The sequence below is a fragment of the Ligilactobacillus aviarius genome, from assembly GCF_001654615.1.
In the GTDB taxonomy this organism is placed as follows: Bacteria; Bacillota; Bacilli; order Lactobacillales; family Lactobacillaceae; genus Ligilactobacillus; species Ligilactobacillus aviarius_B.
Map to the genome: position 1 here is coordinate 173,014 of NZ_LWUD01000051.1, position 57,671 is coordinate 230,684.

Here is a 57,671-nt window from a genome sequence, read left to right on the forward strand (position 1 = left end):
AAACTGAATAGTGGAAAGTATTATCCTCACGTGAAAAGATTTCCTTTCGTACAGTTCCCTTTCCAACTCCTGATGGTCCTGAAAGAACAATTAACATTCCGCGTTTTGGCATTTTGAATCTCCTCTAGAAACAATTTTAATAACTATTATCCCCTTTGAACGCCTATTTTTCAAGTGATTTCCAAAGGTTTTCAATTTTCTAATGAAGATTTCATTTATTGCTGATCAAAGAGTTTAAAACACGATCATCTGGAGATAACAAAAAGGCTGTGACATCCGTCACAGTCTTTAATCACTTTCAAATTGATTTTAATACAATTCAAGGTATTGGTCGCGTTCCCATTGTGAAACGTCTTGCCGGTATGAATCCCATTCAAGTGTCTTTGCTTCAACGAAATTGTTGAAGAGGTGTTCCCCAAGAGCGCCTTGAATTACTTCATCATTTTTCAATTCTTTAAGGGCATTGTGCAATGTTGATGGCAAATCTTTAATGCCATTTTCACGCCGTTCTTCTTCATCCATTGCGTAAATGTTACGGTCAACGGATGCAGCCGGTTCGATCTTATTCCGTAATCCATCAAGGCCGGCTTCCAAAATCGCAGCAATCGCCATGTATGGGTTAGCTGACGGATCAACTGACCGCAATTCAAACCGGGTGCCTTGTTCACGTGCCATTGGAACCCGGATTAATGGTGAGCGATTCCGACCTGACCATGCAACGTAAACCGGAGCTTCAAACCCAGGAACCAACCGTTTGTATGAGTTAACGGTTGGGTTGGTAATTGCCGTGAAACTCCGGGCGTGCTTCAATAATCCGCCTAAGAAGTAGTATGCTTTTTGAGATAACTTTTGGTCGCCATTCTCATCGTAGAAGACATTGCCGTTCTTATCGAAAAGTGACATGTTGATGTGCATTCCAGAGCCGTTAACTTGAGCTAATGGTTTAGGCATGAATGTTGCATGCAAGCCGTGCTTCCGGGCAACGGTCTTAACAACTAACTTAAAGGTTTGAATATTGTCACAAGCATGCAAAGCATCTTCATACTTAAAGTCAACTTCGTGTTGACCAGGAGCAACTTCGTGGTGCGATGCTTCAACATCAAAGCCCATGCGTTCAAGTTCAAGGACGATTTCCCGCCGGCAGTTTTCCCCCATATCAACCGGAGCAAAGTCAAAGTAGCTGCCGTTGTCGTTCAAATGCATCGTTGGTTTGCCGGTTTCTGGATCAAGTTTGAAAAGGAAGAATTCAGGTTCCGGACCAATGTTAAAGTCGGTGAACCCTTCTGCTTTCATTTCATCCAAGACGCGCATCAAATTATTCCGCGGATCGCCCATGAATGGCTTGCGGTCAGCTGTGTAAACTTCGCAGATGATCCGGGCAACCTTTCCGTGTTCGCTTCCCCATGGAAAAATCATCCAGGTTGATAAGTCTGGATATAACCACATATCACTTTCTTCAATCCGAACAAAGCCGTCAATTGAAGAACCGTCAAACATTAATTTATTATCAAGCAACTTATCTAATTGGCTAATCGGAACTTCCACATTTTTGATCGTTCCGTAAAGATCGGTAAACATTAACCGTAAAAATTGAACGTTTTCTTCTTTAGCCATCCGCCGAATATCGGCCTTAGTATAATCATGCTTAACCATTTTATTAATAGGCTCCTTTTAAAATTGATAAATTAGAGCGTCCGATTGTTACGAATCGAAGGTTTGCTATGCCGGTTAAGTCCGCCAGCGTTGACAAAGTCATTGCGCAAAATTTTCCGAACAGCGTCATCTGACAAAGATTGCGCCATCTTTTCACGACGACGTTCTTCTTCAGCTGCCTTTTGGGCATAAATTTTCTTGATTGAAGCCATGTTATACCCATCTGCAAGGTAGTCCTTAATTTCAAGCAATTTATCAATATCGTTTAATGAATACATCCGGCGGTTTCCTTCATTTCGTTCAGGAATCACCAATTCTTGTTCTTCATAGTACCGAATTTGCCGGGCACTTAAATCCGTAAGCTTCATTACCGTTCCAATTGGAAGAACAGCAAGGGAGCGACGTAGTTCCTTTTCTTTCATAACAACCCTCCTCTCATTGGTTCAATCATATCAATCACCCACTCGTCTGTCAATGGACTTATGTTATATTTTATAACATCTTACGCTTTATAGTATGTTTCATTTACCGCATTGGTAATTGCAACCTTCACGTGGGCGTATGATAATCCCCCTTGAATATACAATGCATACGGTTCGCGCAGCGGCCCATCACTTGATAATTCGATCGTTGAACCTTCAACAAAGCTTCCGGATGCCATAATAATTTCATCTTCGTAATTATCCATTTCACTTGGAATTGGATCAACAAACGCATTCAACGGTGAATTATGCTGAATACTTGCACAGAATTTGATCATTGCTTCCCGTTCATGGAAGATCACCGTTTGAACAAGATCGGTCCGCGGAGCATCCCATTTCGGTGAAACTTCTGCTCCCATCTTTTCAAGCAATGCGGCGGTAAAAATTGCTCCCTTAACGGCTTCGCCCGTTGTATGCGGAGCAAGGAAAAAGCCGCGGTAAAAATCACGTTGATAGCCGTACGTTGCGCCTTCGCCTTTACCAGGACCTGGTGCAAATAAGCGTGATGATGCGCGCATGATCAAATCATGCCGGCCAACTAAAAAGGCTCCTGATTTGGCCACTCCCGCACCAGCATTTTTGTACATTGAGCCGGCCATTAAGTCTGCTCCGTAAAATGTCGGTTCGTCCTTTTCGGTGAATTCACCATAACAGTTATCGATGAAAATAATTGCTTCCGGAGCAATCGCCTTTACAAATTCAATCATCTTTTTGATTTCAGCAACCGTAAAGCTATCCCGGGTAGCATATCCGCGCGAACGTTGAATTGCAACGACCTTGATCGATTTATCCTGCTTCAGCTTTGCCCCTACTGCATCATAATCAATTTTGCCGTCTTTAAGTGGAGTATAGGCAAACTTGATCCCATATTCCTTCATTGAACCCGGATTATCGCCGACGATTCCAATTACCTGTTGGATCGTATCATACGGCATTCCTGTCATGTAATATAAAGTATCGCCTGGCATTAACGATGCAAATAACGCCGTTGAAATCGCATGCGTTCCAGAAACCATTTGCGGCCGTACAAGGGCGTCATCACACTTAAAATAATCAGCAAAAATATCTTCCAGTTTATCACGGCCAACATCATCATACCCATATCCCGTTGAACCAACGAGGTCTTCTTCAGCCACATGGTGTTTACGGTATAAATCTAAGATCCGCTGTTGGTTATATAAAACCGTTTCATCAACTGCTGCCAATTGTGGCGCAATCATTTGATCAACTTCAGCAACCTTTTGTTGTAAATCCTGCGGAAACTTTTCAATCCATTTTTCCATTATCTTTTCTCCTTTAACCATTTTTCAACTAATTCAATAATTCGCGGATAGTCCGTGTCAAAGTTTTGAACAAGGTCAAACCAGTGAACATCCATCTTATTGCGAAACCATGTTAATTGCCGTTTAGCATAATGCCGCGAATTCTGTTTGACTTTTGCGATACATTCTTCAAGCGAAGCCTGATGTTCAAAATATGGATAAAATTCTTTGTAGCCAATTCCTTTTCCAGCTGGTAATTTGCTTCCACCATTTTCATACAAATAGCGGGCTTCATCAAGGACCCCATCCTTGACCATCAAATCAACGCGGTGGTTAATCCGCTCATACAATACCGCCCGTTCCGTATTTAACCCGATGATCAAAAAGTCATAAGTATCATTGGCGTGATCCCTTTGAATCGAAAACTTCTTACCGGTCTTTTCAAAAACTTCCAATGCCCGAATTACCCGGCGTTCATTGGTAACCGGAATTTTGGCAGCTGCCACCGGATCGATTTGATCAAGCCGGTCCCACAGTGCTTGTTGCCCATGCTCTTGGGCATACTGATGAAGTTGATTTCGCAAATGGTCATCCTGATATTGATCATTTCCAAAATGAAAGTCATCAATAAGTGACTGCAAATAGAAGCCAGTCCCACCAACCAGCATTGGCAGCGCATCTTGAGCCGCAATTTTTGAAATTGCTTTTTTAGTCCGGTCGATGAAATCGGCAACCGAAAAACGTTGGTCAACTGGAATCTCATCCAATAAGTAATGCGGAATTCCTTGCATTTCTTTAGCGGTGACCTTCGCGGTTCCAATGTCCAGCTTTTGATAAACCTGCATCGAATCTCCCGACACAACCTGACCGTTAAATTTTTGGGCCAGCTTAATTGATAACGTTGTCTTTCCAACCGCCGTTGGCCCAACGATCATTAAAACCTTCTGCGCCACTTTCCTGCTCCTTTCTCCTTACTTCTCTTGTAATTGTATCATTCAAGTTAAATTTTAACAGTTTTACCTAGCATTTTTTGGCGATTTAATTCATAATGATAATATACCAATAATTGAGGAGGAATTTCCATGAAATCATTTGGTAAGGGATTCTTTACTGGGATCGTAACAACCGTTGGCGTTGTTGCTGGTGCCGTTTATGCATTTAAGAAAACAGTTGTTGAACCAATGGAAGAACGTGAAGCAATCTTAGAAGAACACCGTCGCCGTGCTCTTCGGAAGAGCCGTTCAGCTCATCAACGTTAATTAAGGTAATAAAAAAGGCTGGGATTTCGATCCCAGCCTTTTTTTATCGGGTTCCAAAACAAACGAGCTGTTTTGTCACACCTTCTTTTTAATTTTTCTTCTTTTTTCCGTCCCACTTATTGTATCCGCCTTTAAGAACGAAGATCTTATCAAAGCCTTCCTTTTTCAGCATGATCGCACACCGAAGAGCAAGGGCTTTTCCTTGTTCATACAAGTAAACCGGCATGTCCTTCCGGATACCACCAATATACATCTTAAATTGTGAAAACGGGATATTCCGCGCACCTAAGATATGACCGGCTTTAAATGAATCTTCTTCACGAACATCAATAATTTGAGCGTGGTGCATTGCCTTCTTGAATTCTTCGTTATCAACGATTTTAGCTGCCTGCCGACTACGAACAAAAATTACAACTTGATTAATTACCATCCATAACAAAATGATAATTAAAATCATATCGACCCAAAATAAAACAGAGTGGGCTTTTCCTAAAAGCAATTCAATTGGCTCCTTTCAAAATAACCAAATAATCTTAGTCCTTAAACTTCAATGCTAATGAAGCAGCTCCAATTACGCCAGCTTCATTTCCTAATTGAGCTAACTTGATTTCAGTTGAACTCTTAACCGTTGGGAATGCATATTCGTTAAAGTAGTTTTGAACTTGATCAAGCAAGAATTGACCGGCAGCTGAAACGCCCCCGCCAATTACGATTGCACTTGGATTCAAAATACTTGCAAAGTTGGCACAAGCCAAACCTAAGTAGTTGCATACCCGGTCAACAACCATTTTAGCCAATGGATCATTTTCTTTAGCCAAATCAAAGACTAATTTTGATGTAACTTCTTCACCGTCATCGGTTAATTGTTTAAGTTTCGAATTGCCGGCATATTCTTCAGCCATGTCACGAGCAACCCGAACAACCCCAGTTGCTGATGCATAAGCTTCAAGACAACCCCGGTTTCCACATGTACATAAGTAGCCGCCTGGGTGAACGTTCATGTGACCAACTTCACCGCCGGCACCCATTCCGTGAACAAGTTTTCCGTTGGTAATGATTCCGCCACCAACACCGGTTCCTAACGTAATGAAGACAACGTCATCGGCATTTTCGCCGGCACCTTTCCACCGTTCGCCAAGGGCTGCAACGTTGGCATCGTTATCAACCGCAAACTTGATGTTTGTGCCTTTTTCGATTTCTTCCTTAACGTTTTGAACAGTCTTCCAGTTCAAATTGTATGCCCCAACAACTGTTCCTTTTTCAAGATCAACTGTTCCGGGAGTTCCCATTCCAATTCCGATAAATTGATCTGGCTTCATTCCATACATTTCAAGGTGGTGGTTGATTGATTCGATGATATCAGGAACGATGTGGCTTCCTTCATCTAAAATATTGGTTTCAATACTCCACCGTTGTTGAATTTCACCATCTTCAGTTGTAATCGCAAATTTGATCGTTGTCCCGCCAAGGTCAACCCCAATTAATTTTTTTTCCATAATGCTCCTCCTAAATGTCTTTTTTCGCCGCTTCGCGCTTTTCTTCTTCGCGATGCTCTTTGTCCAAAATAAGTTTGGCATTGAGGTACGTCTTTTGATCAACAACACCGGCTTTATACAAGTGATCAAGTTCAATTGCCGTTAATTCAATATCCCATAACCGCTTGCCGACGTAAATAAAAACGCCGAACTGCTTTAAAAATTGCTGAACGTCATAGTAGTTTTTCAAAATAACATCCCCATCTTAAGCCGTAGCGGTATGCATTCCTCTGACAAAAATTGCTGCAAACAGAAGAACTAAACCAACTAAGGCCAGCCATCTTTTATGCGTTTCAACTTTTCCAATTTGAGGAGCGCCAACAATGTAACCTAATAAGAAACCGCCCATTAGGCCGCCAAGGTGTCCCCAAAGATCAATTGATCCGGTCAAATCGCTTAACAAATTCAAAACAACTAAAACTAAAAATTGCTTTGCAATCGTCCGAATATACGGGTCATCCCGAAATGACTCGCCAAGCATCAGGTATGCGCCAAACAGACCAAACAATGCTGTACTTGCCCCTGCTGAAATCGCAGGCGTAAATGCAAAGCTTGCAATGTTTCCGCAAATTCCGCTTATCAGATAAATAACTAAGAAACGCCACGTGCCAAATAAATATTCGATCTGCATTCCTAAAAAGTAAAGGGTTACCATATTTAATACGATATGTTGAAACCCAATATGCAAAAACATCGGCGTAAATAACCGCCAAATCTGTCCCGCCGCAATTAACGCATTATCTTTCGCACCAAATTCAATTAAAATATTCGGATTCGTTGAACCGCCTGCAACTGTCATTAATAAATACATCGCAATATTAATGACAATTAACATAATCGTCATCTTTGGTCTTTTCTTGCTCATGCTTTTTCCTTTCAATCACAGCACTAATGACACCGATTACATCAGACTGTGATAAAAAACATCCCTTTTTTAAGGGGATGAGCGTTTTAAAAGAAAAACAACAGGGTTTAATTCCTGTTGTTATTTTGTTTCACGGTGTAAAGTTGCTTTACGACAACGTGGGCAATACTTCTTAAGTTCTAAGCGATCTGGATTGTGACGCTTATTCTTGTTTGTTAAGTATGTTTGTTCGCCACATTCTGTGCATTCTAATGTAATATTAACACGCATCGAAATACCCTCCAACTCTTCATATTCTGTCTAATAAGGCGTTTAAACCTTCAACGTTAATATAATATCATCTTTTAAAAGATATTGCTACCGTTTTTTACTAATTGTTAAGGAAAATTCCTTGACACGGTTTTTAAGATAAAAAAAGAAGGTGATCAATTCACCTTCTTCTCACTTGATTCTCAATTAAAATCCATCACTTGACTGAACATCTTTCCAGTAAGCTGCATAAATCTGCTTGATTGCATCCAGGTTAACTTTACTTTCAGTATTATTCGCCATTCCAGGGAATGCAACCGCAACAACAACTTGCGGATTATTATATGGAGCATAACTTACCCCACTTAACGTTTCAGTCGGATTATTCTTGTAATATGTTTGGGCTGTCCCGGTCTTTCCGGCAATTTCCGGTTTAACGCCATTCAGGTACTTCCCAGTAACATATGGATTATTTCCGTGCATTACAAGGTAAAGCCCCTTCTTAACAACATCCCATTGAGCGGCTGTTCCTGGAACAACATTCAAGATGTTTGGCATAAATTGATAGATCGTCTTGCCCATCTTTCCGTCTTTTCCATTGTCGTGGATCGAATCTAAGACGTGCGGTTGCAACCTGTAACCGCCATTGGCAATGGTCGAGATGTACTGTGCCAATTGTAATGTTGTATATGTATCGTAGTTCCCGAATGAAAGGTCAAGCGCCTTCCCAATATCCGCCTTGGCTGAAGGACCTTCAAAGCCGGCTGATTCACCCGGAAGATCAATGCCGGTCTTAACCCCTAATCCAAATTGGTTGAAGTTATCCCGCATCTTTGTAAAGATCGACGGTGACATGCTGGCCAGCGACATTCCCGGTGAATATTTAATTCCCGCTTCAAGCATTGCAAGCTGCATCATATACGTGTTTGATGAAATTTCCAAGGCTTCAGGGGCTGTTAACGGCATGTTAGCCGAACCACTCTTGTTAAACCATGATGTCTTCGGTGCCGTTCCAGCTAACTTGATTGGTTGTTCTTCAAGGGTATTATTCGTTGGCGTAATTACCCCATCTTGAAGAGCTCCCATTACCGTCGCACCCTTCACAACGGACCCCATTACAAAGGTTTGGTTAATTGCGCCAATTGCGTTATCCGTGATCTTTCCGGTTTGAATATCACGACTGACTCCCGCAAGCGCATAAACCGCACCGGTATGCGGATTCATAACAACGGCATAGGCTCCTGGAACATATGGGTTCCCGCCCGCAACGCTTTGAAGAGAGTTCTTCATGATATTTTGAACATCATTTTGGAACTGGGCATTGATCGTTAATTGAATATCATCCCCTGGCTTTCCGCCATATTGTTTGATTTCTTTCTTGATTTTATTGTTCTGGGTTTCAACCTTAATGATCTCACTGTCGCCCTTCAAGGCATCTTCATATTGCGATTCAATGTAACTTGAACCAACACTGTCATTGCGTGAGTAACCCTCTGCAAGCAAGATGTTCAGCTTATCACTTGGCAATCCCTGCTTTTCAGTTGTTACCGTCCCCGCAATTTCCTTGATCGAATCCCCGCCAGGATAACTCCGTGACCAGCTGGTTCCAATCTTAACTCCTGGTAATTGTGATAAATGCGCCCCAACCTGAGCCATTTCAACGGCTGAAACACCATTGGCTTTTAACATTACGGTTGAAAGGGAATATGCCCCGTCCATCTTATTGTACAAAACGGCAGCTTGTTGCTGTTGTGGACTAAGATTATTGACCAATCCATGATCCTTAACATATGCCATTTCTTGTTTATAAAGAGCAGAACCGCTTAATGAGTTGGCATCCTTAATATGTTTTTGAACCTTTTCCGCATTGGCCGTACTTCCAAGATAATATGCCTGCTTCATGTTTTCAGTTAACTGTGACGTATCAACGCTGATATACTTTGTTAAATTATTCGCAACGTCATACATTTCTTGGGATGTAACTGAAAGCGGCTTTGTATACGTAATTGCCGTTGCTGCATCATTTGAAACCAGCAATTTACCTGAAGAATCATAAATCATTCCCCGCGGCATATCTTTGGTTTCGGTCTGCATGTTACTGTTTGAAGCATCATAAACATATTTCTTTCCATCAATGATTTGTAAATGGGCCAATTGAATAATTAATGCCGCAAAAAGTAAGAACACAATTACGAATAAAAAATTTAACCGAAACGGAATACTGTCTGCTTTATGTCCATTTCGATTACTCTTTGATAATTTATGTTGTTTTTTTAAAATTTTCAAAAGATTTCACCGTCACTTAATTACTAAATCAATTAAAATAACATTGATTGAAATTCCTGCTTAATCAGCATATGATAATGCTGAACTATACCTAATACATGGTATCACAAATTGGCAAATCGAACCATCTAAATAAGGTAATCAAATTATAGATTTTTATGGAGAAATTATGAAGAAGACATTTATTAAAAACGATACCCTCTTTTTTGAAAATGGAAATTTAAAGATCAGCGAACTGGTCAATCTTTTAAAGGCGCTTCCCTTCGAAGTCCTTTTTATCGATTCTGCTGGTCGCATCAAATTGATCATTCATCCGCTCGATCCGGACTTGAAGCTTAATCAACGAATTTCATCCCATTTATTTTTTAAAACGATGCCTGCAACCTTTGATTTTCTTGAAAAATTAAAACACGGAAAAAATTCAAAAATTTCGCGGGCATTAAAGGTCAAGGAAGAATACTATAACCTGACCTTCATTGCAATTTATGACGAAAACCAGAAATATCTTGGCTGCTTACAAATCAGTGAAAACATTACTGAAATCATTAAAAAATACCGGTACGGCGGTTTTATTGAATCTGAATTTCAAAAATCCAAGCAACCTGACCATGATTTCCATTACCATGATCAGTCGTCCGAAACATACCGCCAGGAAATCGAAAAGGACCTGATCGATATTAATACTGATGATGACAGCGATGCCATTTCTGGCGCATCCGAGTTATAAAGTAGGTGTAGATGATGCCAAAGTATCAAACCCACTTTAAAGCCTTAGGAACCAAAATTACGCTGACCGTTTTCAGTTCGTTTGATCAGCAAGTTTTCGCTCCCAGTAAGCACTTAATTGATTATTATGAAAAATTATTTTCAATCTATCTGTCAGATTCTGAAATCAGCCGGATAAATCGCGCCGCAGGTCAAAAAATGATTAAAGTTTCAACGCCAACGTTTGATCTCGTTACGCTTGCCAAAAAGATCAGTCTTAAATCATGGGGATTCAATGCAGCAATTGGCCCGCTAGTTAAAGAATGGAACGTTGGTTTTGAAGACGCGCATCGACCTGACAAAAACCAAGTTCGCCAATTATTACACCAGATTGATCCACAAAAAATTGCAACCCAAGCCCCCAACCTGATTGGCCTTCAGCAAACTGGCATGCAACTTGATCTTGGCGGAATTGCAAAGGGATACATCGCTGACCGGCTCGAAGATCTTTGGGCAGCCTTCGGGGTTCGAACGGGAATCATCGATCTTGGCGGAAATCTGTTAACAATCGGAAACAGTCCATTGCACGCTGATCAAAAATGGCGGATTGGGATTCAAGATCCTTGGAATCCACGGGGAAAGGCCCTGCGAGTGGTTCGAATGCCAGCATGTTCCGCGGTGACTTCCGGAATTTATGAACGCAACTTTACCGAAAACCACCACTTTTACCACCACATTCTTGATCCCCGGACTGGTTACCCATTAAAAACGCAGTTAATGGGGGTAACGGTCTTTACTGATCAATCAGTGTGGGGCGAAATTGAATCGACGCGGTTGTTTTTTAACCCTGAAACTGCAGTTGACGAGTTAAAAAAAGACCGCCATTTTATGGCAGCCGTTTTTGTATATCAAAATCACGAAATTCGAATTCTTAAATAAAGCGCGATTGCGACATCGGTCGCAACCGCGCTTATTATTTATAAACAAATATTTGATAACTGTTCCCGCAAATTCAACATCTGCCCGAACGTAATATTATTTGAAAAAAGGATAAACGCCTGATTTGTTCGATAATTAGCAATAAAACAGCTTTGGTAGCCATTAATTGAACCGTCGGCGTGAATAATCCCATCTCCAAGGTAAACACCATCATAATAATTATATGGGTTAGAAATGATATTATATAATGGCACATATTTTCCCGCAACTAAACCGCTAATAAAGTTCCAGTAATCTTGCGCACTGCTGAACACTTCGACGGCCCCCAGTTCGCCAGACATTCCGGTTTTCAATTCTTCGAAATTTAAATGATTGTTTTGAGCATTTCCCGGTCCCTTGGCGTTCGTAATTTGGGATGCATTCGTCACCTGATTATAAAACTTGATGTTTTTTAAATTATTCGGCTTGAAGAGATTCATTGATAAATATTTTTCATAACTTTGTCCTGTAACCTTCGAAATAATTCCGGCAAGCAATGCATAATCACTGTTCGAATAGTTCCAAGCACCCGTCTTCCCCGTTGAATCAAGATTCTTTTGGGCAAATTTCATTTGGGCTTTTTGATTTTTCAATAAATCAGTTGGCCCGCTTGTCCGGTCTTTAATCCCTGAACGGTGAGTCAACAAATTTTCAATGGTGATCTTTGACGCATTGGGAATGGACGGATAAAATTGACTGATTTTGGTATTCAGCGATAATTTCCCTTCATCGATTAATTTTTGAATTGCAATTCCCGTATAAACCTTTTGCAATGACGCAATTGGATATAGCCCCGTTGCCGTAATCACATCATTTTGTTTCATTCCGGGCTGATTACATTCAACCACGGTTGGATTCGTTCCTAAATCACCAAATAAAACGACGCCGTTGACCTTATTATTTTCTAAGAGACTGTTAACAGCATCGCGTTTGGCAACCGGTGAATCATTGACCGCGGCCGCATTACAATGACCGAAATTCAAAAATAGAAATGCCAAAAGAATTCCGAAAATTACTTTCACAAAGAATTTACGTTTCAAAGATAATCTCCCTTACCATTATTCTGATAGTTTCTATGTTATAAAAAATGAGGCTGTAACTCAAGTTACAGCCTCACCGTTTTAATTTGCTTGATGCGTTTGCAAATACTGTTTTAATTTCTTTCCTTGCATCATTTGCCAACTCTTATTGTAGAAATAGTTGTCAATATGATATTCCGGTGCCGGTTGATCATTTGATAAGAATGGATCAACTGCTTGGTCCATCTTCAACCATCCGCGCCATCCAAGGTGAATCGTATCTTGCATAAAGTATGGTTCCCTGCCATCGTTAGTTAAATCAACAATGTTATTGAACCCTTGTTTTTGCAATTGATACTTAATCTTTTGATTAAAGTCATTGATCATTGACATTCTTAATCCAGTATACTTTGCCCACCGTGCATTAATTGGCGGAATGACAAATAAAACATTGGTATGATCCTTTGCAAATTGATTTAAGACTAATTGGAAATCACCAAATTCAGGTGATGAAACATAGTCAAACTTTGCTTGTTCGCCATGTAATTTTGAAACTTGGCTCTTTAACCGATTATTCCAAAAGGCATTATCGACCCGGAATGGATTGTTTGTCGTATTCTTTGCACCTAATTGATAAGCAAGGGAATCCAACTTTTGATAGTTGTATTGCCGTGGCAACTTACTTGCTTCACGATCAATTTTGGCAACCCGATCGTTCATTCCAATCGTTGAGAACAATTGATCTTCGTGGATCAATTCATTGTACTTCAAATCTAAGTATACTTTTTCAGCCTTATTCAACTTTTGACCAGCTGCGACCTGTAATAAGCACTGTTCAATCATCTTATCAGAATGCGATGACGGCATATCAAGCAGGCGCCGTGCAGCATAACGATCCATCAAAGTATTTTTGGCTGTCTTCAACCATGTTACGGCTTGTAAATTTGAATAATACAATGCAAAGGCATTTTTGTTGATTCCACGTTTAACAAACCACTGTGGTGAAATAATAAAGACAACCTTCTTGCCCTTAAGCTGATTATTGATTCCTTGCATTCCCCAGAATTGAGATAAGGATTGCGAACCCGCAGCTCCTAAAAGGAATGGCCGGTAATTCCGGTCATACTTTTGAGCCAAAACTGACGGGTGCATCGGATCCATCCGTGATAATTCAGATGAACCCATGAACGGAACATAACCTTCTTCAAGCGCCTTTTGCTTAACAACCGTTCCCTTAAAAATATTGGTTGATTGGGAAACCGCTGCTTCACGAATCGTCTTCGAATTAAAGCTTCGGAAATTAAAAGGTGAAACTAAAATCGCAATTAAGATTACAGCTGCACAAACAACTGGTCCAAAGATCTCAAACAGTTTCTTTTTTAATTTCATTATTTCATGCTTTCAACTTTCGCAATAATTTTGTTTGGTGTATCCCATTCAGAACGGTCAAATTCTGAAACCGGAACATCAACGCCAAGTTGGTTTTGGAATTCAAGCAACAATTGAACTGTTCCCATTGAATCTAACAATCCTGTTTGGAAAATGTTAACATCTAAGTCTTTCTTAACTTCATCGCTACCTGTAATATCAGCTAAAATGTCTAAAATTTGATCTTTCATTATTAAAACCTCACTTTTTAAGTATTAATTAGTGTACAACAAACATTGTATTTAGGAATCCTGAGAAAATCAAGAGACTGAAGCACATCACGTTAAACGTTAAGAAAATCGCAAATGCTTCGGTAAACTTGTTGTGCGGGATCATCTTCCGGTGTTTCTCCTTGAACCGTTGCCATGCATCACAGATGATCATCGCAATTGCTTGGAATAACCCATATGCAATGTAGTACCATGTTTCACCATGCCAGAAGCCCATGATCAAGAACAATGTTAAGTAACCGATATTCGCCATCGCGATCCGGCTCTTTAACCATTTCTTCTTCATCATAAAGAAAACTAACCGCATGTAAATGTAGTCACGGAACCAGAATGAAAGGGTCATATGCCATCTATTCCAGAAGTCCTTTACGTTGTGTGAAATCCACGGTTTATTGAAGTTCATCGGGGTTTCAATTCCCATTACATAACTGGTTGCAACGGCAAACAGACTGTATCCGGCAAAGTCGAAGAACAAGTCCATCGCATAAACGTAACCATGTAAGAATACCCATACTGACCAACCGCCGTGAGCAATTGCCAATGCATCAACCTTTGGCATCAAGTATTGGCCAAAGAAGTATGCAATTACAAACTTATACAAGAAGCCAAGGAAAAGGTAGTGGACAGCTTTTTCCAGCATCTTCACGTATTTTTCCCGGTCAGGAACATTGTTATAATCCTTCTCAAACCGACGATAACGGTCAATCGGGCCAGATGAAATCGTTGGGAAGAAAATGATAAATTGTAATGTCGTCCATGGATGGAATTCTTTGATCATTCCATCCCGGATTTCCATGATCATCCCAACGACCCGGAACGTTAAGTAACTGATTCCAAGGAATCCAATAATCGATTCTTTGCCAAAGTCAAACAATGGCGTTAATTTAACGATCACTAACGGAACGATTGCGAGAATCACCGCTAAACAAAAGACCCATGATTTATTATGCTTCTGCCGATAATTGAAATACCATCCAATCAAAAGCAATTCAAAAATCACATAACCAATCAGCGCGATTCCTTGATGCCACTTAACTCCGCCAAACGTCAGAACTAAGAATGCAATTGAAATCAATGTTTCATAAGTTCTGAAACGCCGGCCATACAATAATCCAATCATAATTGGAAGCAATCCAATTACTAAGAGAATGAAATATTCAGGATTTTGATACGGTTGAATATTGATCATTCGTTATTAACCTCTTTCATTAATGATTTGCGGTCAATTTTTCCATTCGGAGTTAATGGTAATGAATCAACGTAAACAAAACGTTGCGGCATCATATAAGCCATCATGATTTCCTGAAGTTCTTTCTTAATTGCCTGAGTCAACTTGAACTCATCTTCGTAATCATTGTCTTCAGGAACAATGTAAGCAATTAATTGACTGACTTTGTGGTTTTTATCATACTTCGGAACGGTTGTTGCTTGCGAAATCAAGCTAACTTGACCTAAGTGGTGATCAACATCTTCCAATTCGATCCGGAAGCCGTGAACCTTAACTTGGAAGTCCATCCGTCCTTTATAAAGCAACTGGCCATTTTCATCAAATTGGCCTAAATCACCTGTCCGATATGCTGGAGTCCCTTCAATTTCCAAGAACGCCTTGGCTGTCTTTTCAGGGTTATTGATATATCCCTTTGAAACGCTCGGGCCAGCAATTACGATTTCACCTTCATCGTGATCGCCCACTTGGTGAACATCATCATCAACTAAAATGATTCGGGTGTCAGCTTTGGGAGTCCCAATTGGAAGCCGCTTATAATTTGCCAAAACTTCATCCGTAATTTCCACTTGGGTAACCGCAACGGTCGTTTCAGTCGGACCATACGTATTGAAGATCCGGGCATGTGGGAACCGTTTCTTTAAGTTGGCTGCTGTACTATGCGTTAACTCTTCCCCACAGAATAAGAAATGAGTTAATTCAGGCATATGCTTTTCATCAAATGTCGGTTGAAGCAAGCAAATATCCATAAATGACGGGGTTGAAACCCATTCATTGATATGAAGCTTCGGTAATACTTCAAACAATTCCTTAAAGTTATCGGTTGTCTTCTTTGGCAAAACTGCAAGTTTGCCACCCGCTGTCAACGTTGGATATAAGTCCATGACTGAAAGGTCAAACGAGTATGGTGCTTGTGAAAGGCAGATTCCATCGGCTTTGATTCCAAAGTCATCGGAATGCATCCAGTTAACATAACTCTTCAAATTATCGTGGCTAATTTGAACGCCCTTAGGTTTCCCTGTTGTTCCAGACGTAAAGATGATATAGAACGTATCATCCCCATCAACAAACGATGTTGAATTAATTTCATCTGAAAATTCACCGTGAGTATAAATATCATTTAACTCTGCCTTGGTGATTGATTTAACCGCCGGCATATCAGCTGGTAAATCTTCAACTTGAATATATAATGCCGGTTTCCCAATCTCATTGATTGATTCCAACCGTGATAACGATGAATTAACATCGACTGGAACATATGAATGACCTGATTTAACAACTCCTAAAAAAGCTGCGATCATTTCAAAAGTTTGTCCCCCAAATACTACAATCGGTGCTTTTGCTGGCAAATCCATTTTTAAAATATAGTCTGCAAGTGCATCCGAATACTTCTTCAGATCACCATAGGTATTTTCGGTCCCAAGGTAATCGTAAGCAACCTTATCTGGATGGCTAACTGCAAACTGGTCAATTTGAGCAATCAAATTTGCTTCCATCTCAACATCTCTCCTGTTTAAAATTCGTTATAAATAAAGTGTGGCTGTGTAAGTCCACTGTAACTGAACATGTATACTAGAGCAAACAAAACGACAAAGTAAAAGACAGTCCGTGCAATGAAACGGACCCAATCTTTTTGCCAGAATGCACGCAACTTCTCTTTCATCGCAATCCTCCTTGCTTCAACATTACCACGATTATATCCTAAATGATTTAAAAAATAAAGATATATCAATCAGGATAAATCAATTTTAATATTCCATTAAACTTAACATATCATAACCTTTAATTTTATCGCGGCCATGCAGATCCTTTAACTCAATAATGAATGCACACCCAACAACGATTCCGCCTAATTGTTCAACCAAGTCGATCGTTGCACTGATCGTTCCGCCAGTTGCCAAAAGATCATCGGTAACTAAAACCTTTTGCCCCGGCTTGATTGCATCCTTATGCATGTAAAGAGCTGATTTTCCATATTCAAGTGAATATTCAGCCTTAACAGTTTCCCGCGGTAATTTACCTTTTTTCCGGGCAGGCGCAAAGCCGACCCCTAATTCGAATGCAACCGGGCAACCAACGATGAATCCCCGGGCTTCAGGTCCAACAATCATTTCAACTCCTTTATCGCGAGCAAACTGAACGATTTGATCAGTTGCTTGGTGATAAGCTTCACCATCAGCCATCAATGGTGAAATGTCACGGAATAATACACCCTTTTCAGGATAATCTGGGATACTTGCCACATAATCATGTAAATCTAATGTCATTATGTTTCTCCTTAAATCAAAATACTTATATTGTTAAATTCAATCGCTTTAGCAAATCCGCCGTTTTTGAATTTAAAAATAATTGTTGTGCCTGTATTTCGGCAACGCGTGCTTGATAACGCTTTGTCTTGGTCAATTCAATTCGTTGATTGGATGGTGTTCCAGTTAACAGACCATTCTTAATTTTAACAAATTTAGCCTCAGAAAACACCTGAATCATGAAAACAAGTGATTCTTTGTCAAAATTCAAATAATTTGCTAACTTTTCTAAATCTTTTCTTAAATCAACATCGTGATGCGTACTTGTAAAACGATATAATTTTCCAAAATCCTGTCGCCTTGGCAATGGCTTGGAAGCAATATTATGTTGCGTATAACATTTTAATACAATCTGCTTGACTTGCAACCGGTCAACTAAACTTTCAAACGCTGAAATCGATGGTGGACAGTCAACGATGACTAATGTGTCACCCACGATCGGTGCCTGATCAGTTAACGAAATCAATTTAATGTTTGGGGCAACCTGGGTCGCAACCCGCTTCAGTAGTTTCATATCAAAAAAGCCGTATATCAATTCTGAATTAAATTTATTCGGCGAACTTGTAAAACGATGATCGATCACCTTTATTTTCGATTTGATTTCATTTTGAACTTCGGTCTTTAAATCACAAATTTGAATTTGGGGAGTCGTCCGGCCTTGCCACCGGTTCACCGTCAATTCCCCGGCAATCTCAATTCCATCAAGGGAATCAGCTTGTAATTGGTGAACTTCAGCTGCGGGAGCGTTAAATTTTACCCCAGCTAAGCTGCCATGACCGCTTTGAAAGTTAATCCGAAAATGCTGTCCTTGATCACCCATAACCTTGAATTGTGGATTTTGAATTCCGGTGATCTTAAACACCGGCCGCGGATTATCACATCCAAATGGAGCTAATAAATTCAATTCATTGATCAAATCAAGTGAAATTGAAGCAGCTGGAAGTTCTTCATTGATTTCAAGCACTGGGCGCTCATTGCCGTTAAAATGTTGATTTTCTGCTTCTTGATCGGCAATCACTTGAAAACCGGCGAGATTATTCGGTTTGATCGAAAGACCGCACGCTTGTGCATGGCCGCCGAAACTTTCAAACAGCTTCCGGTGCGGATCAAATGCATCAAAAAGACTAAAGCCCTCAACTGACCGGCCTGAGCCTTTATACAGATCGTCTTCAGTCAACGTTAAAACGATCGTCGGCCGCTTCGTTTCTTCCGTGATCCGACTTGCAACAATTCCAAGGACACCTTCATGCCAGTTTTGACCAGCAATCACATTTACTAAATGCGATTGCTCAGTCTGATTTAAAATCTGCTCAGCCTCCTTGGTGATGGTTGCAACCAAGTCTTGGCGCCGCTGATTTAAATCATGGGTATGTTGTGCTAATTGAGTAGCTTCACTTTCATCAAGCGTTGTCAGTAATTTTACCCCTTGCGCGGCATTTTCAAGTCTTCCAAGCGAATTAAGCCGGGGCGCAATGGTAAATCCAATCGTATCGCTGTCAACTTCATCCGGCTTGGTTTTCGTAACTTCAAGCAATGCGCTTAACCCCGGACGCATTGTTGTTTTCAGTTCTTCAATTCCAAATGAAACCAAATCCCGGTTTTCATCCGTCAGCGACATTACATCCGCAACCGTCCCAATTGCAACCAGGTCAAGCTCTTCTTGCGGAATATCATCAAGGAGGGCACACGCAACCTTGAACGCAACCCCAACGCCGGCAAGGCCTTTAAACGGGTAATTGCCCTTCGGATGCATTGGATGCACGATCGCATATGCCGGCGGAAGTTTTTCCGGCAATTCATGGTGATCCGTGATAATGACATCAATCCCCTTCTCCATCAAATACTGGACTTCATCATATCCCGAAACCCCATTATCAACGGTGATCAACAGTTGCATTCCCTGCGCTTCAAGATTTTGATATTCTGCTAAATTCGGGCCATACCCATCCTTAAACCGGTCCGGAACAAAGTAGTGCACATCCGCCCCCAACTGAAGCAGGGTTTCATACATTACAGCCGTACTGGTAATTCCGTCAGCATCATAGTCACCATAAATAAAAATTTTCTGGTTTTCAATAATCGCCTGTTGAATCCGATCGATTGCCTTTTCCATATCATAAAGCAAATACGGATCGTGAACATGCTGGCCCTGCGGCTCTAAAAAATCTTTAATTTGATTTGCGGTTTCCATTCCGCGCTGAGCTAAAATTTTAATCAGCAGCGGCGAATGATGCAAGGTTTGAGCAAGCTCATTGATTTGCTGATCATCAAGCTTGGAAGCCGCCATTTTCCAATCATAATTTGAAGTAATCAAGTCTTATTCCTCTTTGTTTTCTGACTTTCCTGCAACCTGTTCCTGTAAATCTTTTACTTGACTGTTCAAGTTCTTGATTTGCTTCTTGTGCTTAAATGATGAGGATACTGAGAACAGCATCGCAATAATCACTCCAATTAAAATTGAAATGATGATTAAAATCACAAGGGGAATTTTAACCTTGGCCACAAAAAAGTTTACTGAAACACTTTGCATATTTGAGATTGAAAAAATTGCCACAACTAACAGTAAGACAATAACTCCAATCAAACTTAATTTCTTTTTCAATCTAACCTCTCCTAAATATTAACCGACTTACTTTTGATTAAAGATCCCCGCTGCCAAAAAGTCGCCCAGTCGCGGAAACAAGGTATAACCAACATTTGCAATATTGAAGAAAAACGGAAGGTTAAGTTCCCGTTTCGCCGTTCCAATTGAATGAACGATCTTTTCGGCAACCAGTTCTGGATTTAAAACGATACCTTTGATTTTGTCCAAGTAATCGCCGCTTTCATCCGCCTTATCGAAAAATTGTGTTCGAATTGGCCCGGGATTAACCGTCATTACACTAATTCCAAGCGGCTTCAATTCAAGCCGTAAAGCATCAGAGTAACCTAAAACTGCGGCCTTCGTTGCCGAGTAAACGGATGATTTCGGGGTTGAAATCTTCCCCGCCATTGAAGCAATGTTAATGATTGCCCCGCGTTTGCGCGTTGCCATTTGTAAAGCGGTAAATTTCGATAAGTAAATCGTTCCTAAAACATTGACCCGGAACATTTTTTCAGCAACCTGCATGTCAAAATCAAGGGCATTTTGCATTAAGCCAAAGCCCGCATCGTTTACTAAAACATCAATTGGGCCAACTTCATTTTCAACCTGCTGAACGACCTTTTCAATTCGGTCTGGATCAGCCACATCCATTTGAACGGCATATGCCTTCTTGCCGCGAAATTCAGCACACGCTTTGGCAACTTCCTTTAACCGATCTAAATTGCGAGCGCAGGCAACCACGACGGCTCCTTTTTGGGCTAACTGGTAAGCAATTTGTTCGCCAAGCCCCGATGAAGCTCCGGTTACCAAAACGACCCGGTCCTCTAAATTTTTTAAATCACGATATCCACTCATTATTTTTCCCTTCTTTCTGGAAAAGGAACATTATACGTATCAAAGTCCCGGACAACCCGCGTATTCGGGAAAATCTCCCGGGCATCCGCCTGCAATTTCTTAACCATTGGTCCAACATACCGGGCTGAAATATGGGTCAATAACAACTTCTTAACGTGATCCCGCTGAGCAGTTTGAGCTGCTTGAATACATGTTGAATGGTAGTAATTGCGTGCAAGCTTTGCTTCGCCCTTTCCGAAAGTACTTTCATGAACAAGAACATCCGCATTAAGGGCTAACTTATCAATTCCAGCTGTTTTCCGGGTATCACCTAAGATTGCAACCGTCCGCCCCTTCTTTGGCGCACCAATAAAGTCTTTGCCATTTAACTGAGTCCCATCATCAAGCGTCACGATTTGGCCTGCTTTAATCTGACCGTAAATTGGACCTGGATGAACGCCAACTTCCTGTAATTTTTCAACCATTAATTCGCCTGGATAATCTTTTTCCTCGATCCGATAACCAACACATTTGATTCGATGATCAAGACCGGCATAAGAAACCTTAAACCGATCATTTTCGAAAAGGACGCCCTCTTCATCATCGAGTTCAACGTATTGGATTGGATATGCTAAATGGGTTTGCGAAACCCGCATTGAAGTTTCAACAAACTGTTTGATACCCCGCGGCCCGTAAATCGTCAGCGGAGTTACTGCTTCTGCTCCTTGAAATGAACGACTGCTTAAAAAACCTGGAAGACCGAAAATATGATCACCATGAAGATGGGTAATGAAAATCTTCGTCACTTTCCGGGGACGGATTGTCGTTCGTAAAATCTGATGTTGTGTTCCTTCGCCGACATCAAAAAGCCAAACTTCATTAATTTCATCAAGCAATTTCAACGCAAGTGCCGTCACGTTGCGGAATTTTGACGGTGATCCGGCACTGGTTCCTAAAAATTCAAGTTCCATGAAATCGACCCTATCTATTTTTTATTTCTCTCAAAAAATAATAGTCCACTATAATTAGTGAACTACTATACCATTATTAATTTTACTATCATTCAATCTAAAATACAAAATGCATTTTAAAGTTAAATAAATGCCAAAACAACAAAATTCAAAATAAACAGAATCGTGCAGATCACGAGCATTGGATGAATTTCGTTGAATTTCTTCTTGCAGATCTTAACTAACAAGTAGAAGATGAACCCGGCAGCGATTCCGTATGAGATGCTGTAACAAATCGCCATAAAGACGGATGCAAAGAATGCGGGGATCGCATCTTCAAGGTTTGACCAGTTAATATCTTTAAATGAACTCATCATCATGATTCCAACAATGATCAATGCTGGAGCCGTTGCTTGAGTTGGGATAATTGCGATTACCGGGGCCAATAAACTGCTTAAAGCAAACATTACGGCGGCCGTCAAACTTGTTAATCCGGTTCGACCGCCGGCACCGATCCCAGATGCACTTTCGACAAAGGTTGTAACATTTGATGTTCCGCAAATTGCAGCAACAATTGAGCCGGCAGCATCTGAGAATAATGACCGATCCATTTTTGATTTGAATCCCTTTCCGTTAAAGAATTCTTCTTCATCGGCTTGAGAGAAGATTCCTGACTTTTTCCCTGTTCCAATAAAGGTTCCAATCGTATCAAAGATATCGGTCAATGAGAACGCAAAAATTGTCATAATCGCTAACAACAAGCGTCCTGGATGGTCAAATAATGCCACCATTCCGTGCGGGCCAAACGCAGCTCCCATGGTTACCCCAAGCTCTTTAAATGATTCAGCTAATGACGGGGCATGGGCAAGACTTAAATGCGTAACCCCAAACGGAATCCCAATTAACGTCGTTAAAATAATTCCAATCAAAATTCCGCCGCGTACATTCTTGATCATTAAGAATGCCATGATCAATAACCCGATCAAAGCAACTAATGCCCCTGCCTGATTAAAGTTGATCAATGCCGGAGTAATTCCGCTTCCCGAAACAATTGATTGAATTCCGTGTGAAAAGTGAGTCGTTGCTTGATTGAATGGATGATTGTTAACTGTTAAAATATCGCTTGAATCAGTGGTAAACTTAAGAAAACCCGCATTTTTAATTCCGATATAGGCAACAAACATTCCAATCCCACCACTGATGGCGTGTTGCAAAACTTCAGGAATTGACTTGATGATCATCTTCCGAATCTTGGTCAACGTGATCGTAACGTTGATCACCCCGCAAAGAAAGACCAGTGCCAAGGCCTCCTGCCAACTAAAGCCAAGTTGTAAAACAACGGTATACGTAAAGAACGTTGCCAATCCCAATCCGGGAGCTTGAACGTATGGAACATTGGCAAACAAGGCCATGATCAAGGTACTAACAACTGACGCAATAATCGTTGCTAAAAAGATTCCTTGAGTCGGCATCCCGGTCTTGCCAAGGATGTTCGGGGCAACAAAAAGAATATACGACATTGCAAAAAAGGTGGTTAACCCTGCAGTAATTTCGGTTGAGACGCTTGTCTTATTTTCTTTTAGTTTAAAAAAGCGTGTCATCAATCAATCCCTCTTTCAAAATAAATTACCTGCATTATAGCAGAAATCATTCGGGGTTAAAAGATAATCATCAATAAAAAATTATTTTTAATTTAATAATTTATCTTATAACGAACAAAGGAGTTTAAAATGAGAATTCAAACATTTCGCGAGGCAACTCAAGGATTTAATCCTCAATACCAATGTTACTGGGAAAACGAGGCGCATGCAGTCGCAATTTCCGATTTTGATTTTGATAAGCAGACCAATGTTCTTTACCTTCTGCCCTATCATGATCATCCGCTTCAATTTAAAGCCCTGGAAGTGATTGCAAATGCCTTGAGTGCCGATGTTAAAATTCAGCTTAAAACAAAAAGCGGGAAAAAGTTCCCGCTCTTTGGCTTTCGGATCGTTGATCAATCCAAAATTCTATTTTCATAAATTTACTATGCATAAAATTCAAATACAAAGTCATCGATCCGGACAAGATCGCCATCTTTGGCTCCCCGTTCTCGAAGAGCATCATCAACGCCCATGCCCCGCAACTGCCGGGTAAACCGCAACAGACTTTCATCGTGATCCAAGTTCGTCATCTTAAAGAGCTTTTCAAGCTTATCACCTGAAAGAACCCAGGTTGCGTCCGGATCACGCGAAATTGTAAATGCAGGGGTATCCTCATCGTCATCAAACCGGTATTCAGACCGGTTAGCAGCCATTTCCTTTTCTGCTTTCGTTTCAAAGTGCGGCGTCTTGTCAAGTAAGTCCGCTGTTGCCTGCATCAGATCTTGCAATCCTTCATGGGTAATTGATGAAATTGCCATTACTTGCGGTGCTTGAGCTAACGGAGCGTAATCCTGTTCAATCTTGGCCTTAAACTTTGCTAAGTTTTCGGCTGCATCTGGCATATCCATTTTCGAACCAACGATAATTTGCGGCCGTTTTAACAAGTCTGGGTCATACTTCTTCAATTCATCATTGATCTTTAAAAAGTCTTCGTACGGATCCCGTTCTTCGACCCCTGACATATCGATCAGGTGCAAAATAACTCTTGTCCGTTCGACATGGCGCAAGAATTGAATTCCAAGGCCAATTCCTTGCGAAGCCCCTTCAATCAATCCTGGCAGGTCAGCCATTACAAAATCACGGCCATCATCAAGCTGAACCATTCCTAAGTTTGGAACCAACGTTGTGAAATGGTATTCAGCAATTTTGGGTTTTGCACTTGTAACCGTTGAAAGCAGCGTTGACTTTCCAACCGACGGGAAGCCTACCAACCCAACATCAGCCAAAACCTTTAATTCCAAATTCAAATTCCGTTCTTCACCCGGTTCACCATTTTCGGCAATTTCAGGAGCCGGATTTTTTGGACTGGCAAAATGGATATTGCCGCGGCCGCCACGACCACCGTGAGCAACGACCAATTCCTGATTGGCCTCCGTTAAATCGCCTAATACTTCGCCGGTATCGGCATCCGTAACCGTTGTTCCTTCAGGGACATCAATATACAAGTTTTCAGCTGCCCGACCGTATTTTCCCTTGATCATCCCGTTTTGACCAGCCTTCGCTTTGAAGATCCGGTGATAACGAAAATCCATCAAAGTCCGCAGCCCCTTATTGACCTTTAAAATAATACTTCCGCCGTGACCACCGTCACCGCCGGCCGGACCCCCATTTGGAACATATTTTTCACGCCGAAAAGCAACCATTCCGTCGCCGCCTTTTCCGGCTTTAACTTGAATTTTAATTTGATCAACAAACATTGACATTGTCTTTTTGTTCCTCTTTCTACAATTTATTTAATCGATCCAGTCTCTAACTGGCATATTTTACTCGCTATAACTATATCAAGTTTTGATTAAAAATAAAAGCACGACCGGTTCGCCGTGCTTCATTGATTTTAATCGTTAATTTTATTTGTCCGTCTTGCAATTGCTGGAAGGATCAATCCTAACGCAATCAAAATGATTGGGGTAACAACGTTCATTGCAATTTGGAACCACCATGAACTTGTTCCGAATGCAGCCATGTTAGCCTTTGGAACCATTCCCATGATACATGCAAACGCAGTAAAGACAAACGTCCAAATTCCAAATGCGTAACCAACTGGTTTACTCTTCACGAAGACATAGTCTGACTTGTACTTGTCCATGTACTTAACAAGCATAATGTATGCTAAGAATACCCAAAGGTAACGCATTGGCATACAAATTGAATTCAAGTTCAAAAGCCAGTTGTACAAGTTTGACATTCCCTTAATTCCAAGGGCTGGAACAATGATCAAAATTGAAACTAAAACCGTAACCATCTTGTAACCGTTAATAAAGACGCCGTGCTTGTTCTTCTTTAAAAGAACCTTTGGAATGAAGCGTTCATCGGCTTCATCCAACAACATCCGTAACGGCGCATCAATTGAAACTGCCAAAGCGGTTGCTGAACCTAATGTATTGGTAATTGCAAAGATCCACATGAAGAGATCGCCAACATGGTAATACCGGCCAAGAATTTGGAATGCTTCATATGCCCCGTTTGACATCAAGTCATTTGGAATGTGGTGCGCGTTAATTACGATTCCCATTCCGATTGATCCTAAAATTGCTGATAAGGCAACGATGATTGCTAACACAAGCATGCCCTTTGGAAATTCACGGGATGCGTTGTGCGTCTTGTTAACGTATGGTGAAATTTTTTCACAACCACCAACTGCAAAAATCAACATTGAAAGGGTCGTTAGGTATTGGAAACTGAATTTTGGCACATAATCATGCAAGCTGCCCATATTAGGCGTTGCAATGTGCGTATGCAGAATAAACGGCGCACTGATTCCGAGAATAATGAACAGGAATGACATAATCAACAGCAAGATTCCCGCAATGTTCCCTAATTTCTTCAGCGCATTCAATCCTTTAGTTGCAAGCCATACAAATCCTAAGAAGAGAACTAAACTAAGCAATTGAACAACAATCGGCTTGGTATCATTAACAAAGGTCCCATTGCCGCGGAAAAGCCAGCTTAAACTGATCATAATAATTTGTGGTTTTTGAGCTAAATACGGAACGTGAACGACCCAGTAAGTCCAAGCAGCTAAGTAAGCCCACTTACTTCCGAGTAATTCGTTGATCCATGAACTGACCCCTGCTCCTGAATTCTGAAATGCTGATCCTAACTGCCCAACCATTAAGGTATATGGGATAAAGTAAAGGAACATAATCAAAATCCATGAGAAGACAACGGTTAGTCCTTGATTAGCAAAGTTATTGACGACATTTGTGAATCCCCAAACGACGGTAAATGCCAGTAAGGCAATGTTATACCAGCGCAGTTTTGAGGACTGACTTGTATTTTCCAATGAAATTCACTCCGTCCATTGATTAGTTATCAAAATTAACGGTTAAAATTGTAGCATACATTTTTAATTTTTTCTAATCAATCTTGTATCCTGCCGGCCTTCTTCAATCGAACCCGCACTTAAATGAATCGTTTGCGCAACCTTCTTCGAAATTCCCAGTTTTTGAATTTCTTCAACCGATGCTTCAGTAATTTTCTTAATTGAATGAAAATTCCGCAAAAGTTTGGTTCGCGTTTTCGGGCCTACGCCTGGAATTTGTTCAAGCCGGGATGACAATGAATTCTTTGAATGTAACTGCCGGTGATAAGTAATCGCAAACCGGTGGACTTCATCTTGGATTCGTTGCAACAAATAAAAACCTTGACTTTTCGGATCGAGTTCTAGTTTGATTCCGTTCTGGTTCATTAAATCCGCTGTTTTGTGATGATCATTTTTAACCATTCCCGCAACCGGAATATCAATTCCCAGTTGATTGTGCAAAACATCGACCGCAGCGTCAATTTGGATCTCTGCCCCATCCATTAAAATCAAGTCTGGAAGTTGGGCGTGCTCCTTGAGCAACCGGCTGTACCGGCGATAAATAACCTCTCGGGTACTTGCCGCTTCATCCGCATGATCAACCGTCTTCAACTTATATTTGCGATACTCATTTTTATTTGGCTGACCGTCAATGAAACATACCATTGCGGAAACCAGGTCCTGGCCCTGAATATGTGAATGGTCAAATGCTTCGATTCGGTGACCGTGCGGCAACTTGAGCGCATCCATAATTTCATTCATGGCGCCGGTTGTTTTCCGGTTATCAAGTTCAAGCAACCGGAACTTTTCTTCAAGGACAAGGCGGGAATTCTTTTGGGCCATTTTTAATAAGTCGCGTTTCTGTCCCCGTTGCGGTGTCCGGACTGGAATCCCTAAAATATCACTTAAAATCTGATGGTCGATATTTTGCGGAACAAGAACTTCATGCGGTTTAACAACGTTTTTCTGATTGTAATATTGCAGAATAAATGAAGTAAACTCGGCTTCAGGTTCATCAATACATGGGAAAAGCCGTTTGACCCGCTTCATTAACCGGGCCTGGCGAATACAAAAGACTTGAATTGAGATCCAGCCTTTATCCATGTAATACGCAAAAATATCGCGGGTTGTATAATCATTTGAAATAATTTTCTGTTTTTCAACGGTCATTGCAATATAGCGGATCTGATCGCGATATTCCGCCGCCCGTTCAAATTCCATTTTAGCCGAAGCCTCTTCCATCTTTCGTTTCAATTCGTTCTTGATTAGGGCAACATTGCCGTTTAAAAATGACTTGATCTTCTCAATTTGAGCGTCATATTTTTCCTTAGGAACTTCTTTGAAACATGCTCCTAAACACTGGCCCATATGATAATACAAACACGGCCGTTTCTGCGGGCCGTTACATCTTCGAAGCGGATATACCTTTTGAAGAAGCTGCAACGTTTCTTGAGCAGCGTAAACATTTGGATATGGTCCAAAATAGTACCCGCCATCTTTTTTGATCTTACTTACAAGCTTCAACTGCGGATCGCGTTCATTCGTAATTTTGATGTATGGATAGCCCGTTCCACGTTTTAATTTTGTATTGTAATACGGCTGATGCTTTTGAATCAGCGTAATTTCCAACAAGAAAGCTTCCTTATCGGTTGACGTGATGATCGTTTCAAAATCCCGAATTTCCGCAACGAGTTGGGCCCGCTTTCCGACCTGCTTGCTTTTGAAATATGACCGCACCCGGTTCTTCAAATTTTTGGCCTTTCCAACGTAGATAATATGACCGTTAACATCTTTCATCAGGTAACATCCCGGTAGATCCGGAAGTAATTTTAATTTTCGTTCAATGTGTTCCGTTGCCATTTTGATGGTCCCCCTTTCTTAGAATTGAAAACTTAAATAAAAACTGGTACGCTAAAAGAAAAATAGCAGAAGGAAGTCGAATTATGAGTTTAAAGATCAACCGGCAAACAAACCTTGAAAAATTATTTGATGAATTTGCAATCGACCCGACTAACACATCAAATAATAAACCAAAGGATCCCGAAAAGGACTCCTCAAAGAAAATCGATTCCCAAAAGAAAGAAAAATAATATTTAAATGAGGCTGCGATTCAATCACAGCCTCATTTTTTCCTCTCGCATTTCACTAATTTTCGCTCTTAAATCCATTTGGATAACGTTTATTCAACGTTTCAATGTTTTCCTTCGCAACTTCATCAAACGGAATTCCTGCCCATTCAGCAATTTGAGACAAGTACCAAAGAACGTCTCCCATTTCATGAGTTAATTGCTTTTTATCTAATTTTTGGCCTTTAAACGTATACGCCTTTACAAGATCGATCACCTGGCCGCTTTCACCTGCTAACCCTAACGCACAATTGGTTAAAACCTGTTCTGTTCCGTAAAGGGTCCGGTTTGCTGCTTCTTGATACTCATTAAATTCCATTTGATTTTCCTTCCTTACATCGTATGCTTTTCGATCCAATCCCAAACCTCTTCCTTGCCGTAACGGGTTTGAGATGAGAATAATTGTAATTGGTCATCGCCACTTAAATGCAATCCCTTGCGAATTTGACTTTCAGCTTTATTCCATTTGCTTTTTGGAACCTTATCGATTTTGGTTCCAACGACCAATAACGGCAATTCATAGTAATGAATAAAGTTGACCATTTGCTGATCAAGTTTCGTTGGCGCATGCCGCGCATCAACAAGGGAAACAACGCCGCATGTTTCTTCGCGTTGGGCAAAATAGGTTTCAATCATTTCAGCCCACTTTTCACGGTTCTTTTGTGAAACCTTGGCGTATCCGTATCCCGGAACATCAACAAAATACATTGCATCTTCGATCCGGTAGAAATTCAACGTTTGTGTTTTCCCAGGCTGGCTTGACGTATGGGCGAGCTTCTTCCGATTGATCAACGTATTGATCAACGATGATTTGCCGACATTTGACCGGCCGGTTAACGTGATTTCCGGTAATCCATCTTTTGGATATTGATCTGGGCGAACTGCACTGATCGTGAGTTCAACGTTATGCACATCCATGTGTTAATTCCTTTCTTCTGATAATATCTGTTTTCCATTCTAGCATAGGAATTTAATCAATGGTAAAAAAATAGCACTTCAGTTCACACTGATGTGCCGCAAAAAGATTGAGGGCCATGGTCCCATCGATCTTTTTATTCTTCAATTTTAAAAAATTAGTTGTTCTTTACTTTAACAACTTCGCGATCACCATAGTAACCACAACTTGGGCATACACGGTGTGAACGACGTAATTCACCACAATTTGGGCATGCGCTCATACCAGGTACTGACAATTTGTAGTTTGTCCGACGTAATCTCTTACGTGTCTTTGATGTTTTACGTGCTGGTACTGCCATTGAGAGCCACCTCCTTCAAAATAATCGACAAGAATAATTATACTTGCAAATCTTAAATTTGACAACTACTCATCCGAATTCTTCTGATCGTCGTTTTTGAAAAAATCTTTTAATTTTGCCATCCGCGGATCAATTTGATCTTTTCGGTGAGCGTTATTTTTCAACTGATCTTCAGTCAAAACACCCCAGCTCTTCCCTTGCGGCATCTCGCTGAATTCTGCATGTTGTTCTTTTTCACTCAGAACTTGCATTGGAATTTGAACAAGAATATTGTCAATAATCACATCTTCAAGTGCTAGCACATCATTTTCAAGCACAATTACCACGTCTAAGTCATCAAATTGCGATAGATCATTTTGATGATGGCTGACATAGTATTCTGAAAAGTCAAAGTCGAGTGGAATTGTTACCGGTTCAAACGTCCGGGTTGATGGAACCTGAATTTTAGTTTTCACATTAAAACTTCCTAAAATTCCCCGTTGATCAACCGTAAAGACCCCTTCAACTTGGACCGGAGCAGCTGAAATCAAATCATTTCGGCGTTTCTTTAATGCTGCTTCCAAATCAAGGGTTGTATCAAACTCAATGGGCGTTTCCTTTGCCTGACGCAATTCGTTTAATGACCACTTCATTTTCTTGCCTCCTAATGCAACACGTCGATTATACTTGGAATCCAAATCACTGTCAAGCTGATTTACTTGACAGTCATAATCGGAGCATGTTTTAAATCCTGTTCATTCCCGCACACTGCCTGGTAAACCTTTCCGGCACGGTAATCAATTCTTAAAATTCCCTTCTTCTCGTCTTGAGAAACGTTTGTAATAATTGGATGATCGCAACTCTTTTTAGCAGCGTGTAAAACTGCCTGTCCCTTCTTGGAAAACCCTAGTACCCGCAAATATGGCTGGGCTTCAAATGAAGCAACATCGTCCCAGGTAATGTGCAGCAGCGTCATCGTTGCCAGCCGGCTTAACCTGGTGTATGTGAACCGTTTACTTTTAGCCGCTTTGATCCATGAATCAAAGTCCTCAGCAAATTCACTTCGCTGAGCCATCGCAATCATCCGATATTGAATTCCTTCAGCCATTCCGTAAATTTTTTCCAATTCTTGCGGTAAATGGGTCAATAATTCCATCTTAAGATGAATCCAAAAATCATCCCATGATACTAATGGCTGGTTTTTTAAATCTTGAGCGGTTTGGTGTGGCACAAATTTTTCAAAATCTTGATTTTGATGATGTAAGGCTTCGCGAATCGCCGATGCACTCGCAATCGTTCCCGCATCGTTCAATTCAATATCGTGGTAATTGGCATTTTTCCGTTGAATCGGATGAAGGGTAATGTTAGCCTTCAGCTTCAAATTGGCCTTCGCATATGCCAATCCCAACAAGTCATTCGGCTGATCGACTTGATGACCAACCTTTTCGGTAATTACCTGTTGATAAGTCTTCGCAAACGACTCATGGTACTTGTTAAAGTTTCCGGTAATTTCCATTGCTTTTTGGGCATCATGCATAAAGTCAAACGTGGCATGCTCCGCACCGAAAAACAAGTCCGTCACGCCCATCTGAGCAAGCGTCCACACCCCATAATATGCAAACCGGTCTGCAGGTTGAACGGCCGCCATTAACGGTAATTCCATTACTAAATCTGCGCCATTCGACAAACATTCAGCCGCCCGGTGCCACTTATCAATGATTGCCGGTTCCCCGCGTTGTAAAAAATTTCCGCTCATTGCAATTACTAACGGGGCATCCGGAAATTGCTTTTTAACCTGCTGGATCTGATAAAGGTGGCCGTTATGAAACGGATTATACTCAGTAATTATTCCTATGATTCGTTGCATTGACTACTTGATCCATGCTGAAATATCAACGTCATCGGCATCTGCCCATAACTTTTCAAGGTTATAGAATTTCCGGGTTTCAGCTTTAAATACGTGGGCAACAACATCGCCAAGGTCGATCAAAATCCAGTTCGCACCGCTCTTTCCTTCAACATCAAGCACATCATAGCCTTTTTCTTCGGCTTGTTCTTCAATATTTTCGGCGATCGCCTTTACTTGCCGGTCTGAGTCAGCTTGCATGATTACAAAATAATCCGCTAATAAACTGATATTTTGAACATCTAATGCAATAATGTCTTCTGCCCGCTTATTGTCGGCCGCTTCAACAACTGTTTTTAATAATTCTTTACTTTCATTCATTTAAATTCCACCTCTTCATCGATTTTCAGCGTTCCACTGGTTATACGTTAAAATTGCAGCCGGATAAATCTTTTGATTATTTTCTAACAAATACTGCAACGTATGCTGGGTTTCATAACGCACCCCATCATCCAAATCAGCAAACGCTACTTCGCGTGCATAATTTGCTCCTGGAAAATCACGTTCGGGTTCAACGTAATCGGCAACGTAAACGATCTTATCAAGCGTTGTCATTTGAACCGCACCAATCGTATGGCGCCGCACCGCATTTAAGATCTCTTCATCCGTAATTTTTAGCTCATCCTGAATGATTTCAGCACCAACTTCACCGTGCCAAATGAAATTACCCCAGTTTAATAAATCTGGGTCCATCTTTTTGGCAATGATCACCCGTTTGAATTCTTCCGCTGAGCGTTCCTTGGCATAATCATGAATCAGCCCGGCAACCGCCGCCTTTTCAACGTCTTCATGGTTTAGTTTTGCAAGCTGGATTGCCGTTTGTTCGACCCGTAAACAATGTTCAAACCGCGATTGCTTATTTAACGAGTCTTTTAGTTTCTGAACTAATTCGGAACGCGAACCAGGATAATAATGTTTTTGATACTCAATTTCAGTCACGATATAGGTTCTCCTCGTTAATGTACTGTTCAACTGCATCCGGAACAAGATACTTGATTGAACATCCGTTTTTAATCTTTTGCCGAATCAACGTTGAACTGATCTCTGTTTCCGGAACATCGACCCACAGAATTGGATATTGACTGCGTTTATGAAATCCTGGACGACCAACGCCGACAAACTGAACAAGTTTGACCAGCTCGTCAATTTCCCGCCATTTCGGTAAATATTCTACCATATCGCCGCCAATTATAAAGTAATATTGATTTTCAGGATGTTGCTGCGTCAGGGCTTTCATCGTGTCAATGCTATAACTGACCCCGCCGCGCTTGACCTCATAATCTTCAATTCCAAATTTGGGATTATCATCAACACATAAATGCAACATCTTAAGCCGATGGCGGGCATCAATCGCATCCTTATGGTCAACGTGCGGCGGAATGCTATCCGGCATGAATAACACCTGATCAAGTCCCAACTGACTTTGAACCTGATCAGCAATCATTAAATGGCCTAAATGCGGCGGATTAAACGTTCCGCCTAAAATCCCAACTCTTTTTTGCGGGGCATCGAATTCAACCTTGCTAAAAACTTGAACTTCAGGCGTGATCACCCGTTGTTTCTCCATTCCAAAGCACCCTTTCTAAATCCGCGCAACTTCTTCGGAATAGTGACGATGCTCTGGTTTTTGAGCGCGTTTAAATAAAACAAGGGTATGCCCAATGACTTGAACTACCTGAATATCAGAATTTTGTTCAATGTATTCCTGAACTTCATCAGTTTCTAACAATGAATTATTTAAAATGTTAACTTTGATCAATTCTCGCTTTTCGAGAGCATTTTTAACCTGTTTAAGCCATTCTTTATCAATTCCGTCCTTTCCGATTTGGAAAAGCGGCCGCATTGAATGGGCTTGACTTCTTAAATACCGTTTTTGTTTTCCACGTAATTTCATTTTTTCACCTCTAAATCATTGCTTTGCGAATCGTGACGCCAACTCCATCTGGGGCCCAGCCGGCAATAATACTGTTCTTCGGCACCGTAACCCAACCAAGGCCAGCAAAAACAAGGTCGCTTTTTTCCGTTGTCTTAAATTCATACCGAACAAGTTTCGGGAAAGTCGTTTCCAACTCTTTCTTAGTTGGCGGTTGCAATATCTCACCAGCATGGTTGGCATAAAACTGATCAGCGTTGGTCAATTTTGTCCGGTGCACCTTTAAATTATTGTCAAGGTAAATCGCAATTCCATTTCGTTCTTTAGGTCCTTTAATAAAATCAAACCGTGCTAAAGCACTCAAAAAGAGGGTTTGCCCTGCTTGCAATTGATATGTCTTCGGCTTGATTTCCTTTTGCGGCGTCGCAAGTCTTAATTCCTTTGGTGAAAGGTAGTGCGCCATTTGATTCCGGTGAATAATCCCTGGGGTATCAATTAAGAAATGCCCATCATCCAATGGAATTTCAATTCGATCCAAGGTTGTTCCTGGGAACTTCGACGTGGTGATCAATTCCTGAACCCCCGTTAACTGGCTGATGATTCGATTGATCAACGTTGACTTTCCAACATTCGTAACCCCAACGATATAAACATCACGGCCTTCACGGTATTTTTCAATCGCAGCCAATAATTCGTCAACTTGACCGCCCTTCTTGGCACTCGTCAAGAAAACATCAATTGGACGCAATCCTGCCTTGTTGGCTGATTGCCGCATCCAATCCTTGATTTTTGAACGCTTTAATGACCGCGGAAGCAGATCTTCCTTATTTCCAACCAGTAAAATTGGATTATTGCCGACAAACCGTTGCAATCCCGGAATCAATGAGCCAGTAAAGTCAAAGATATCGATCACGTTAACGATCAATGCTTCCTTATCGCTTAATTGATTCAAGAAACGTAAAAAGTCATCATCACTATAATCAACATCCGCAATTTCATTATAGTGTCTCAGCCGGAAACAGCGTTGGCAATACACCTCATCTTTTTGTTTGTTTAACGCAGATTGCGGTGTATATCCAGCCTTATCCGGATCAGTCGTTTGAATCACCGCACCGCATCCAATGCATCTTAATTCATCAGTCATCGAGATGGTTCCTCCATTGAATTTCAAAATTTTCTTTTTTCGCTAATTGAGCTTGAATTTTGCGTTCCATTAACCGGTTGATTCGGGTATTCCAAGCATCCGTTTGCATTAACGGCTTAACTAAAATACTGCGAATGTTCATCCGGTTAGCTGCCAGAACATCCGTCAGCATTTGATCGCCAACCATCACCACTTCATCTGGTTGAAGCTGATATTCCTTAAGCGCCTTTTTGATTCCCGTTTTAAATGGCTTTAATGCCCGGGCAACAAACGGTAAATCAAAGCGTTGAACTGCTTTTTCCACCCGTTCATGGTTATTATTTGAAACTACGATCACCGGGATTTGATTAGCTGCCATTTGTTGCAACCATTGATGCAGCTCACGCGTCCCGCTCGGATTATTCCACGCAATCAACGTATTATCCAAATCCGTTAAAATTGCTTTAATGCCATTTGCTTTAAGTTCATCTGGCGTAAGATTATAAATCGATTCGATCATCCATGTAGGTTTAAATTGATTTAACATTCAACCGCTCCTATTTTTAATAATTCGATATTAAAAATTATAAAATAACAAAGAGGCTGCGACAAGCGTCACAGCCTCTATCATTTAAAGATCAATTATTTTGCTAAAGCTTTCTTAGCTTCGTCAACAAGTGCCTTGAATGCATCTGCATCGCTAACGGCTAAGTCAGCAAGCATCTTGCGGTTAACTTCGATTTCAGCTAACTTCAAACCGTGCATTAACTTGCTGTAGCTGATGCCGTTCATCCGGGCTGCAGCATTGATCCGTGCGATCCATAATTTACGGAAGTTTGATTTTGTCTTCCGACGATCACGGAATGCATATTGGTATGACTTCATTACTTGTTGCTTAGCAACTTTGAATTGAATGTGCTTTGAACCGCGGTAACCCTTGGCTAATTTGATCATTTTTTTACGACGTTGGCGTGTAACTGTTCCACCTTTAACACGTGGCATGAAAATTCCTCCTCTAAGTTAGAACCGATTTGGTCCTGTCAAAAATTTAATTCGTAATAATTATTTCATTTGTGAAAGCATTTGCTTGATTCGCTTCATATCTGATGAAGATACCATGCCTGCTTTCCGTAATTGACGACGTTGTTTGATCGTCTTACCGTGGAAACGGTGTGATGTATATGCGTGATGACGCTTTAAACCGCCCTTTCCTGTACGCTTAAAACGTTTTGCTGATGCGCGGTGTGTTTTCATTTTTGGCATAATCAAAATCCTCCTATTAATCTACTCACCTATTTTTCAGTTTTAGGTGCAAGCATTAAAAACATGCTTCTTCCATCCATCTTTGCCTTTGATTCAACGGATGCAACATCCTTTGTTTCTTCAGCAAAGCGACTCAGAACTTCACGTCCGATGTCTTTATGTGTAATGGCACGTCCTCTGAAGCGAATTGAAACCTTAACTTTGTCTCCCTTCGCAAGGAACTTCCGTGCGTTCTTCATCTTAGTATTAAAGTCATTCGTGTCAATCGTTGGACTTAACCGAACTTCCTTAACATTAACGGTCTTTTGTTTCTTCCGGGCTTCGCGTTGCTTCTTTTGTAATTCAAAACGGTATTTCCCGTAATCCATTACCTTTGCAACCGGCGGCTTTGCCTTCGGAGCAACTAAAACCAAGTCAAGATTTTCCTGTTCAGCGATTTGTAAAGCTTCGCGCTTTGATTTAACTCCAAGCTGATCACCATTACTGCTGATCAAACGAACTTCACGAGCACGAATGCCGTCATTAACCATCTTGTCTACTGCTATGATACTTCACCTCCAAATAAATTCAGAGAGAAAATGCAGATAAAAAAACCTCCGTTTGAATACTTCAAACAGAGGTCATTAAAGCCGCTTTTAACGGAATTAATTTCTTAATTTCTGCCCGGAGACTTTCTTGTCTGCTAGGCGAGAAGCTTTTGCCTCTGCTTTTTTCTCAACTTTAAGTAGTTTACCAGCTTAAAACTACCCTGTCAAGCCTAAATTAATCTTCGCGACTGTATGTTTCAATATCATGATTGATCATTGTTACAAATTCATCAAACGCCATGGTTGTTTGTTCGTCTTCACCGTATTTCCGAACCGTAACCGTGCCGTTTGCCTTTTCATTATCACCAACAACCAATGTGTATGGAATCTTGTTGACTTGAGCTTGACGAATCTTGTAGCCCATCTTTTCGTTTCGGTCATCCATCTTAATCCGAATGTTGTGGGCAACTAACTTGCTAGCCAATTCCTTCGCATAGTCAAGGTGAAGGTCGTTCTTAACCGGAATAATTGCAACTTGTTCCGGAGCAAGCCATGTTGGGAATGCTCCCTTGTAAATTTCAGTTAAGTAGGCAGTGAACCGTTCCATTGTTCCGACAACTCCACGGTGGATCATGATCGGCCGGTGTTCTTCACCATCAGTTCCCGTGTACTTCAGGTCAAAGCGTTCTGGAAGTAAGAAGTCAAGTTGGATCGTTGACATTGTTTCTTCCGTTCCAAGGGCCGTCTTCGTTTGAATATCCAATTTAGGACCATAGAATGCAGCTTCGCCTTCTGCTTCATAGTATTCCAAACCAAGGTCATCCATGGCACCCTTCAACATCTTTTGTGACTTTTCCCACATTTCATCGTCATCGAAGTACTTTTCAGTGTTCTTCGGATCACGGTAACTCAACCGGAATGAGTAATCTGTAATGTTAAAGTCTTTGTAAACATCCATGATCAACCGCAAGATCTTTGCAAATTCATCTTGAATTTGATCCAATGCAACGAATGTGTGTCCATCGTTTAATTCCATTTCACGAACCCGTTGTAAACCTGAAAGAGCTCCTGATTTTTCATAACGGTGCATCATTCCGATTTCAGCGATCCGCAATGGTAATTCACGGTATGAACGCTTGTGGTGCTTGTAAATTTGAATATGTGACGGGCAGTTCATTGGCCGTAATTCAAGGAATTCGCCATCGCCCATGTCCATTGGTGGGAACATGTCATCATGATAGTGATCCCAGTGACCTGATTGCTTGTAAGCATTCAAGTTCATCAAAACTGGAGTATAAACGTGTTGGTATCCATCGGCAACTTCCTTGTCAATGATGTACCGTTCGATCGTCCGCCGAATCGTAGCACCCTTTGGCATCCAGTATGGTAAGCCGGCACCGACTTTAGGATCAACAAAGAATAAGTCTAACTTGTTTCCGATTACCCGGTGATCCCGTTCTTGAGCTTCTTTCCGCCGTTCCAATTCAGCATCCAAATCTTTTTGCTTGTAAAAGGCTGTTCCGTATACCCGTTGAAGCATTGGGTTGCTTGAAGCGCCTTTCCAGTATGCTCCGGCAACTGATAAGATTTGGAAGACCTTAACTGCTCCGGTTGCTGGTAATTGAACGCCACCTAAGTACTTGAAATCGCCTTGTTGATACATTTCAACTTGACCGTCAACGGCATTTTCATTGATCAAGGCTGTTTGATATTCATCGCCTTCAGCCATTGATAATGCTTCATTAACTGGAACCATAATCTTTTCAATTGCAATGTTTTGCTTGATCAACTTGTTCATTTCAGCAGTGATCTTGTCGAATTCATCTTCTGAAATTTGGCCGTCAGCATTATCTGTATCTAAACAGAAACCATGTTCAGTTGCTGAACTTTCACCGAACTTCATCTTTGGATACATGTTATGTAATGCGTGTTTCAAAATTTGAGCAACGGTATTCCAAAGAACAACCAATCCATCTTCGCTGTCTTTCGTAATGATTTCAATTGAACCGTCTTGTTCAAAAGCATCGTGATAACCAACCAACTTGCCGTCAAATTTACCGGCAACGGCCTTTTTAGCCAAGCTGATGCTGATTGACTTGGCAATTTCTTCAACCGTTACGCCCTTTTCAAATTGTTTAACCGTTCCGTCTGGGAACTGAATGTTGACTTCTGCCATTTTTCTTCCTCCTTCAAAGTCGGACAAACAAAAAAACGCCCCAATACTGACTTTTCAGTATTGGGACGTTCGTTAACGTGGTTCCACCCAGTTTTAGGTATTAAAAATACCCCTCATTTTGCTTTAACGCGCAACACGCTCACGATTAAGTGAGAAAACTGAAAGTGGTAAGCTCGTTAGTTAGGAGACTTTCAGTCACGATCTCCTTCCCTGAAGTTAACGATCCGTTTGTCTTTCTTGACTACATTGAACCATAAATCTTTTCATTTGGCAATAGTTATTCTGGATTTCTTCGGTTTGGACCGACCATTTGATATTCAGTTGCCAAAAACTTAATGCGTTCCATGATCCGCATTGCCTTCAACGGCTCGCTGTCCCCGCGATTGTTGTACGTTAAATATTGTTCTTGTAAGTCTTTCATCGAAAGATTGGAACTAAATAACGTCGGCAATTCGTTTTGCATTCGATATTCTAAAATAATTCCCAAAACGTCATCCCGCATCCAGCTTGTCAGCCGGGTTGCTCCAATATCATCAAGCATCAAAACCGGAACCTGTTTAATCTGATTCAAAATCTGATTTGGATTCCCATTTTGGATCGCCCCCGTCATCTCGACACTAAATGACGGAAAATGGATCATCATTGATTGAATTCCATTTTCAGCTAACTTATTCGCGATTGCAGCTAATAAATAAGTTTTCCCAACTCCTAGACTGCCGGATAAATAAAGACCCTTTGGAAATTTACCATTTTTTTGATAATCAATGCACTCATCAATGAACGTTAATGCCGCCCGCAACGGTTCCTCACGGCCGCTAATATCATAATCTTCAATCCGGGCATTTCGTAACCCCTTTGGAAGGTTGATCATTCCAACCATTTTTTGCCGTTGTTGCGCCTGTTGCTGTTCAACCATTTTGGCCGTTGGATGATACACAACTTCGATATGGTGGTCGCTGACAATCAGTTGCGGCTCATATCCTGGAGCAAAGGTCTGTTTACCTGCAGCAAGTTCTTTGCGTAAATTTACAAATTCATACAATTTGCTGAAACCCGTAATGATGTCCTGCTTTGATAACCGTTCTTGATTATCTTTCAGAAACTGAGCAACCACCGGATCCTTAACAACATCATCAAACAGCTTAAGGTATTGTTCCCGCATCTTCGGGTCGCGAAAGCGGCGTTTTAATCCATCACTGATATTATCCATTAACGTTCATCTCCTTTCGGGGTCTTCTGATTGATCCGCTGCATTAACCGGGAAATGTCCTGATTAACATTTACAGATTGATCTTTAGTTTGGTTTTTAATCGTTGATTGATTCTCTTTCTTTTGCGCCCATGCCGGCAATTTTTCTGCATACTGAGAGCGGCGCGCATACCGGGAAGCGTGCTGTGGTTGCTGCCGTTTCTTTTGCCATTCACGCACATAAGCGATTGCCTTTTCCGGCGTATTCACCTTATTTTTCAACCAATTATTCGCTGTGCGTTCAAAATATTTCTGATTTAACGAATCCATATTTTCATTAACCAGCATATAATGGGTCAACACGTTAATGACCGCGGGGGCAAGCCGTTGCGCTTCAACTGCCCGTTGAATCGTGATTTGCTCTTCATGCGTTACGGTTTGCCCCTGCTCATCCTTCAATGCCGTTAAAAATTCCATCGGGGCATACTGTTCACAAGCCGTGATCAGGTCTTGATCAACAGTCCTTACCGGCTGACTTGGTTGTTGAATTTCCACATTTGAATCAGAATCATCACTTTTGCCCGGCTTCATTGTAAATTCATACTGCTGACTTGCCAATGCACGGAATCGATTCCAATTGACATCATCTTGATGATTGATGTCAACCGCTTCTTCCAGCAAACGGACAAGCTGGACTTCATCAAGGCCATACATCACCGCAACCGTATTCACAGTCTGTAAGTTTTGCGCAACTGATTGTTGATTAACAAAGGTCTTCGTTAACAACTGTTTTAACAATTGAACGTTAAGCTTCATCTTCAAATCGGCCACCGGCGTTGACTGAACCGGCGCATCAGTTACTGAAGAGGAGCCCTTTACCCGGAAAACATCCGTCAATTTTTTCGAAACATCCTGAAACGCATGCCGATTCCAATGGTTGCCTTCAAAGAAATTCAACAATTGGGCAAATTGCTGCTCGCCAACATATTCCATTAGCAACCCGCTTAAAACCGAATCTTCAAAGAATGCACTTCCGCTTTTAGCCGGAAGCATTTCGTACAAAAAACAATGCTTTTGCGCGTTAAACTGCGTTCGCATCAACCCAACCGCTTCAAGCTTTTCCTTGGCAGTCGTAAATTGCTGGATATTAATTCCGAGCCGAACTAAAAACTGCTCGTGATTCCATTCTGGAAGTTGATCCCAGTCACCCGTTTGAATTTCAGCAATTAGGGACATGTAAAGGGCAACCGCCGTTTCGCCGATAAATGGCTGGTATAATTTCGTAAGCGTTTGAAATTGAAATTCTTGAGGAAGTGCCTTGGAAACAACCTTAAATTTATCAGTTGCTAAAATATGAATTTGATTCAAGTTCCTTCCTCCTCGTAATATATGTTTTGTAATCATCTCACGATGATTTTCCTTAAAAATTAAATTCCTTGTTTTAGTGCTGTGTGGTACCTGAGATAATAGTCATTAGGAAAGTCCTAAATGGGATTGCTCTAGTTCCTCCTGTAGTTTTGACTACTAAATCAAGCGTGTTCCCCAGATCATTGCTATAACTTCATACGCATTACTTGTTTCTCTATGGGATTTATTTCAACTTAGTAGAGTTGAAATGCAGCTTTTATCTCATAGAATGGAATTCTTTTATGCGAGGCTGCTGTTATGCAATGTTATCTTGGGTAGCCCTCAGTGCTAAAACAATTCCTAAATTCAATCAGAAAGGAGGTCTTTCCTTATGAATTTATTTGTTGGTTTAGACGTTAGCTCTGAGACATTAGAGGCGTGTTTTCTTGGTGATCAAATCGACCAAGTATTCTTACGAACCCGTTTCACTAACGACACCGTTGGTGCCAGTCAAATCAAAAATGAGATCATCAAACTTAACGATGAAAACCGTTTTAAAAAGATCATGATTGGTATGGAATCAACTTCACTTTACAGTTTTCATCCGGCAATTTTCTTTCAAAACGATCAAGAATTGAAAGCATTAAATGTCAAAACTGTAATTGAAGATCCACGGCGAGTTCGAAAATATGCCGAGTCTTACGATACTGATAAAACTGATTATAATGATGCTTTTATCATTGCTGATTATTTGAGAATTGGACGAGGAACTACTTCACCAATGCGTGAAGAAAAATTTATGGCTTTACAACGCCTTACTCGTTCTCGCTACCAACTAATTCAACAATTAACCGAAACTAAACAACACTTTCTCGAAAATCTTTGTTATAAAGTCAATACCTTGTCACGTGAACTGGACTCTGTCCAAGTATTTAGTGCGACAACGATTGAATTAATGACTGAAGAATTATCAGTCGATGATTTAGCTAATATGCCACTTGAAGACCTTGCTGAATTAGTTCAGAAAAAAGGTCACGGGCGTTTCAAAGACCCAGAGGTTTTTGCGAAAACCATTCAAAAAGCATGCCGCAATTCATATCGTCTTGATAAGGCGATGGCTGATTCTATCGATACTATTCTTGGAATCTTAGCTCGTGAAATGCGTGGATTAACTAAATCAATCAAAGAACTCAATAAAGCAATCGAAGATTTAGTTTCTACAACACCAGAATATAAATGTTTAACCAGTATTCCAGGCGTTGGCCCAGTTTATGCCGCTGGCATTTTAGCTGAAATCGGCCAAATTGAACGTTTTCCCGACCAAGCTCAACTAGCGAAATATGCTGGTTTAACCTGGAAACGAAAACAGTCTGGAAACTTTGAATCCGAAAACACTAAATTAAGCCAAACAGGAAATCGATATTTTCGATATTACCTTGTTGAAGCTGCCAACTCGGTAAAGAATCGTGTTCCTGAGTATAAGACTTTTTATCAGCGTAAATACGCTGAAACACCTAAACATAAACATAAGCGAGCCCTCGTTTTAACCGCAAGAAAATTTGTGCGCTTGGTAGATACGCTACTACGTAATCACCAACTCTATATGCCACCGAAGGAGGCTAAAGAGATTGAATAAATAATTTTTTATTCAATGCGCATATCCTTTTCAACCTAAAATTTTTAGAATTTTAGGCTAGTCTTATTTGAGTGCGCCTAAAAACAAGAATCATAGTGGTAAATCAAATCAATTTATCCTTGACTTAATACCATTACGCTTAATTTATTTCTGCTTATTCCGTTTCATTAATTCCTGCAATTCATCTGCAAATGATTGCATATCCTTGAATTCATGGTAAACACTTGCAAACCGGATGTAAGTAACATCATCAACATCCGCCAAAATGTTCATTACGTATTCGCCAATCAATTGACTTGAAACTTCGGTCCCGCCGACTGCGCGAATTTTGCGTTCAACTTCATCAACGATATCGGTAATTTTATCCATACTAACGGGACGTTTTTCCGCTGCTCGCATAATTCCGTGCAAGATTTTATCGCGGTTAAATTCTTCCCGATTTCCGTTTTTCTTAATTACTAATAATGGAGTTGCTTCGATCCGTTCAAACGTTGTGAACCGGTAGCCGCATTTTTCACATTCCCGCCGCCGTCGAATGGCATTTCCGTTGTCAGCTGGACGACTATCAACAACCCGTGAACTATTATTGTGACATTGCGGACATAACATTTACTCCACCTCGCTTCCCAATAAATGCTTTGATGTCAACCATTTTATCATTTTTAGCTTTAATTCTTCAACTGACCCGTTATTGGTAATCACTTCATCAACATACTTTGCCCGTTCGCAATTGCTCATTTGGGCATTAATCCGCGCTTGCGCCTGGGCTTTTGATAAATGATTCCGGTTCATTAAATTCGAAAGCTGCTTTGCGCTTGTCGTTTCAATCATCATCGTACTGGTACACAAATCCAAGTAATGCCCTTCAATGAGCAGTGCAATATCGATGACTGCCAATTTGACCTTGGCTTTCTTGGCCTGGTTCACCCGGTCAATAATTTGCTGATGAATCAACGGTCGCATAATGTGATTTAATTTTGCCAATTCTGCAGGGTCATTAAAAACTAAATCACCAAGTTTCGTTCGGTTAAGACTGCCATCTGCATTCAAATACTCTTTGCCGAATTGAAATTCAATTTGACGCAATCCTTCTTCGCCCGGTTGCTGTAACTGGCGGGCAATTACGTCGCCGTCAATGATTTCAGCTCCATATGATGCCAAAATCTTGCTGACCGTCGACTTTCCAGAAGCAATTCCGCCAGTCAATCCTAAAACATATGTCATTATTTGATTTTCTGCTCCTTTGGACAAATATGGGTCCCCCGTTGACCAACAACTAACCGTTCAATTGGCGTGTGGCACCGTTCACACGGTTCGCCCGTCTTCCGGTATACGTGTAATTGATCCTGGAATTGTCCTGCATGACTGTACGCGTTTTTAAATGAGAAGACCGTTGTTCCTTGAGCATCAATTGCGAGATTTAATTCCTTGATGATGTTATCATGCAATTTTTGCACATCACTCCGGGTCAAATGATTAGCCGGCGTTTGCGGATGAATTTTACTCATCCATAGAACCTCATCAACATAAATATTTCCCAACCCCGTAACGACCGTTTGATCAAGGAGAGCCGGTTTGATCATTTTTTTCTTTTTCTGGAGGCGCTCGTAAAAATCATCAACCGTAAAATCAGCACTTAACGGTTCCGGACCGAGTTTCTTAATTCCCGGAAATTCAAGTTCTTCGCCCGTTTGCATAAGTTGCATCCGGCCAAATTTGCGGGAATCGTTATACCGCAAATCACGTCCATCCGCGAGCTCAAAAATTACATGACTGTGTTTTTCCATTGGAGCATTGTGATCTTCAATGATGTATTTGCCTTCCATTCGAAGGTGGGAAACCATCGTTAAGTTTCCGGTAAACCGAAAAAGCAAATACTTCCCCCGCCGGTCGATCCGGGTAATTTGTTGCCCCGTTAATTTCTTTTTAAAATCATCAACATCGTTATTGATCATTTTTTCGTAATTAACATCAATTTTCTTGATCGGAACGTTTAAAACCTGGGACGAAACCCCCCGGCGAACCGTTTCAACTTCTGGTAATTCCGGCATTTCTCTCACCTCTTATTTTTTTGCATCAAACCACGTATCGCCTGAAGCACTTTCAACTTTCAACGGAACGGCCAAATCAACTGCTGAATCCATTACCTTCGGAACGAGTTCTTTAAGCACCGGAATTTCTTCTTTCGGCGCTTCAAAAATCAGTTCATCATGAACTTGAAGCAGCATTTTCGCCTTTAATCCTTTTTCACGTAACATTTTTTGCATCCGAATCATCGCAATTTTAATAATGTCCGCTGCACTGCCTTGAATTGGCGAATTCATTGCCGTCCGTTCAGCAAACGACCGCAAATTATAATTTTTGCTATTGATTTCTGGTAAATAACGGCGCCGGTGGAATAAGGTTTCAACGTAGCCCTGCTTCTTTGCAAGCTCAACAATTCCCGTCATGTACTTATGAACTCCTGGGAATGATTCAAAATACGTTTCAATAAATTTCTTAGCCGCTTTGCGGGTAATTCCAATATTTTGCGCTAAACCAAAATCGCTGATGCCGTAAACAATTCCAAAGTTGACGGCTTTTGCTTGGCGCCGCATATTCGGCGTAACTTCATCCGGACTATCCAAATTAAAAATCTTCATCGCGGTGCTTGCGTGAATATCTGCCCCGGTTTTGAATGCTTCCTGCATGTTTTCGTCACCTGAAATGTGGGCTAAGACCCGCAATTCAATTTGGGAATAATCCGATGAAAAAATTTGCCATCCTGAATGACTTGGAACAAATGCTTGGCGAATTTTCCGTCCTTCTTCAAGACGAACCGGAATATTTTGCAAGTTCGGGTCAACCGATGACAACCGTCCCGTTGACGTCAACGTTTGGGTATACCGGGTGTGAACCTTGCTATCTTCCTTAAAGACAACTTTTAATAAGCCTTCAACATAGGTTGATTGCAGTTTTGAAAGCTGCCGGTACAGCAAAATATTGTCAATAATCGGATTTAATCCTTGCAGCTTCTCAAGAACGCTGACTGCTGTTGAATATCCGGTCTTGGTTTTCTTAATAACTGGTAATTTTAACTTTTCAAACAAAATTACTCCTAATTGTTTAGGTGACCCGATATTAAATTCTTCGCCAGCTTCTTGATAAATCTGCTGCTCGATTTCAGCTAAACGTTCTTTAAATTCGCTGCGCATCTGCATTAACCGGTCAATGTCGACCTTAATCCCTGCAATTTCCATTTGAGCAAGCACGATCGACAGTGGCCGTTCAATCGTTTCATATAACTCAGTCTGTTCATGATCATCCAGTTCATCCATTAACTTGGATTTCAAATCATGAATTGCTTGGACTTTATGAGCTAAATGTTGCAAGAATTCTGGTTGATCAACCGGAACTGTCCGCTTGGCGCCTTTACCGTACACGTCTTCATCGCTTTGGACCTGATAGTATTGATGCTCGTGCGCAAGTTTTCCAAGATCATCACTGTTATCAGTATTATTTAACAAATACGAAACCAGCAATAAATCAAAATCAACGGGAGCCATTTGAATCCCAAGGCGATTTAATCCAACGTAATTTCGTTTGGCGTTAAAGACATCCATGGTTGTCTTTTCAAGCAGTTCTTTCAGAACGGGTTCTTTTAATAATTGGGGCTGATTTGAAACAAAGTATTTGTCGTCCTTCAAAATTGCAAACCCAATGATCGGCGCTTTATGATAATTTTCCCCGTCCATTTCAAGATGGAACGTGATTGAAGAATCATCTGGCTTTCCTAATTTCTTAAGGTTAGCCGCAGTTAATTCAGTATAATCGATTGACGCAACTGCCGCCGCGCTTTCTGAATTTGCCGCTCCCTGATTTTGATGAAGTTCACTCAAGAAACGGTTAAAGTCCATCTGTTGATAGAAACTTTCTAATTTTTCGTAATCAATTCCGGACCATTCAGTATCCTTGATGTCCACTTCGATTGGAGCATCTTGCCGGATCCGGGCAAGATCCTTGCTCATAAAAGCTTGTTCCTTATCCTCGATCAAGTGTTCTTTCATCTTGGACTGCCGCATCTTATCGATTTGGTCATAAATACCTTCAATTGAGCCATACTTTTTTAATAACTTGATTGCGGTCTTTTCACCGACCTTGGTTACTCCTGGATAATTATCAGATGTATCCCCGACAAGGCCTTTCATATCAATAATTTGCCGCGGATTTAATCCAAATTTTTCTTCAATGTGTTTTGGAGTATACTCTTCAATTTCAGAAACTCCTTTTTTGGTGATTGCAACCGTTGTTTGATCCGTTGCAAGCTGAGTCAAATCCCGATCCCCAGTTACGATCGTAATTTGAAAGCCTTCACCCTCAGCTTCTTTAGCAAGGGTCCCAATAATATCATCGGCTTCATAATTCTTTAGATCATAACTTTTGATTCCGTAGTCTGTGAGCATTTCACGCAAAAACGGAAATTGTTCTGAAAGTTCCCGGGGCGTTTTACTTCGCTGGCCCTTATAGTCAGCATATTTTTCAGTCCGAAACGTTGTTCTTCCGGCATCGAACGCAACTAAAATATTTGTTGGATCAATTTGTTTCAGTAACTTATCCAACATAATTTTAAAACTGTAAATTGCATTTGTATGCAAGCCGTCATGGTTCGTAAACTTTTCAACCTGATTATAAAGTGCATAGAATGCGCGAAAGGCAACACTATTTCCATCAATTAATAATAATTTTTTCGTTGAATCTGTCATTAACCTTTTCCTCGTTCTTATTATTACCCTTATTCTACCAAATCATTCGTGCAAAATAAAAATCGCGGAAATTCCGCGACTTTCATTTTAGTTTTGATTATCGTTGTGGCCAAAGATCTGAACAAGGTAGATAAACATGTTGATGAAGTCAAGGTAAAGTTGCAAAGCACCATTGACTGCCAAACCGTTAACTTCATACTGATCACCATATTGAAGATAAATGTTCTTCATGTTTTGCGTATCCCATGCAGTTAAAATCGTAAAGATCACAACCCCAACATATGAGAAGATGTATTCAATCGCCGCACTGTGCAAGAACAGGTTGATCACTGAAACAATTAACAAGGCGATCAACGCTGCAAATGCCTGACGTCCGAAACGGGATAAGTCTTTCTTAGTATTTAACCCGAACAGACTTAAAACCACAAAGACAACGGCTGCCGAAACAAACGCCATCGTGATGTTCTTCATCGTATAAACCGCTAAAATCGATGAGAAGAAAATTCCTTCAATTGCCGCATAACCAAAAAGCATTAAGATGCTTGCAGCCGCCGACCGATTAGGATTATATGACAGTGAGAGCACCATCACAATTGAAACGATTCCTAAAACGATCATCATTACCGGACTACTGAAAATCGTATATTGTAAATATTTAACCGTAATAAATGCCATAATGGCCGAAATTGCGATTGCCCCTGCCATGTAGCCATACATCCGTGACAGGAACCGATTCAAGCCCTGCATGTTGACTGAGCTTTGTTGATCAAAATTATCCATAAAAACTCTCCTTCTAATTCATTGTAGAGAAGATTATAGCACACAAAAAAGGCTTTTTCCTAACATAATCCATTAGAAAAAGCCTTGGTTAACCTTAATTTTTATTTAAGCTTAATTCACTAAGCAATTGTTCATAAACGCGTTCATACTTTTGAATATCGCCGGCTCCCATGAAAATCACAACGGCATCATGATAATCCAAAAGCGGTGACATGTTATCAAGTTTCAAAACTTCGCCACCCTTAGTGATCTTCTTCCCAAGGTCAGCTGATGAAACATTGCCGCTATTTTCACGAATCGAACCGAAAATATCAGTTAAATATACTTGATCAGCAATGTTCAAGCTCTTAGCAAAGTCATCCATCAATGCGATCGTCCGCGTAAAGGTATGCGGTTGGAAAACAGCAATTAACTTTTTATTCGGATATTGCTGCCGCGCAGCATCCAATGTTGCCCGAATTTCATGCGGATGGTGGGCATAATCATCAATAATGACCATATCAGCAACCGTTTTTTCAGTAAAGCGACGTTTAACCCCTTTAAAGGTCAATAATTCTTGTTTGACCTTGCCGAGGTCGATCTTTTCAAAGTAGCTGACCGCAATCACTGCCAACGTATTCAAAACGTTGTGTTCACCGAACAAGTGAGTTTCAAAGTTCCCTAAGAATTGATCGTGGAAGTAAACATCAAAACTTGAGCCGGTTGTTGTCCGTTTAATATTTTTGGCAACGAAATCATCGTTATCTTCTGTCCCGTAATAATAAATCGGAACATTGGCATTTAATTTCCGTAAGTTCTTGTCTTCGCCCCATGCAAAGATTCCCTTCTTAGTTTGCCGTGCAAGGGTTTCAAAGGCATCGCACACATCATCGATTCCCGTAAAGTAATCCGGGTGATCAAAATCGATGTTCGTCATGATCGTATAATCTGGGTGATATGCAACAAAGTGCCGCCGGTACTCATCAGCTTCAAAAACAAAGAAGCGGGCATCCGGCGTCCCCTTTCCAGAACCATCCCCAACTAAGTAACTTGTTGGTGAAACCCCGCTCATTACATGTGCAAGGAGGCCGGTTGTACTTGTCTTTCCGTGAGCACCAGCAACGCCGATACTTGTTGTTTCTTCAATGATCATTTCGACAACTTCAGGGTAACGCATTACCTTTAAGCCCATTTCCTTTGCCTTCGCAATTTCTTCTTGATCATCGTTAAATGCGTTGCCGGCAACAATGATCATTCCTGGTTTAATATTGTCAGCATTGAAAGGTAAAATTTTGATTCCTGCTTGTTCAAGTCCACGTTGAGTAAAAGTATACTTGTCAATGTCTGAACCCATCACTTTGCATCCCTTGTCATGTAAGATCAATGCAAGCGAACTCATTCCTGTCCCTTTAATTCCCACAAAAAAGTATGTTGCATCCATGTCCATTAGAAAAAACCTCTCTTATCATATCTTATTCATAGTCTATCATATGTTCAGTTAAAATTATTTATTCATTTTGCATTTTATCTAATTCTTCTTCAGTTAAAAAGACTTTCCGCGGCTTTGAACCGTGCGCTGGTGAAATGTACTGTTTTTTCTCCAGCTCTTCGATGATCCGCGCAGCCCGGTTATAACCAATTGAAAATACCCGTTGAAGCTTTGAAGTTGACGTTGTTTCTTCGTTAACGATGTATTCGAGAACCCGTGGAAGCAACTCATCTTCGTTTTCGTGATTCAATTCTTTTTTCTTTAAGTTATCCGGATCAAATGCATAATGCGGTTTGCCCTGTTTCTTAACAAAATCAACGATCTCATCAATTTTATCATCATTGATGTACGTTCCTTGAAGCCGAACTGGTTGGCTCTTCCCGTTTCCAAGATAAAGCATATCCCCCCGTCCAAGAAGCTTTTCAGCCCCGGCAGAATCAATGATCGTGCGCGAATCAACTTGACTTGAAACCATAAATGCGATCCGGGTCGGAATATTATTCTTCATTGTTCCGGTAATCACATCAACACTTGGCCGTTGAGTAGCAACTAGCAAATGAATCCCGCATGCCCGTGCTTTGGCTGTGATCTGACCAATGTAATCGGCAATTTCTGCCGAAGCGGTCATCATCAAATCGGCTAATTCATCAATGATAATCACAATGTATGGCATGTGAAGGCCGTATTCGCCAGTTTCTTCAACTTTCGCGTTAAAACTATCAATATCGCGAACCCCGGCAGCCGCTAACTTTTCATACCGGTTATTCATTTCTTCAACGGCCCACTTCAATGATGCCGTTGCTGCTTGCGGATCTGAAATTACCGGAGCAAGCAAGTGCGGTAATTCGGAGTACGGCGCTAATTCGACCGTCTTCGGATCGATCAACAGTAATTTAACCTGTTCAGGAGTTGCCTTATACAGAAGTGAAATCAGCAAACTATTAATAAAGACCGATTTTCCTGATCCGGTTGCGCCTGCAATCAATCCGTGCGGCATATCGTGAATATTCGTCACTTGTGGAATTCCAAACAGGTCAACCCCTAACGCAACCGTCAGTGGCGACCGCGCATTCTTAAACTGCGGCGAATTTAAGACTTCTGACAGCATGACCGGCCGCGAGAATTTATTCGGAATTTCGATTCCGACACTGCTTTTACCAGCAATTGGGGCTTCAATTCGAATGTCCTTTGCAGCCAGTGCCAGTTTCAAATCATCAGCTAAGTTTGTAATCTTGCTTACTTTTACTCCAAGGGCCAGCGTAACCTCAAATTGGGTAACGGTTGGGCCTACCGTCCAGTCTTTGACTTGCGCATCGACATTAAAGGCCTTAAACGTTTCATTCAAAATATCAGCTTGATTCAAAGCCCATTCTTCAGTCTGCTCGCTATCCTCCCCTACTGGTTCTGGAAGAAGCGATAACGGCGGTAACTGATATCCACGACCATGATTATCGACACGACTGTCAGTTACTGAAACTGGTTCCGGTTTCGGTGAGTCAAAAATCTTTAAATTCCGTTGCGCATTATTTTCTTCATTCATAATGTCGCCAAGCGATTTGCTCAACGCATGGCCCGATAAGTCATCGTTTTGGCTCTCAATTGGCGATTGAGAAGGTGCTGATTCAGTAGTTGCAGCTTCTGGAAGATGGTCTTCTGTATCGGCTGGTTTCTGCCCTGGTTCTTCAATCACAGGTTCAGCTTTCATTGAGCCATCCACCGAAGAATCCGTTTCAGGTGTCGATTTATCAGTATCATTTTCAGAACTGTTATCCGTTTCATCCATTTCAGGCTCTTCATCCGGCTCGCTCTCAATCTCAGTTACTGAAGCTTCATCAGCCGCTGGTTTAACCTGCTCAAACTCGTCATCATCAATTTGATGATCCGGAGCTTGAACATCTTCACTTGAATTCGAAGTTTCAGATTCATCGCTTGATGAAGACTCAAGTTGATGTTCAGCAACTTCATTTTCATCCTTTTCAAGGGGACTTTCTGTCAGACTCGATTCCATCGGCTCCGAATCCGCTTGAGATGAGACCTGTTCTTCTTGTTGCGGTTCATCATCAACCGCTGATTCAGGTGTAAAATGAAGCAGATCAACAACATCAGCTGAATTGACCGCATCATCGAACAACAAATAATCTTCGTCTGCTTTTGTTATTTCGGTTACTAATTGGCGATACTTTTCTTTTAAGTTTTTTGAACCCAGCGTTAAAACTGAAGGCGGAATATAGCTAGGATGAAATTCCCGATGGCTATCTTCCGTTTGGCGTAATCCTTCAGCTGGGTGGTTATTTATTTTTTTCCGTGGCTTTTCGACTGGTTGACGCCGAAAAAAAGCCGGTCCATCATAATGTTCCATATTTTGTCATCCTAACTAAAAAAATTGGACCAGAACCCAATTACGTCTAAAGGTTACCTAGCCCATTTTATCATAGATCACGCGAATTTTGCGCTTAATTTTTAGTAAATAATGTTGCTGCCTTATCAAAGTCGAATTCATCACCAACATGGTATTCATCAGTTGGCAAAACCAAAATTCCACGCTTTTGTGGTGCATTTGGCAACCCTAATTCGCGGGCTGAACAAATCATTCCATCACTTTCGACCCCGCGAAGTTTGCCATTCCAAATCATTGCGCCCGTTGGCATCATTGCGCCTTCCTTTGCAACCACAACGGTTTGGCCCTGTTCAATGTTGGGTGCTCCGCAAACGATTTGCAAAACTTGGTCATTATCAACGCGGGTCTTCGTTACGTGCAGGTGATCTGAATCCGGATGAGCTTCCATTTCTTCAACGTATCCAACAACAAATTTTGGTGTTTGATCTTCTTCTAAGAGATCTTCAAAGCCAACCTTGGTCAATAATTCGTTTAATAATTTAACTTGATCAGCAGTTAACAAAACTTGGCCCTGACCATTTAATCCAGTCAACGTTTGGGACACATCAAAAAAGTTGTAGCCAATTGTTTCGTTTGTTTTCCGATTAAAAATACGAACCACATTTTCCTTCTTTTCAGAAGATTGCTTGGCCACATCCGGCTTGATCATTGTTATCAAAACATCACCTAAGTGTTCTGGATTATAACTTGAAATTAACATCAGCAATCACACCCCTATTTAATATTCTTCAAAAAGTTTTCGACTTCTTCTTTTGTTTTCCGATCTTTGCTTACAAAGCGGCCGGCTTCCTGACCATCTCGGTACACAATAAAGCTCGGAATTCCCATTACATCAAGCGCTTGGCAAAGATCAATGTTTTCATCCCGATCAATTTTCAAAAATGTATATTCAGGAAAATCAGCTTCGATCTCCGGCATAAATGGTTTAATAAACCGGCAATCGCCGCACCATGTTGCCGTGAAAAACAAAACATAATTTCCGGATGCAATCTTTTGATTGAGTTCATCCATCGTCATCTTTGGTAGTTCTTCCATTACTCATTTTCCCCTTCCCGTTTGAAATGGGCCTTTAACTTATAAATTGGACCCTTTTTACTGAATTTTTCTTCGTATTCAGTCATCACGTTGTCTTCAAGGTCTTCGCTTTGATGAAGATCAAGCCAAACCTGATCAAATCGCATTCCAAAGTTATTCATTGATGTTAGCGAATATTCAAATAATCCGCGATTATCAGTCTTAAATTCAATGTTTCCGCTGCTTTTCATCACGATCTGATACTGCTTTAAAAATGTCGAGTACGTTAACCGCCGCTTAGCTTGACGTTTTTTCGGCCATGGATCAGAAAAATTAAGGTAGATTCCGTCAACTTCATCTTCTTCAAAGTATTCAGTTAACCCGGAGCCGTCTGCCCGAACAAGCTGCAAATTCGGCAACTTACGTTCTAACTGCTTCTTCAATGCCATTCCGGTGGCAACGGTCTGTAACTCCATTCCAATATAGTTGTTTTCCGGATGACGCGCAGCCATTTCAACGATAAACTGTCCTTTTCCCATTCCGACTTCCACGAAAAGCGGTGCTGGTTTTTCAAACCGCGTCTGCCATTTTCCTTTAAACTGTTGCGGTTCAGTCACCACATATTGCGGATTTTCTTCAATTAAAGGTTTCGCCCACGGACGATTTCGAAGTCTCATTCAAATTTCCTCTCTAAAAAATCAGGAGGCTGTGCCACCGCCCAGCCTCTCAATCATTTATTAATCAATTTTGTAATAGTCTTGTTCATTTACAATTGCTGCTAACTTAACGATGTCTTGGTTCATTTCATGGAAACGACCACGCCGGTGATGGTCCTCAATTGTTTCAATCATGTTTTCCATTGCGTACCAAACGATTCGTTTTTGCGTCTCGTCGCTTGGTTGATGACCGAAATACTGAGTCAACCATTGATTCCACTTCGAGCGTGGGACATACTGGCACATTAACATGCTTAAATCCAACGCCGGATCAGCTAACTTAGCTGAATCCCAATCGACAAGATAAAGTTTATCTTCATCGGATAAGAGCCAGTTTTTGTGATTTAAATCACCATGACATACTTCGTAATTCGAGCGTCCCAATTGCGGTTGATTACCCTTCAATGCTTTTAAGACTTTCGAAATCAAAGGATGATTTCGTAAATCCGGTGCTAATTCAAGATAACACTTATCGATCAAATCGGCAGGGGTCAGAGTCCGCCCACCAACTTGTTTCCACATCTTCTTTAATAATGAAGAATGATGAACCCGCCACAGTAAATCAGAAACGCGCTTTTCCCGCATTTCTTCGCGTTTGAGGTTCCGGCCATTCAACCATTCCTGAGCGGTCAAGGTATCCCCTGACGTCATTCGTTTCGTCCACACCAGTCGCGGCGTAATTTCTTCAATTGAGAGCGCCGCTAAAAATGGTGATGTATTTCGTTTTAAAAATAAGCGTTTATCATTATTGACACCCATATAAGCCATTCCGGTGTCACCGTTAACTGGGAGAATGCGCCAACCAGACTTTTGATTGGATTCCATTTTGTCACTCTCCTCCTACACATATCGATAACTAATTAAAGTCTACAAAATACCTGCAAATAATGTCAAGCACCTTTATTAAATCTTTTATTAAGGCTGAAATGGGCAAGCAAAAGCTCAATGCCAATTGCTCCAACCACCAACCCGACCGCTGCAATCAATGAATGGGTTGCAATTAACAATGCCCCAGTAAAGATCACAACTTGAACGGCCGTTAGTACGCCAAGAATTTTCCGAAAACTTGCAAGTTGTTGACTTGGTTTCACCGGATAAAGATGCGTAAAGACAATATCGTAAAATTGGTTTGCAAGCGGAATCAATTGGAAACTGGTTAAGTAGATAAATAGTAATCCGATCAAAAGGCTTACCCATTTTAAGTTGATAAACAGCATCAACAAAACCCCAATGATCGTTAGCCGCATAAATAATCCGCTATATTCTGAATTACGCCAAAATCCACGCCAGTATAAATACTTATATGTTTGGCGCGAGTCTTGTTGAATGCGGGGTAACAACCAGTCCAAATAACGCCGCCGTTTGATTTTTTGATGAACTTCCGGAACATCTGTAAATAAACTGAAAAATTTATAGATTCGCATGACCCGTTTATCTTCGGCGGCAATTGCATCTTTCCATTTGAAGACGTGATAGCTTGCCTTTTTTCGCAATTGAAGCATGCCGCACCAGCCAATCACCGCAATTCCTAAACTTAACCACGGGCTAAGCAAGACTCCAACCGCAATTCCAATCAGTGGAAGGCCCTGCTTTAAAAGTTGCATTTGACTTGAATTCCATTTTTGATCAAACAAACCAGTTTCTTCAAAAAGAAGCTGCATCCATTTAAAAAGAACCTGACTGATAAGTAAAACTGTCCAATCAAGCCATTTAAAATGAAGAACCCGAACTAAGAACGGGACCGTGATCAACCCGCAACCAATTTGAATTAATGCGGTCATTGTCATGCTGTGATGCCGCGCCTTGATCAAATAATCATTAATGCGGTAATCATTTGGCAGTAAGAAAACGATATCCGGCTTTTGAAGAAGCGTTGCAAACTTTCCAATCTGTAAAATAACCATTAATGCGATGATTGCAACGAACCGATCAAGAAGTGTCAGCGGATGAACGTAATGATCAATAAAATTGAAGTAGCCATAGCAGACTGCCCCAAAAACAAAAAAGAGCGCAATTACAAAATGGTCATTAAAAACATAACGCAAATATTTCAATAATTTTTGCTGATATTGACTGAGGCGTTGATTCCAAATCTTATTCATTAGCCGACTCCCCTTGTGTCATTTCTAAATAAATATCTGATAAATCAGCATTTTGCTTATTCATTTGATCTTGAAGATCGCTCAAATCACCCTGAGCTTCAACTTGACCATGATTAAGCATCACAAACCGGTCACAGATTTTTTGCGCAGTTTCAAGCACGTGCGTCGACATTAACACAGCCGCTCCCCGAGCCTTAACTTCATCAATTAGGGACGTTAAATCCCGAATTGCAAGCGGATCAAGGCCATAAAACGGTTCATCAATAATAAAAATTTCAGCATTGGTAATAAACGCACAGGTAATCATTACCTTTTGGCGCATTCCCTTTGAAAAGTTTGCCGGGAACCAATCAAGTTTCTTATCTAACCGGAACATTTTTAACAAGCGGTTTGCCTTGTCCCACGCTTCATCACGGTCAAGGTTATAGGCCATCATTGTTAATTCAAGGTGTTCTTTCAACGTTAATTCATCATATAAGATTGGCGTTTCCGGAATGTATGCCAACTTTGTTTTATATTTTTCAGGGTCATCAAATAAAGTGACACCATCGATCGTAATTTCGCCCTTTTGCGGTTCAAGCAGGCCAATAATGTGTTTGATCGTCGTTGACTTTCCGGCCCCGTTCAGTCCGATCAAGCCAACCAATTCGCCGGGTTGAACTTCAAACGAAACATCCTTAAGGACTGGGATTTGAGAATATCCCCCAACTAAATGACTCACTTTTAATGTCATATTCTTCGTTCCCTTCTACTATCCGTTGTTAGTAAAAATTATATCATGTATACTTGATTGTGAACGATAAATGAAAGAAGGATTATTATGGCTGACAATTGTGTTTTTTGTAAAATCATCAGTGGTGAAATTCCAAGTACAACGGTTTATGAAGATGAAGATGTGAAGGCATTTCTTGACATTTCGCAAGCAACGCCTGGACATACGCTTTTAGTTCCTAAAAAGCACGTTCAAGATATCTTTGAATACGATGATGATCTTGCTCAAAAAGTCTTAACTAAAATTCCAATGATTGCGCGGGCCGTTCGCAACTTTGATCCTGCAATTCAAGGATTAAACATCGTCAATAACAACGGAGAAATTGCATACCAGTCAGTCTTTCATTCCCATATTCACTTTATTCCGCGGTATTCTGCAGATGAAGGGTTCTCAATGCATTTTGCTGACAATACTGCAAACTACAACGCTGATCAATTAGAAGAAATTGCTGCCCGGATCCGGACTAAATTGGAGAAATAATTATG

General features: G+C 40.9%; 64 protein-coding genes (2 of these 64 only partly in view). 8 read left to right on the plus strand and 56 right to left on the minus strand.

Annotation, left to right across the window (positions count from 1 at the left end; translation table 11 throughout):
- The 5 genes from gmk to miaA form a co-directional block, all read right to left on the minus strand.
- Window positions 1-112 carry the 5' portion of a guanylate kinase gene (gene gmk / locus A3O17_RS07125; RefSeq protein WP_057827918.1) on the minus strand. The gene continues 515 nt to the left of window position 1, outside the view, so 112 of the gene's 627 nt are visible here — the first part of the coding sequence; it begins with the start codon at window positions 110-112; the stop codon falls past the left edge of the window.
- A gap of 197 nt (window positions 113-309) precedes the next feature.
- Window positions 310-1,653 (minus strand): type I glutamate--ammonia ligase, encoded by a 1,344-nt coding sequence (glnA, locus tag A3O17_RS07130; RefSeq protein WP_064213210.1) that lies wholly within the window; start codon window positions 1,651-1,653, stop codon window positions 310-312.
- A gap of 32 nt (window positions 1,654-1,685) precedes the next feature.
- Window positions 1,686-2,075 (minus strand): MerR family transcriptional regulator, encoded by a 390-nt coding sequence (locus tag A3O17_RS07135; RefSeq protein ID WP_064213209.1) that lies wholly within the window; start codon window positions 2,073-2,075, stop codon window positions 1,686-1,688.
- Window positions 2,076-2,155: 80 nt separating this feature from the next.
- Entirely contained in the window at window positions 2,156-3,418 is a 1,263-nt protein-coding gene (locus tag A3O17_RS07140; RefSeq protein WP_064207700.1) for a methionine gamma-lyase family protein, read from the minus strand.
- A complete protein-coding gene (gene miaA / locus A3O17_RS07145) occupies window positions 3,418-4,350 on the minus strand; it encodes a tRNA (adenosine(37)-N6)-dimethylallyltransferase MiaA (protein WP_064213208.1) in 933 nt (310 codons plus the stop codon). Before miaA ends, A3O17_RS07140 begins: the two co-directional genes overlap by 1 nt.
- A 129-nt stretch (window positions 4,351-4,479) precedes the next feature.
- Between miaA and A3O17_RS07150 the strand changes: the two genes are divergently transcribed.
- The gene (locus A3O17_RS07150) at window positions 4,480-4,656 is read left to right on the plus strand and encodes a DUF3042 family protein (protein ID WP_064485250.1); all 177 of its coding nucleotides are present in this window, start codon (window positions 4,480-4,482) and stop codon (window positions 4,654-4,656) included.
- An 88-nt stretch (window positions 4,657-4,744) separates the two neighbouring features.
- Here the strand turns inward: A3O17_RS07150 and A3O17_RS07155 are convergent, their stop codons facing one another.
- From A3O17_RS07155 to A3O17_RS07180, 6 genes are all read right to left on the minus strand, one after another.
- Complete coding sequence (locus A3O17_RS07155) at window positions 4,745-5,161, minus strand: rhodanese-like domain-containing protein (RefSeq protein ID WP_225354664.1); 417 nt, start codon at window positions 5,159-5,161, stop codon at window positions 4,745-4,747.
- Between the two features lie 28 nt (window positions 5,162-5,189).
- Window positions 5,190-6,152: an ROK family glucokinase gene (locus A3O17_RS07160; RefSeq protein WP_064213207.1), complete on the minus strand. Its 963-nt coding sequence runs from the start codon at window positions 6,150-6,152 to the stop codon at window positions 5,190-5,192.
- 10 nt (window positions 6,153-6,162) lie between these two features.
- The gene (locus tag A3O17_RS07165; protein ID WP_057827912.1) at window positions 6,163-6,381 is read right to left on the minus strand and encodes a YqgQ family protein; all 219 of its coding nucleotides are present in this window, start codon (window positions 6,379-6,381) and stop codon (window positions 6,163-6,165) included.
- A 15-nt stretch (window positions 6,382-6,396) separates the two neighbouring features.
- On the minus strand, window positions 6,397-7,056 hold the full coding sequence (locus tag A3O17_RS07170) for a rhomboid family intramembrane serine protease (RefSeq protein WP_064213206.1): 660 nt from the start codon (window positions 7,054-7,056) through the stop codon (window positions 6,397-6,399).
- Between the two features lie 120 nt (window positions 7,057-7,176).
- On the minus strand, window positions 7,177-7,326 hold the full coding sequence (gene rpmG, locus A3O17_RS07175) for a 50S ribosomal protein L33 (protein ID WP_057827910.1): 150 nt from the start codon (window positions 7,324-7,326) through the stop codon (window positions 7,177-7,179).
- Between the two features lie 186 nt (window positions 7,327-7,512).
- Complete coding sequence (locus A3O17_RS07180; protein WP_081255679.1) at window positions 7,513-9,591, minus strand: peptidoglycan D,D-transpeptidase FtsI family protein; 2,079 nt, start codon at window positions 9,589-9,591, stop codon at window positions 7,513-7,515.
- A gap of 169 nt (window positions 9,592-9,760) precedes the next feature.
- On the opposite strand from A3O17_RS07180, the gene A3O17_RS07185 reads away from it, so the two are divergent.
- A complete protein-coding gene (locus tag A3O17_RS07185) occupies window positions 9,761-10,318 on the plus strand; it encodes a hypothetical protein (protein WP_064213205.1) in 558 nt (185 codons plus the stop codon).
- Window positions 10,319-10,332: 14 nt separating this feature from the next.
- Complete coding sequence (locus A3O17_RS07190) at window positions 10,333-11,235, plus strand: FAD:protein FMN transferase (protein ID WP_180752512.1); 903 nt, start codon at window positions 10,333-10,335, stop codon at window positions 11,233-11,235.
- A gap of 38 nt (window positions 11,236-11,273) precedes the next feature.
- Here A3O17_RS07190 and A3O17_RS07195 read toward each other — a convergent pair whose 3' ends face one another.
- From A3O17_RS07195 to A3O17_RS07250, 12 genes are all read right to left on the minus strand, one after another.
- Window positions 11,274-12,314 (minus strand): serine hydrolase domain-containing protein, encoded by a 1,041-nt coding sequence (locus A3O17_RS07195; RefSeq protein WP_064213204.1) that lies wholly within the window; start codon window positions 12,312-12,314, stop codon window positions 11,274-11,276.
- Between the two features lie 81 nt (window positions 12,315-12,395).
- Window positions 12,396-13,682, minus strand: a complete 1,287-nt coding sequence (dltD, locus tag A3O17_RS07200) for a D-alanyl-lipoteichoic acid biosynthesis protein DltD (protein ID WP_064213203.1) — start codon at window positions 13,680-13,682, stop codon at window positions 12,396-12,398.
- Entirely contained in the window at window positions 13,682-13,912 is a 231-nt protein-coding gene (gene dltC, locus A3O17_RS07205) for a D-alanine--poly(phosphoribitol) ligase subunit 2 (RefSeq protein WP_057906084.1), read from the minus strand. The genes dltD and dltC overlap by 1 nt, the downstream gene beginning before the upstream one ends.
- 28 nt (window positions 13,913-13,940) lie before the next feature.
- On the minus strand, window positions 13,941-15,140 hold the full coding sequence (gene dltB / locus A3O17_RS07210; protein WP_064207708.1) for a D-alanyl-lipoteichoic acid biosynthesis protein DltB: 1,200 nt from the start codon (window positions 15,138-15,140) through the stop codon (window positions 13,941-13,943).
- Complete coding sequence (gene dltA / locus A3O17_RS07215) at window positions 15,137-16,672, minus strand: D-alanine--poly(phosphoribitol) ligase subunit DltA (protein ID WP_064207709.1); 1,536 nt, start codon at window positions 16,670-16,672, stop codon at window positions 15,137-15,139. The genes dltB and dltA overlap by 4 nt, the downstream gene beginning before the upstream one ends.
- A gap of 17 nt (window positions 16,673-16,689) precedes the next feature.
- Window positions 16,690-16,839: a teichoic acid D-Ala incorporation-associated protein DltX gene (locus A3O17_RS07220; RefSeq protein ID WP_057827902.1), complete on the minus strand. Its 150-nt coding sequence runs from the start codon at window positions 16,837-16,839 to the stop codon at window positions 16,690-16,692.
- A gap of 85 nt (window positions 16,840-16,924) precedes the next feature.
- On the minus strand, window positions 16,925-17,443 hold the full coding sequence (locus tag A3O17_RS07225; protein WP_057827901.1) for an adenine phosphoribosyltransferase: 519 nt from the start codon (window positions 17,441-17,443) through the stop codon (window positions 16,925-16,927).
- Window positions 17,444-17,468: 25 nt separating this feature from the next.
- Entirely contained in the window at window positions 17,469-19,796 is a 2,328-nt protein-coding gene (recJ, locus tag A3O17_RS07230; RefSeq protein ID WP_064213202.1) for a single-stranded-DNA-specific exonuclease RecJ, read from the minus strand.
- 3 nt (window positions 19,797-19,799) lie between these two features.
- Complete coding sequence (locus A3O17_RS07235; protein WP_057827900.1) at window positions 19,800-20,084, minus strand: lipopolysaccharide assembly protein LapA domain-containing protein; 285 nt, start codon at window positions 20,082-20,084, stop codon at window positions 19,800-19,802.
- Between the two features lie 27 nt (window positions 20,085-20,111).
- Window positions 20,112-20,921: an SDR family NAD(P)-dependent oxidoreductase gene (locus A3O17_RS07240; protein ID WP_064213201.1), complete on the minus strand. Its 810-nt coding sequence runs from the start codon at window positions 20,919-20,921 to the stop codon at window positions 20,112-20,114.
- Window positions 20,921-21,871: a ribonuclease Z gene (gene rnz, locus A3O17_RS07245; protein ID WP_064213200.1), complete on the minus strand. Its 951-nt coding sequence runs from the start codon at window positions 21,869-21,871 to the stop codon at window positions 20,921-20,923. The genes A3O17_RS07240 and rnz overlap by 1 nt, the downstream gene beginning before the upstream one ends.
- A 122-nt stretch (window positions 21,872-21,993) precedes the next feature.
- A complete protein-coding gene (locus A3O17_RS07250) occupies window positions 21,994-23,451 on the minus strand; it encodes an NCS2 family permease (protein WP_064213199.1) in 1,458 nt (485 codons plus the stop codon).
- Window positions 23,452-23,580: 129 nt separating this feature from the next.
- Between A3O17_RS07250 and A3O17_RS07255 the strand changes: the two genes are divergently transcribed.
- The gene (locus tag A3O17_RS07255; RefSeq protein WP_064213198.1) at window positions 23,581-23,871 is read left to right on the plus strand and encodes a hypothetical protein; all 291 of its coding nucleotides are present in this window, start codon (window positions 23,581-23,583) and stop codon (window positions 23,869-23,871) included.
- Window positions 23,872-23,876: 5 nt separating this feature from the next.
- Here A3O17_RS07255 and obgE read toward each other — a convergent pair whose 3' ends face one another.
- From obgE to uvrC, 3 genes are all read right to left on the minus strand, one after another.
- Window positions 23,877-25,190, minus strand: coding sequence for a GTPase ObgE (gene obgE, locus A3O17_RS07260; RefSeq protein ID WP_064213317.1), 1,314 nt, complete (start codon window positions 25,188-25,190; stop codon window positions 23,877-23,879).
- Window positions 25,191-25,327: 137 nt separating this feature from the next.
- Window positions 25,328-26,776, minus strand: coding sequence for an amino acid permease (locus A3O17_RS07265; protein WP_064213197.1), 1,449 nt, complete (start codon window positions 26,774-26,776; stop codon window positions 25,328-25,330).
- A gap of 63 nt (window positions 26,777-26,839) precedes the next feature.
- Window positions 26,840-28,654, minus strand: a complete 1,815-nt coding sequence (gene uvrC, locus A3O17_RS07270; protein ID WP_064213196.1) for an excinuclease ABC subunit UvrC — start codon at window positions 28,652-28,654, stop codon at window positions 26,840-26,842.
- A gap of 83 nt (window positions 28,655-28,737) precedes the next feature.
- Between uvrC and A3O17_RS07935 the strand changes: the two genes are divergently transcribed.
- Window positions 28,738-28,884 (plus strand): SPJ_0845 family protein, encoded by a 147-nt coding sequence (locus A3O17_RS07935; protein ID WP_180752379.1) that lies wholly within the window; start codon window positions 28,738-28,740, stop codon window positions 28,882-28,884.
- Between the two features lie 55 nt (window positions 28,885-28,939).
- Here A3O17_RS07935 and A3O17_RS07275 read toward each other — a convergent pair whose 3' ends face one another.
- The 17 genes from A3O17_RS07275 to A3O17_RS07350 form a co-directional block, all read right to left on the minus strand.
- A complete protein-coding gene (locus A3O17_RS07275; RefSeq protein WP_057828090.1) occupies window positions 28,940-29,239 on the minus strand; it encodes a nucleoside triphosphate pyrophosphohydrolase family protein in 300 nt (99 codons plus the stop codon).
- Between the two features lie 14 nt (window positions 29,240-29,253).
- Complete coding sequence (gene yihA, locus A3O17_RS07280) at window positions 29,254-29,838, minus strand: ribosome biogenesis GTP-binding protein YihA/YsxC (protein WP_064207717.1); 585 nt, start codon at window positions 29,836-29,838, stop codon at window positions 29,254-29,256.
- A 155-nt stretch (window positions 29,839-29,993) separates the two neighbouring features.
- Window positions 29,994-30,176, minus strand: coding sequence for a 50S ribosomal protein L32 (rpmF, locus tag A3O17_RS07820; RefSeq protein WP_081035587.1), 183 nt, complete (start codon window positions 30,174-30,176; stop codon window positions 29,994-29,996).
- A 65-nt stretch (window positions 30,177-30,241) separates the two neighbouring features.
- On the minus strand, window positions 30,242-30,808 hold the full coding sequence (locus A3O17_RS07285; protein WP_064213195.1) for a YceD family protein: 567 nt from the start codon (window positions 30,806-30,808) through the stop codon (window positions 30,242-30,244).
- Window positions 30,809-30,870: 62 nt separating this feature from the next.
- A complete protein-coding gene (locus tag A3O17_RS07290) occupies window positions 30,871-32,022 on the minus strand; it encodes a nucleotidyltransferase (protein WP_064213194.1) in 1,152 nt (383 codons plus the stop codon).
- 3 nt (window positions 32,023-32,025) lie between these two features.
- Window positions 32,026-32,382: a ribosome silencing factor gene (rsfS, locus tag A3O17_RS07295; protein ID WP_064207720.1), complete on the minus strand. Its 357-nt coding sequence runs from the start codon at window positions 32,380-32,382 to the stop codon at window positions 32,026-32,028.
- A 15-nt stretch (window positions 32,383-32,397) separates the two neighbouring features.
- Window positions 32,398-33,000, minus strand: a complete 603-nt coding sequence (gene yqeK / locus A3O17_RS07300; RefSeq protein ID WP_225354661.1) for a bis(5'-nucleosyl)-tetraphosphatase (symmetrical) YqeK — start codon at window positions 32,998-33,000, stop codon at window positions 32,398-32,400.
- Complete coding sequence (locus A3O17_RS07305; protein WP_064207722.1) at window positions 32,993-33,628, minus strand: nicotinate-nucleotide adenylyltransferase; 636 nt, start codon at window positions 33,626-33,628, stop codon at window positions 32,993-32,995. The genes yqeK and A3O17_RS07305 overlap by 8 nt, the downstream gene beginning before the upstream one ends.
- A gap of 15 nt (window positions 33,629-33,643) precedes the next feature.
- Window positions 33,644-33,955 carry a ribosome assembly RNA-binding protein YhbY gene (yhbY, locus tag A3O17_RS07310; protein WP_057827888.1) on the minus strand — a complete coding sequence of 104 codons (312 nt, stop codon included), beginning with the start codon at window positions 33,953-33,955 and terminating at the stop codon, window positions 33,644-33,646.
- A gap of 10 nt (window positions 33,956-33,965) precedes the next feature.
- Window positions 33,966-35,078, minus strand: a complete 1,113-nt coding sequence (gene yqeH / locus A3O17_RS07315) for a ribosome biogenesis GTPase YqeH (protein ID WP_064207723.1) — start codon at window positions 35,076-35,078, stop codon at window positions 33,966-33,968.
- Window positions 35,071-35,604, minus strand: coding sequence for a YqeG family HAD IIIA-type phosphatase (locus tag A3O17_RS07320; protein WP_064207724.1), 534 nt, complete (start codon window positions 35,602-35,604; stop codon window positions 35,071-35,073). Before A3O17_RS07320 ends, yqeH begins: the two co-directional genes overlap by 8 nt.
- A gap of 95 nt (window positions 35,605-35,699) precedes the next feature.
- Window positions 35,700-36,059, minus strand: coding sequence for a 50S ribosomal protein L20 (gene rplT, locus A3O17_RS07325; RefSeq protein WP_057827885.1), 360 nt, complete (start codon window positions 36,057-36,059; stop codon window positions 35,700-35,702).
- A 60-nt stretch (window positions 36,060-36,119) separates the two neighbouring features.
- Window positions 36,120-36,320, minus strand: coding sequence for a 50S ribosomal protein L35 (rpmI, locus tag A3O17_RS07330; protein ID WP_057827884.1), 201 nt, complete (start codon window positions 36,318-36,320; stop codon window positions 36,120-36,122).
- A 29-nt stretch (window positions 36,321-36,349) separates the two neighbouring features.
- The gene (gene infC / locus A3O17_RS07335; protein ID WP_057827883.1) at window positions 36,350-36,850 is read right to left on the minus strand and encodes a translation initiation factor IF-3; all 501 of its coding nucleotides are present in this window, start codon (window positions 36,848-36,850) and stop codon (window positions 36,350-36,352) included.
- 232 nt (window positions 36,851-37,082) lie between these two features.
- Entirely contained in the window at window positions 37,083-39,023 is a 1,941-nt protein-coding gene (gene thrS, locus A3O17_RS07340; RefSeq protein WP_064207725.1) for a threonine--tRNA ligase, read from the minus strand.
- A 277-nt stretch (window positions 39,024-39,300) separates the two neighbouring features.
- Complete coding sequence (dnaI, locus tag A3O17_RS07345) at window positions 39,301-40,233, minus strand: primosomal protein DnaI (RefSeq protein ID WP_064213193.1); 933 nt, start codon at window positions 40,231-40,233, stop codon at window positions 39,301-39,303.
- Window positions 40,233-41,579, minus strand: a complete 1,347-nt coding sequence (locus tag A3O17_RS07350; RefSeq protein WP_064207727.1) for a DnaD domain protein — start codon at window positions 41,577-41,579, stop codon at window positions 40,233-40,235. Before A3O17_RS07350 ends, dnaI begins: the two co-directional genes overlap by 1 nt.
- Before the next feature lie 370 nt (window positions 41,580-41,949).
- Between A3O17_RS07350 and A3O17_RS07355 the strand changes: the two genes are divergently transcribed.
- Window positions 41,950-43,194 carry an IS110 family RNA-guided transposase gene (locus A3O17_RS07355; protein WP_064572391.1) on the plus strand — a complete coding sequence of 415 codons (1,245 nt, stop codon included), beginning with the start codon at window positions 41,950-41,952 and terminating at the stop codon, window positions 43,192-43,194.
- 144 nt (window positions 43,195-43,338) lie between these two features.
- Here A3O17_RS07355 and nrdR read toward each other — a convergent pair whose 3' ends face one another.
- The 13 genes from nrdR to A3O17_RS07420 form a co-directional block, all read right to left on the minus strand.
- Entirely contained in the window at window positions 43,339-43,803 is a 465-nt protein-coding gene (gene nrdR, locus A3O17_RS07360) for a transcriptional regulator NrdR (protein ID WP_057827879.1), read from the minus strand.
- Window positions 43,804-44,418, minus strand: a complete 615-nt coding sequence (coaE, locus tag A3O17_RS07365; protein WP_064207728.1) for a dephospho-CoA kinase — start codon at window positions 44,416-44,418, stop codon at window positions 43,804-43,806.
- Window positions 44,418-45,245, minus strand: a complete 828-nt coding sequence (gene mutM / locus A3O17_RS07370) for a DNA-formamidopyrimidine glycosylase (RefSeq protein ID WP_064207729.1) — start codon at window positions 45,243-45,245, stop codon at window positions 44,418-44,420. Before mutM ends, coaE begins: the two co-directional genes overlap by 1 nt.
- 12 nt (window positions 45,246-45,257) lie before the next feature.
- Window positions 45,258-47,936: a DNA polymerase I gene (gene polA / locus A3O17_RS07375; RefSeq protein ID WP_064207730.1), complete on the minus strand. Its 2,679-nt coding sequence runs from the start codon at window positions 47,934-47,936 to the stop codon at window positions 45,258-45,260.
- Window positions 47,937-48,023: 87 nt separating this feature from the next.
- Complete coding sequence (locus tag A3O17_RS07380) at window positions 48,024-48,716, minus strand: Bax inhibitor-1/YccA family protein (RefSeq protein WP_064207731.1); 693 nt, start codon at window positions 48,714-48,716, stop codon at window positions 48,024-48,026.
- 94 nt (window positions 48,717-48,810) lie between these two features.
- A complete protein-coding gene (gene murC, locus A3O17_RS07385) occupies window positions 48,811-50,142 on the minus strand; it encodes a UDP-N-acetylmuramate--L-alanine ligase (protein ID WP_064207732.1) in 1,332 nt (443 codons plus the stop codon).
- Window positions 50,143-50,203: 61 nt separating this feature from the next.
- On the minus strand, window positions 50,204-52,543 hold the full coding sequence (locus A3O17_RS07390) for a DNA translocase FtsK (protein WP_064212712.1): 2,340 nt from the start codon (window positions 52,541-52,543) through the stop codon (window positions 50,204-50,206).
- Window positions 52,544-52,637: 94 nt separating this feature from the next.
- Window positions 52,638-53,282 (minus strand): YtpR family tRNA-binding protein, encoded by a 645-nt coding sequence (gene ytpR, locus A3O17_RS07395; RefSeq protein WP_064212711.1) that lies wholly within the window; start codon window positions 53,280-53,282, stop codon window positions 52,638-52,640.
- 14 nt (window positions 53,283-53,296) lie between these two features.
- Window positions 53,297-53,617, minus strand: a complete 321-nt coding sequence (locus A3O17_RS07400; RefSeq protein WP_064212710.1) for a thioredoxin family protein — start codon at window positions 53,615-53,617, stop codon at window positions 53,297-53,299.
- Window positions 53,617-54,273 (minus strand): tRNA (guanosine(46)-N7)-methyltransferase TrmB, encoded by a 657-nt coding sequence (gene trmB, locus A3O17_RS07405; protein ID WP_064212709.1) that lies wholly within the window; start codon window positions 54,271-54,273, stop codon window positions 53,617-53,619. Before trmB ends, A3O17_RS07400 begins: the two co-directional genes overlap by 1 nt.
- Window positions 54,274-54,333: 60 nt before the next feature.
- The gene (locus A3O17_RS07410; protein ID WP_064212708.1) at window positions 54,334-55,137 is read right to left on the minus strand and encodes a phosphotransferase family protein; all 804 of its coding nucleotides are present in this window, start codon (window positions 55,135-55,137) and stop codon (window positions 54,334-54,336) included.
- 65 nt (window positions 55,138-55,202) lie between these two features.
- Entirely contained in the window at window positions 55,203-56,414 is a 1,212-nt protein-coding gene (locus A3O17_RS07415) for an ABC transporter permease (RefSeq protein WP_064212707.1), read from the minus strand.
- Window positions 56,407-57,147 carry an ABC transporter ATP-binding protein gene (locus tag A3O17_RS07420; protein ID WP_064212706.1) on the minus strand — a complete coding sequence of 247 codons (741 nt, stop codon included), beginning with the start codon at window positions 57,145-57,147 and terminating at the stop codon, window positions 56,407-56,409. Before A3O17_RS07420 ends, A3O17_RS07415 begins: the two co-directional genes overlap by 8 nt.
- Before the next feature lie 87 nt (window positions 57,148-57,234).
- Here A3O17_RS07420 and A3O17_RS07425 point away from each other — a divergent pair, with 87 nt between their 5' ends.
- Entirely contained in the window at window positions 57,235-57,666 is a 432-nt protein-coding gene (locus A3O17_RS07425; protein WP_064212705.1) for an HIT family protein, read from the plus strand.
- A gap of 2 nt (window positions 57,667-57,668) precedes the next feature.
- On the plus strand, window positions 57,669-57,671 hold the 5' end (the start) of the coding sequence (locus tag A3O17_RS07430; RefSeq protein ID WP_064212704.1) for a hypothetical protein. The gene runs 300 nt beyond the window's last position; only the first 3 of its 303 coding nucleotides appear in the window; the start codon lies at window positions 57,669-57,671; its stop codon lies off the right edge, out of view.

Bases quoted from the DNA above. Each gene is read 5' to 3' on its own strand.
- glnA (WP_064213210.1), bottom strand. From the start codon at position 1,653: ATGGTTAAGCATGATTATACTAAGGCCGATATTCGGCGGATGGCTAAA.
- A3O17_RS07135 (WP_064213209.1), bottom strand. From the start codon at position 2,075: ATGAAAGAAAAGGAACTACGTCGCTCCCTTGCTGTTCTTCCAATTGGA.
- A3O17_RS07140 (WP_064207700.1), bottom strand. From the start codon at position 3,418: ATGGAAAAATGGATTGAAAAGTTTCCGCAGGATTTACAACAAAAGGTT.
- A3O17_RS07150 (WP_064485250.1), top strand. From the start codon at position 4,480: ATGAAATCATTTGGTAAGGGATTCTTTACTGGGATCGTAACAACCGTT.
- A3O17_RS07160 (WP_064213207.1), bottom strand. From the start codon at position 6,152: ATGGAAAAAAAATTAATTGGGGTTGACCTTGGCGGGACAACGATCAAA.
- A3O17_RS07170 (WP_064213206.1), bottom strand. From the start codon at position 7,056: ATGAGCAAGAAAAGACCAAAGATGACGATTATGTTAATTGTCATTAAT.
- rpmG (WP_057827910.1), bottom strand. From the start codon at position 7,326: ATGCGTGTTAATATTACATTAGAATGCACAGAATGTGGCGAACAAACA.
- A3O17_RS07185 (WP_064213205.1), top strand. From the start codon at position 9,761: ATGAAGAAGACATTTATTAAAAACGATACCCTCTTTTTTGAAAATGGA.
- A3O17_RS07190 (WP_180752512.1), top strand. From the start codon at position 10,333: ATGCCAAAGTATCAAACCCACTTTAAAGCCTTAGGAACCAAAATTACG.
- dltD (WP_064213203.1), bottom strand. From the start codon at position 13,682: ATGAAATTAAAAAAGAAACTGTTTGAGATCTTTGGACCAGTTGTTTGT.
- dltC (WP_057906084.1), bottom strand. From the start codon at position 13,912: ATGAAAGATCAAATTTTAGACATTTTAGCTGATATTACAGGTAGCGAT.
- dltB (WP_064207708.1), bottom strand. From the start codon at position 15,140: ATGATCAATATTCAACCGTATCAAAATCCTGAATATTTCATTCTCTTA.
- dltA (WP_064207709.1), bottom strand. From the start codon at position 16,672: ATGGAAGCAAATTTGATTGCTCAAATTGACCAGTTTGCAGTTAGCCAT.
- A3O17_RS07220 (WP_057827902.1), bottom strand. From the start codon at position 16,839: ATGAAAGAGAAGTTGCGTGCATTCTGGCAAAAAGATTGGGTCCGTTTC.
- A3O17_RS07225 (WP_057827901.1), bottom strand. From the start codon at position 17,443: ATGACATTAGATTTACATGATTATGTGGCAAGTATCCCAGATTATCCT.
- A3O17_RS07240 (WP_064213201.1), bottom strand. From the start codon at position 20,921: ATGAGTGGATATCGTGATTTAAAAAATTTAGAGGACCGGGTCGTTTTG.
- rnz (WP_064213200.1), bottom strand. From the start codon at position 21,871: ATGGAACTTGAATTTTTAGGAACCAGTGCCGGATCACCGTCAAAATTC.
- A3O17_RS07250 (WP_064213199.1), bottom strand. From the start codon at position 23,451: ATGACACGCTTTTTTAAACTAAAAGAAAATAAGACAAGCGTCTCAACC.
- A3O17_RS07255 (WP_064213198.1), top strand. From the start codon at position 23,581: ATGAGAATTCAAACATTTCGCGAGGCAACTCAAGGATTTAATCCTCAA.
- obgE (WP_064213317.1), bottom strand. From the start codon at position 25,190: ATGTTTGTTGATCAAATTAAAATTCAAGTTAAAGCCGGAAAAGGCGGC.
- uvrC (WP_064213196.1), bottom strand. From the start codon at position 28,654: ATGGCAACGGAACACATTGAACGAAAATTAAAATTACTTCCGGATCTA.
- A3O17_RS07935 (WP_180752379.1), top strand. From the start codon at position 28,738: ATGAGTTTAAAGATCAACCGGCAAACAAACCTTGAAAAATTATTTGAT.
- A3O17_RS07275 (WP_057828090.1), bottom strand. From the start codon at position 29,239: ATGGAATTTAATGAGTATCAAGAAGCAGCAAACCGGACCCTTTACGGA.
- yihA (WP_064207717.1), bottom strand. From the start codon at position 29,838: ATGGATGTGCATAACGTTGAACTCACGATCAGTGCAGTTCGCCCAGAT.
- rpmF (WP_081035587.1), bottom strand. From the start codon at position 30,176: ATGGCAGTACCAGCACGTAAAACATCAAAGACACGTAAGAGATTACGT.
- A3O17_RS07285 (WP_064213195.1), bottom strand. From the start codon at position 30,808: ATGAAGTGGTCATTAAACGAATTGCGTCAGGCAAAGGAAACGCCCATT.
- A3O17_RS07290 (WP_064213194.1), bottom strand. From the start codon at position 32,022: ATGCAACGAATCATAGGAATAATTACTGAGTATAATCCGTTTCATAAC.
- rsfS (WP_064207720.1), bottom strand. From the start codon at position 32,382: ATGAATGAAAGTAAAGAATTATTAAAAACAGTTGTTGAAGCGGCCGAC.
- A3O17_RS07305 (WP_064207722.1), bottom strand. From the start codon at position 33,628: ATGGAGAAACAACGGGTGATCACGCCTGAAGTTCAAGTTTTTAGCAAG.
- yhbY (WP_057827888.1), bottom strand. From the start codon at position 33,955: ATGAAATTACGTGGAAAACAAAAACGGTATTTAAGAAGTCAAGCCCAT.
- yqeH (WP_064207723.1), bottom strand. From the start codon at position 35,078: ATGACTGATGAATTAAGATGCATTGGATGCGGTGCGGTGATTCAAACG.
- A3O17_RS07320 (WP_064207724.1), bottom strand. From the start codon at position 35,604: ATGTTAAATCAATTTAAACCTACATGGATGATCGAATCGATTTATAAT.
- rplT (WP_057827885.1), bottom strand. From the start codon at position 36,059: ATGCCACGTGTTAAAGGTGGAACAGTTACACGCCAACGTCGTAAAAAA.
- rpmI (WP_057827884.1), bottom strand. From the start codon at position 36,320: ATGCCAAAAATGAAAACACACCGCGCATCAGCAAAACGTTTTAAGCGT.
- infC (WP_057827883.1), bottom strand. From the start codon at position 36,850: ATGGTTAATGACGGCATTCGTGCTCGTGAAGTTCGTTTGATCAGCAGT.
- thrS (WP_064207725.1), bottom strand. From the start codon at position 39,023: ATGGCAGAAGTCAACATTCAGTTCCCAGACGGAACGGTTAAACAATTT.
- dnaI (WP_064213193.1), bottom strand. From the start codon at position 40,233: ATGGATAATATCAGTGATGGATTAAAACGCCGCTTTCGCGACCCGAAG.
- A3O17_RS07355 (WP_064572391.1), top strand. From the start codon at position 41,950: ATGAATTTATTTGTTGGTTTAGACGTTAGCTCTGAGACATTAGAGGCG.
- nrdR (WP_057827879.1), bottom strand. From the start codon at position 43,803: ATGTTATGTCCGCAATGTCACAATAATAGTTCACGGGTTGTTGATAGT.
- coaE (WP_064207728.1), bottom strand. From the start codon at position 44,418: ATGACATATGTTTTAGGATTGACTGGCGGAATTGCTTCTGGAAAGTCG.
- mutM (WP_064207729.1), bottom strand. From the start codon at position 45,245: ATGCCGGAATTACCAGAAGTTGAAACGGTTCGCCGGGGGGTTTCGTCC.
- polA (WP_064207730.1), bottom strand. From the start codon at position 47,936: ATGACAGATTCAACGAAAAAATTATTATTAATTGATGGAAATAGTGTT.
- A3O17_RS07380 (WP_064207731.1), bottom strand. From the start codon at position 48,716: ATGGATAATTTTGATCAACAAAGCTCAGTCAACATGCAGGGCTTGAAT.
- murC (WP_064207732.1), bottom strand. From the start codon at position 50,142: ATGGACATGGATGCAACATACTTTTTTGTGGGAATTAAAGGGACAGGA.
- A3O17_RS07390 (WP_064212712.1), bottom strand. From the start codon at position 52,543: ATGGAACATTATGATGGACCGGCTTTTTTTCGGCGTCAACCAGTCGAA.
- ytpR (WP_064212711.1), bottom strand. From the start codon at position 53,282: ATGTTAATTTCAAGTTATAATCCAGAACACTTAGGTGATGTTTTGATA.
- A3O17_RS07400 (WP_064212710.1), bottom strand. From the start codon at position 53,617: ATGGAAGAACTACCAAAGATGACGATGGATGAACTCAATCAAAAGATT.
- trmB (WP_064212709.1), bottom strand. From the start codon at position 54,273: ATGAGACTTCGAAATCGTCCGTGGGCGAAACCTTTAATTGAAGAAAAT.
- A3O17_RS07410 (WP_064212708.1), bottom strand. From the start codon at position 55,137: ATGGAATCCAATCAAAAGTCTGGTTGGCGCATTCTCCCAGTTAACGGT.
- A3O17_RS07415 (WP_064212707.1), bottom strand. From the start codon at position 56,414: ATGAATAAGATTTGGAATCAACGCCTCAGTCAATATCAGCAAAAATTA.
- A3O17_RS07420 (WP_064212706.1), bottom strand. From the start codon at position 57,147: ATGACATTAAAAGTGAGTCATTTAGTTGGGGGATATTCTCAAATCCCA.
- A3O17_RS07425 (WP_064212705.1), top strand. From the start codon at position 57,235: ATGGCTGACAATTGTGTTTTTTGTAAAATCATCAGTGGTGAAATTCCA.